This window comes from Devosia sp. (genome assembly GCF_017744655.1).
Taxonomy (GTDB): Bacteria; Pseudomonadota; Alphaproteobacteria; order Rhizobiales; family Devosiaceae; genus Devosia.
This window is the reverse complement of the sequence record NZ_JAGIAW010000009.1, coordinates 115,344-170,227: the sequence shown is the minus strand read 5'-3', so window position 1 is coordinate 170,227 and position 54,884 is coordinate 115,344. Positions and strand designations below refer to the sequence as shown.

The window sequence follows — 54,884 nt, the reverse complement described above, 5'->3', positions numbered from 1 at the left end:
CACCGAAACCGGCGCCAGCAGCAGCAGGGCAAAAGGATTGAGCAGCCCACCGGTCAGCGCCAGCAGGCCACCCAATTGGCAGAGGTCGAAGGCGAGCTGAATGGCGGCAAAATGCGGGGAAAGCTGGCCTTTGGCGCCGTAACGCATGAAGAGCCCGACATTGAGCCCGGCCGAAAGCGCGATCAGCGCCAGGCATTCCCAAAGCGGCAGCGGATAGCCAAGGGCCATATGGACAAAGAGCACGCCCACGGTCTGGCCGACGACGGCCAGCCAGCGCAGCAATACCAGCGTCTGCAGGCGTAGGGGGCGCCAGTGCGAGGCATCGTCGCTGATGGAAAGGCTTTCTTCGCTCATGATTTTGGAGAACGTCTATGCGCCGCATAGGAAGGGAAAAGCGTCATTTCAAGCCAAAAAATCCCATAGGCACATTCTTGATCCTGCCCCCGGCAGGGCCACGTTATCAGCATCGCGACGTGACTGGGAAACGAAACGACATGAACACAGCAATCATCAAACCGCAATGGTCGCCACTGACCATCGCCCTCATGGTACTCGGCTTCATCATCTTCTGGCCGGTTGGCCTTGCCGTCCTTGGCTACATCCTCTGGGGTGAGAAGTTTGGCGGCTCTGCCGAAAAAGCACAAAGCTACTGGAACAAGGGATGTGGCTATATGCGCAACAACAAGAAGCACTTTGGCGGCATGGGCCGTGACTTTTCCTCCTCGGGCAATGCTGCCTTCGACGACTATCGCGCCGAACAGCTTCGCCGTCTTGACGAAGAACGCGCCCGCCTCGATGCCGAAATCGACGCCTTCCACGAATATATGGCCAACCTGCGCAAGGCCAAGGATCGCGAAGAGTTCGATCGCTTCATGAGCGAGCACCGTGGCAATCGCCAGGGTTTTGGCGACAACAACCAGAACAACAACAATTGGGGCAATAACGGCTAAGGCCGGCCCCCTTTCCCGACCTCCCAAGTGAACTGGCGCCCGCAAGGGCGCCTTTTTTGTTTGGGGGTCGTGGGTGACGCGCCAAAGCCGAGTAACAAAAAGCCCGCCGGGCGCAAGCCTGGCGGGCCAGAATTCAAGTCGCCTTATGGCAACCTGCAGCGCTCTTTTGGAGCTTACTGCTGAATGAGGGTCAGGTTGACAGCGGACTCGCGGCCGTCACGGCCGGTCTCGACTTCGTAGGTGACCTTGTCGTTTTCATAAAGGCCATCGACGCCCGAACGCTGAACAGCGGAGATGTGGACGAAGTGGTCCTTGCCGCCGGTTTCGGGGGTGATGAAGCCAAAACCCTTGGTGGCGTTGAAGAATTTGACGGTGCCGGTGATGGTGGCCATTTTGATTTCCTTAAAGCTCGGAGCCGAAGCGAAGAGCGTTCCCCTCCGCAACATGCAAGAGGGCCTACAGACGTTCGCAACATGGATCTTAGAGCCTAGGACCGGAAATACCGGAAGCAGGCCGCCGACTTAGGCAGAAACGTATGGGCGCCCTTATGCCAGTGGATCGTGGCCAGAGCAAGACCGCAAACGAAAGTTCGAGCTATGCGCTGGAAGCGTGACCGCGCGAACCCCCGGCTCTCCGACGAAATAAGCCGTGGCCTCGCCTGATTTTTTTAGCGCCACATCCCGGCTTCGCGTCACCGCTTGACTCACTCATTTAGTGTGATACAAGCGTAGCACACTAGATAGGCACGACACATGGATGATTTTCACGCGAGCCAGCCGATCTTCGTGCAGATTCGGCAGCGGCTGATCGAGATGATCCTGCGTGGCGCGGTGGGGGAGGGCGATGCCCTGCCCTCGGTGCGCCAGATTGCAGCAGAGCTTTCGGTCAATCCGCTGACGGTCACCAAGGCCTTTGAAGCCCTGGTCGAAATCGGCGTGGTGGAGAAACGGAGGGGTCTTGGAATGTTCGTTACCCAGGGCGCACGCGAAAAACTGCTCACCCACGAGCGCGACAAATTTCTCAAGGAGGATTGGCCGCGCATCCTTACCCAGATCAAGGCGCTGGACCTTGATCCCAAATCCCTCTTTGCCGAAACCCCGGTGGAGCCAAAGCCATGACTGACACCAATCTCACGCTGGAACCCGTCGTCACCGCGCGGGGTCTCAAGAAAAAATTCGGCCGCAAGGAAATCCTGCACGGGCTGGATTTCGACATTCCCGCCGGCCGCATCTATGGCCTTGTCGGTCACAATGGCGCGGGCAAGACCACAACGCTCAATGCCATGCTGGGGCTGACGAGCTATGAGGGCAGCATTCGCGTCCTCGGCGAAGATCCCTTCGCCCGGCGCGCCAAATTGATGGAAAACGTCGCCTTCATTTCCGATGTGGCGAGCTTGCCACGTTTTCTGCGTGTCCGTGAGCTCTTTGCGCTCCTCTCCAACATCCACCCCAATTTTTCGACCGACAAGGCGCGCAGCTTCCTCGAAGGCACCGACATCAAGCCCGAGATGAAGATCAAGACGCTGTCCAAGGGCATGGTGGCGCAGCTTCACCTCGCCGTGGTCATGGCGATCGATGCCAAGCTGCTGGTGCTCGACGAGCCGACGCTTGGCCTCGACATCACCTATCGCAAGCGCTTCTACCGGCGGCTGCTTGAAGACTACATGACCGAGGAACGGACCCTGATCATCACCACCCATCAGGTGGACGAGATCGAGTTCATGCTGTCCGACATCATGTTCATCCGGGATGGCGACCTGATCCTCCACATGCAGATGGAGACGGTGAACGAGAAATTTTCCCAGCTCGTGACCAATGAGCCGGACCTGCAGGCTCAGGCCCGCGCGCTTGGCCCGGTCTATGAGGAAACCCGCTTCGGCCAGACCGTCTTCATCTATGACGGCGTTGCCCGCGAACAGCTGGAGCCGCTCGGCAAGGTGTCGACGCCGACGCTCAGCGATCTCTTTGTCGCGCTGATGCAGCGACCGACAGCCAATCCGGAGACCACCCGATGAAGGCTTTTGCTGCCCTCGTGCATCGCGAATATATCGAGCATCGCGGTGCCTTCTTCATCGCGCCGCTGATCATGGTCGCGATTGTCTTTCTGCTCACCATCTTCGCCTTCAGCGTCGACCGCATCAACACGCGCTTTTCCGGCCAGATGCTGACGGTGATGCCCACCTGGGTATTCGAGGCGGGCTTTGCCGCGCTCGCCGCCGGGTGGCTGGCCTATCTGGGCTTCGTGCTGTTCTTCTACTGCGCCGATGGCTTTGCCGCCGACAAGCGCAACAATGCCATGCTGTTCTGGAAGTCCATGCCGGCTTCGGACCTGAAAGTGCTGTTGAGCAAGCTCACTGCCGCCATGACCATCCTGCCCGGCTCGATCTTTGCCGTGGCCCTTCTCAGCATCGTCCTGATGTTTGGCGTTGCCTATGTAACGACGATGATCGCGGGCCTTGGCAGTGCCACCCTGCTCTGGAGCATTCTGGGGATTTTTGCGCAGATGAGCCTGGTTCTCCTCGTCGTCATCGCCTGCGCCCTCCTCTGGTACCTGCCCTATATGGCCCTGGTCGGGGCCATGGGCACGGCGGCGGGTCGCTGGGCAATTCCGCTGGCCCTGCTGCTGCCCTCGATCCTCTCCGTGCTCGAATGGGTCGTCATGGGCGGCGGCATGCATCCCTTTGCGACGCGCACCTGGGACTATCTCAACTACCGCTCGCAATTCCCGATCGCCTTCGACTATCTCGACCGCGTCTGGGAAGGGCAGCAGGCTTTCGATGCCATGGCCTTCACCGTCGATTTCCTGCAGAAATTCGACTGGTTGCAGGTCGGTATCGGCGCCGTCTTCGCCTTTGTGGCCATCTACATAGCCAGCGAATATCGCCGCCGCTCCGCCGCCAATTGACGTCACTGCCGGCTCTCGCCAAAGTGCCGCCGCTTCCGTGAGGAGGCGGCGGCTTTTCGTTCCCGAGGTCCCATGCGCATCCACCTGGTGCAGTGCCATCCGCTTGCCGACAGCCTCAATGCGCATCTGGGCGGCCGTATCGCGCAGATGCTGATCGAAGCCGGGCAAGAGGTCGACCGGCTCGACCTTTATGCCCATGGCTTTGCGCCCGCCCTGAGCGCGGAGGAAAGGCGCGCCCAATACACCACCCTGATCGTTCCGCCCGATATCGAGCCGCTGCAGGCAAGGCTTAGCGCCGCCGAGCATCTTGTCCTCGTCTTTCCCACCTGGTGGTTTTCTCTGCCCGCCATGCTCAAGGGCTGGTTGGACCGCGTTTGGACTCCCGGCTTTGCCTATGAACATGGCACACCGATCCAGCCGAAACTGACCGGGCTGAAATCCGTCACCGTGGTGACGACCCTTGGCTCGCCCTGGTGGGTTGACAAGCTGGTCATGCACCAGCCGGTAAAAAAGGTGCTGAAAATGGCCATAGTCGGCTCCTGCGCTCCGCAGGCAAAGTTCAGGATGCTGTCCCTCCACGGGGCCGAGAACGTGGACGCCCTACGTCTCGAACGCTTCGAAGGCAAGATCGCAAAGGCGCTGGGCGCGCTCGACTAGGATGAGAGCCCTTTGGCATCTTGGCCGCCCGTGCTAAGGCCGCGCCGAACAAGGATTGCCTCATGACCCTGCCCACCATTGTCAGCTTCTGGCACGGCCCGATGAGCTGGCTCGAAATTCTGTGCATCACCTCCTTCGTCCGGCAGGGACACCTTATAGAGGTCTATTCCTACGAGCCCGTCACCGGCCTGCCTGCGGGTGCTGAATGGCGCGACGCGGCCAATGTGCTGCCGCAGGAAAAGCTGGTCTTTTACAAGGGCCGCGGCACGCCCGGCGTCTTTTCCGACCATTTCCGCTATGCGGCACTAAAGGCCGGGCTCGGTGTCTATGCCGATCTCGACATGTATTGCCTGAAACCCATGGCGGGCCCCTTCGACTACCTCATGGCCTGGGAACGGCCGGGCTCGGTCAATGGCGCCGTACTCTATATGGCGCCGGATGCTCCACCGCTCGCCGACTTGATTTCGGTCTTCGAGGAAAAGCAGCGCCCGCTGCTCGAGCCGCACCTGCCCCCGCTCCGCCGCGTGGAAGTCGCCATCCGCCGGCTGTTCGGCGAGCGCGTCACCCCCGAACATATGCAATATGGCGCCACCGGCCCCATGGCCCTCACCCATTTCGTGGCGCAACACGGCCTCACGGCGCGGGTGCTGCCCTCGGCAACCTTCTACCCCGTGCCCTATGAAGGCATTCCAGCATTGATGAAATCGGGCTCCGACCTCGACACGGCGATAAAACCCGAAACCCTCGGCATCCACCTCTGGCGCAGCCAGTTGACCGACCGCGGCCGCGCCGGCCTGCCGCTGCCCGAGGCGGGGAGTGCATTGGCAAAACTCTGCGCCCACGAGGGAATTGATCCCTCGAAGGCCGCTTAACGCCCCAAGCGCAGCTTCTTCAGCCACCACCGCTTCCAGCGATGCCGCGCAAAGCGGTAGAAGAGTTCATTGGTCATGACGTGGCGATAAAAGCGCGCAAAGGCCACCGACTGGAGCATGCCCGCCAGCACGCCCCAGGGTTTGCGCTCGGCAGTATAGTGGAGGATGGCCGGATCGACGCCATCATGGGCGTGGCGGGCATCGATGACGTTCCAGCGCCAGGGCAGTTTTAGCCACTTGCCCTTGAAGACCAGGTTGAGCAGGTCCTGATCATAGTAGATCCGCTGCATGATGCCGCTGGCATAGGCCTCTTCCATGCGGCCGATAACGTCGGCCTCGCGCCATTTGGCGATATCGATAAACACCATGCCGGCGTTGAAATAATAGTCGGCGGGGTCAAAGATGTCGCGGTTCTCTTTGAGATCGCGCCGGCCGGTGATGAGCGCTCCGATCGAATCGCGCACCGCCGCGATGGAGTTGCCCTCAAGGTCGAGGTTGAAAAAGAACGCCACGTCCTCGCGCACCAGCATGTCGCAATCGAGATAGAGAATGCGCTCGACATCGGGCGCAACGAGGCGGTCGATCATCAGCCGTGCATAAACGATATTGGAGAGGCGCTTGTTCTCCGGCATGCGTTTGGCGATGTCCTGAAACATTGCCGACTGGTCGAGATCGTACCAGCGCAGTTCGACCGGAAACTCTTCCCTGATCCGCTCGAGATCGGCGCGATGTTCGACCGTAAGCGTGCGATGGCAGAGATGGAAAACCAGCTCCTGCCGCCGATGGGAGAAGAGACACACCGAACGCATGGTCGCATAGGCCGGGGCCCAGAAATTGTCGTCAAACGTCAGTGCAACATGCATCGCCATATGTCGGCCCTAAGCGAAAATCTGGAGCTGAAAGCCAGCCGTCACGGCTTTTCACGCGCGGCAGGCCCAGTCAAGTCGCGCGCTAGCGGCTCAGCCTGAGCGTCTTCTTCCACCATCGTTTCCAGCGATGCCGGGCGAAGCGATAGAAGATATCGTTGGTCATCACGTGCCGATACCAGCGGGCATAGGCGGCGCGGCGCAAAATGCCTGAAAGCAGAAACCAGGGTTTCCCCTTGAGCGTATAGTGCAGAATCGCGCCATCAAGCGGTTCGTGCACCGGATGGGCATCGACTACGTTCCAGAACCAGGGCAGCGGCGTCCAGCGCCCATGAAAAACGAGATTGAGCATATCCTGGTCGAAATAGAGCCGATCCATCAGCCCTCTGCCGGCAATGGCGGCGATCTCCGCCTTGATGTTGATACTGCGCCATTGGGTGAGATCGATGACCAGCATGCCGGAATTGAAATAGGGATCGGCGGGGTCGAAAATGTCCCGCTTCTGCCGCATCTCCTTCCCCGCCGCAATGAAGGGGGCGAGAGCATCGCGTACGGCGCCAAGCGGGCGCCCCTCGAGATCGATCTCGAACAGGTTTTCGATCGGCGCGCGCACCAGCATGTCGCAATCGAGATAGATGGCGCGTTCAATATCGCTGGGCAGGAGATCGGCCACCAGCATGCGGGCATAGACGATTTTCGGCCATTGGGCCGAGGCGGGTAGTTCGGCTACGAAGAAGTCGAACAGCGCCGAATCCGCCACCGGGTACCACTTGAGGGTGGCGCCAAACTCGCGCACGACGCCTTCGAGATCATAACGATGCTCATCCGATATCGGCATGTGGAGCAGGTGGAAAACCAGGTCCTTGCGCCGATGGGTCGAAAGGCACACCGAGCGCATGACCGTATAGGCCGGGGCCCAAAAGTTGTCGTCAAAGGCGAGGACGATGTGGATGGGTGCGCTCATTCCGCTCTCGGGCTCAATCTATGGGGCTTCTCATATAGGCTCGGCGCATAAAGGGAAGAGTCTTGCACTTATCCCGCTAATCCCCGCCCCCGAGGGACGGGAGGACAATGGGGCAATCTCTCAACAAGGATTGTCTGACCCATGGACGACACCCCCCGCCTCAGCCTACCCCAGATCATCTCCGGGCAGGCGCTCAAACACATCACCCACAACGAAGCCCTGATGCGGCTCGATGCGCTGGTACAGGCCAGCGTCGAAGCGAGCACTGTTACGACCCCGCCAACTTCGCCGCTCGGAGGCGAGGCCTGGATCGTGCCCTCCACGGCCACCGGCGCCTGGGCCGGGCATGGCGAGGAAATCGCCGCCTTCCAGTCCGGCGCCTGGCGCTTTTATGATCCCGCGCCGGGCTGGCAGGTTTTCGACAAGGCGACCGGCACACTCCAGATCTTTTCCGGCACGGGCTGGATCGCCATTGCCGCCACCGGCGCCGGCCTGCCGCAACTGGGGATCAATGCCGATGCTGACACCACCAATCGCCTGTCGATTGCGGCCGATGCGACGCTGTTCAGCCATGATGGGGCAGGGCACCAGCTAAAGCTCAACAAGGCGACATCGGGCGATACGGCGAGCCTCCTGTTTCAGAGCAATTGGTCGGGCCGTGCCGAAATGGGCCTTCTCGCCGACAACGCCTGGCGCCTGAAAATCAGCAGCGATGGCAGCATCTGGAGCAATGCCCTCGTGATCGCCAGCGACGGCAGCGCCAGCTTCTCTGGCGCGGTAAAGCCTATTGCCGACAATGCGCAAACGCTCGGCGCCAGCGGCGCGCGCTGGAGCGCCGTCTGGTCGGCCACCGGCACCATCCAGACCTCGGATCAGCGCCTCAAGACCGATATTTTTCCCACTGACCTCGGCCTCGATTTCATCCTGGCGCTGAACCCGGTGCGCTACCGCTGGCGCGACAGCGTTTTGGACGAGCGCGTGCACTATGGCCTCCTCGCGCAGGAGGTCTTGTCGACAGCCAAGGCGCATGGCGCAGCCAATTTCGGCGGCCATGTTTTCGTCGACGACGGCGATGCCGATAGCCAGCAGGCCCTGCGTTATTCCAGTTTCATCGCCCCGCTCATTGCGGCAGTTCAGTCACTGGCCCAAAGGGTCAAAAAGCTGGAATCAGGTCTTTAGGCCGCGGATCAACGCCTTGATGGTCTTGCGATAATCGGCCATCTCCTCGGCCGGCGCCTGCGCCGCGCGGTCGAAAAGGGCGTCGAGGAGTTGGGCCAGCGGCAGGACCGGCAGGTCGCGGATGGCATCGGCTGCGATAGCGGCGGAGACGCCTTCGATCAGCGTCTTGAGGCCGAAGCGGGCATTTATCTCGTCAAGCTTCTGGCGCTCCATCACTGCAGGGGCATCGATGAGCAGGATGCGGCGGCGGCCGGGATCCTGCATGGCGGCGAGATAGGCGTCGCCGCCTTCGATCAGTGCGCGGACGGGGCCGGGCTCATCCTCGGCTTCCGCGGCGGTGTTGATGGCGAGGGCGAGCAGGGCATGCTCTTCCTCGACCACCGCTTCAAACAGCGCCTGCTTGTCGGCAAAGTGGTGGTAGAGTGCGCCGCGCGTCACCCCGGCCTCGGCCGCAATGGCTGGCGTATTGGTGGCGCCATAGCCCAAGTCGGCAAAAAGGCGACGCGCCGCCGCGATCAGGGCACGACGTGTCGCATCGCGGCGCTCTTCCTGCGTTCTTCTCTGCGCTTGCATACATACACCGTGTTTGTTATTGTTACGTACAGTCAGTATGTTTCTAAAGTATCACTTTTGCAAGGAGAGACCGATGTTCTCAGCCTATTATCCGCTCTTGCAGGTCAAGGATGTCGCCGCCACCGCTGCCTTCTACAAAGACACTTTTGGCTTTACCGAGGTTTTTGCCAGCGATTGGTACATGCATCTGCGCGCGCCCAGCGGATCGCAGGAATTGGCCGTGATCGCCCATGACCACGAAACCATCCCGCCCGAAGGCCGCCGGCCGACCTCCGGTCTGATCCTCAGCTTTGAAGTGGCCGATGCGGCGGCCGAGGCCGAGCGCTTTGCAAAAAAGGGCATAAGGATCGCCCAGCCTCTCCGCGACGAAGTTTTCGGCCAGCGCCATTTCATTGCCGCCGACCCCAATGGCGTGCTGCTCGACGTCATCACGCCGATCGATCCCGATCCGACCTGGCTCGCCGCGCAGGGCGGTCAGTAATACCAGGTCAACGCCGCTGCACTTGCCGCGTTAAAATGCAGCGTCACCGTCACGTCATTGCTCGTGTCGGTGACGCCATCGGTAAATTGCCGCTGCAAGAGGGTAATCGTCTCGGCCTCCGCATCCGAGCCCTTCAGCACATAGTCGAAGCAGTCCACGCCCTCGCTGCGGCCCTCGCCGATTTCGGTCTTCAGGTCCCAGAGCGGGCGGCCATTGATGGCCGAGCCATCGGCCCGGTTGACGGCGCGCAGCGTCGGCACCCAGTCATAGCCCGTCTCGCAGATATAGCGGCCCTCCTCGAACGTGCCATGATCGGTAAAGATCACATCGCGGTCGGCGTCCCAGGCATTGCCGATTTCATAGGTCGCGCCCGTCTCGGTCACGTCGAGATAAATGTCCGACCATGAGCAGCTACCCTCGTCCTCGGCATAGCACCAGCGCTCGGAATGGCGCATCAGCGTGGCGATCTCGGTGATGGGCACGAGCTTGCCGACCTTCATCCGATCCAGCACGCTTTGGGTTCCGTCATCAAAGGCCAGAGCCGGCGAAATCCCAATGAGGCCAATAACAAGGCAAGCTACGAGACGACGCATATTCTCCCTCCCAAGGGCTGTCCGCCCGCACTCTAGGTCAAACAATCGGGGAGCGAAACCTCGCTTGACATTTGTGTTATGTTATTACATTGCACCTACCATTGCGACGAACGGAGATCTTTCATGCAGGATGTCATCATCATCGGCGGCAGCTTTGCCGGCCTCACCGCTGCCATGCAGCTCGGCCGCGCCCGTCGCCAGGTCACCGTGCTTGATACCGGCCTCAACCGGAATCGCTATGCCTCACACGCTCACAATATTTTCGGGCATGACGGCACCCCGCCGGGCGACCTGCTGACCGCAGCCAGGGCGCAGATCGCGCAGTACCCGACGGTAAAGCTGGTCAGCGGCAAGGCCGTGGGCATTTCGGGCGAACCGGACAATTTTGTCGTCACCACTGCCGAAGGCGAGACGATCCCGGGCCGCCGAATTATCCTCAGCTATGGCATTGTCGATGAGTTTCCCTCGATCCCCGGCTTTGCCGAAAGCTGGGGCAATACGGTCATCCACTGTCCCTTCTGCCACGGCTATGAAGTGGCGGGTACGCGCTGGGGGCTGCTCTATTCTTCGCCCATGTCCCTCCATGGTCCGGTGCTCTATGCCAATTGGACCGATGACATCACGCTGATCCTCGATGGCAACGACATCATCGAGGAGGAGCGCAGCAAGCTTGAAAAGCGCGGCGTGAAAATTGTCGACGGCAAGCTGGCGTCCATCCAGCACGAAGCGGGGCGCATTTCCGGCATCACCATGGAAGACGGCGCCAATATCGCGCTCGAAGCCCTTTACGCTCATCCGCGCAATCGGCCCTCGGCAGACCTGCACCTGCAGCTTGGGCTCGAGACCAAGGACACCCCAACCGGCATCATGCTCGCAGTCGGCGAGATGCAGTTGACCTCGCGCCCTGGCATCTTTGCCGCCGGCGACTTGGTCACAGGCATGCATTCGGTGACTTTTGCCAGCAATACGGGCTCGATGGCGGCCATGGGTGTGCTGCAGTCGATGATGGTTTGAGCCGAAGGCCCCCTCACCCGGCCCTGCGGGCCGACCTCTCCCCCAAAAGGAGAGGTGGGTGGGTGCCAATGTCGCGGAGCGACACCTCTCCCTAGGGGGAGAGGTCGACGGCATAGCTGGCGGGTGAGGGGGCCTTGTCTTAAGCCCTACCGCAACCATCCTTGCGGGCGGGGATGCAGTTCCATCTGCCCATCCTTCGTGGCCTCATCGATCGCCGCAATCTCCTCGGCGCTCAGTTCCAAATTGTCGATGACGCCGAGATTATCCTTGAGCTGCTCCAGCGTGCGCACGCCGATCAGTGCCGAAGTGACCTCCTGGCGCCGCAGCACCCAGGCGAGCGCCAGCTGCACCAGCGATTGGCCGCGATTCCGGGCAATCACCCCCAGCTTGTCCACCGCCTCGAGCACGCGCGGCTCGACATGGCTGGCGCGCAGCGAGCCATTGGGATTGGCGCCGCGCGTGCCGGCCTTGTCGCCGCCAGACGAATATTTGCCCGAAAGCACCCCCTGCGCCAGCGGCGAAAAGGCGATCACGCCAATGCCCAGCTCGCCACAGGTGTCGATCGTGTGGTCATTCTCGATCCAGCGATTGAGCACCGAATAGCTCGGCTGATGAATGGTCGTCGCGACGCCCATTTCCTTGAGAATCCGGTGCGCCTCGCGCGTTTCCTTTTCGGGATAGGAGGAGACACCGACATAGAGCGCCTTGCCCGATTTCACCGCATGGGCCAGCGCGCCCATGGTTTCCTCGAGCGGCGTTTCGGGATCGAAGCGATGGGAATAAAAAATGTCGACATAGTCGAGCCCGAGGCGTTTGAGGCTCTGGTCGAGGCTCGCTAGCAGATACTTGCGGCTGCCGAATTCGCCATAGGGACCCGGCCACATATTGTAGCCCGCCTTGGTCGAAATGATCATCTCGTCGCGATAGGGCCTGAAATCGCGCGCCATCACCTGGCCAAACAGCTCTTCGGACGAGCCAGCCGGCGGCCCATAGTTGTTGGCGAGATCGAAATGGGTAATACCCCTATCGAAGGCATAGCCGAGGATTTCCATGGCGCCGGGATAGTCGCGCGTGCCGCCAAAATTCTGCCAGAGGCCGAGGCTGAGCACCGGCAATTTCAGGCCCGAGCGGCCGGAGCGGCGATAGTGCATGGTGTCATAGCGTGCGTTATCCGCCCGATAGGTCATAGAATAGTCCTCCCGATGTCTTGCTTGCGGCCGCCCGTGACGTCGGGCCCGGCCAGTGGTATGAGCGCGCCATGACCGCGCTCAACCCGAAATCTGCCACTACTGTGCAACAGGACAATCATCCATACAAGGTGATGGCGATCTACAAATTCGCCTCGCTGCCCGATGCCGAAGCGCTGAAAACGCCGCTCGCCGCCTTCTGCTGCGCGTCCGGCATCAAGGGCACGCTCATCCTTGCCCCCGAGGGCATCAACGGCACCGTGGCCGGCACGCCCGACGCGATCGACGCGCTCAGTGATTTCCTGTTTGTCTCCGGCCCCTTCGGCATGCGCCTCCTCGGCGCCGAGACCAAATATTCCTTCGCCGACACCGCGCCGTTCCTGCGCATGAAGGTCCGGCTCAAGCCCGAAATCGTCACCCTGCGCGCGCCCGAGGCCGATCCCTCCAAACAGGTCGGCACCTATGTCGAACCCGAGGACTGGAACGAGCTGATCGACCGCAACGATGTGGTGCTGGTCGATACCCGCAACGACTACGAAGTCGGCTTGGGAACCTTCCAGCGCGCGCTCGATCCGAAAACCGCAAGCTTTGTCGAGTTCAAGGATTATGTCGCCAAGAACCTCGACCCCGCGCGGGACAAGAAGGTCGCCATGTTCTGCACCGGCGGCATCCGCTGCGAAAAGGCCTCGTCCTACCTGTTGAGCCAAGGCTTTGAGGAAGTGTTTCACCTCAAGGGCGGCATTCTGAAATATCTTGAGGTGACCCCCAAGGAAGAAAGCCGCTTTGCCGGCGAATGCTTTGTGTTCGACGAGCGCGTCTCGGTCGGCCATGGCCTCGAACTCGGCGACGCCACCCTCTGCCGCGCCTGCCGCCATCCGCTGACCGAAGCCGACCGCCAGCACAAAGACTTCGCCGAAGGCCTCTCCTGCCCCTATTGCGCAGACGACACGGCCAAGCACGAAGCGGCAGCCGAGCGGCAGAAGCAGATGGACCTCGCCAAAAAGCGGGGCACGGCGCATCTCGGCGACGCCGTGGCTGAAATCGCCGCAAAAGCCAAGGCGCGGAAGCAAGCTTTGGCCGAGGAATCCCGGGCGCGCAATACCGACGACTGAGCGTCATCTGCGCCATTCAACGCATAGACATGTTCTATGTGACAGACCATATTCCGGCTTATTGACCGCTCTTGCATAAGCCAATCCAATGGACCTCGATCAGCTTCGCACTTTTGACCGCATCGTTCGCGAGCAGAGTTTTACCAAGGCGGCGGCCTATCTGAACATTACCCAGGCCACCGCCTCAATGCGGATGCGGGCGCTGGAACAACTGTTGGGCGTTACCCTCTTCGTGCGCGGCCGCACGGTAACTCTCACCGACCAGGGCATGACCTTCCTGCCCTTTGCCCGCCGCATCATCGGTACGGCGCAGGAGGCGCGCGAAGCGCTACGCCGAGTCGAGCGCGGCCGCATCGCCATAGCGTCGCTTCGCAGTCTAGTCTCCCCGCTCATCACCGAAAGCCTCCTGCGCTTTCAGGAAAAGTATCCGGCGGTCGATGTGGTGGTGAACGAGGGCCGGCAGGCGCAGATCGCCGAAATGCTGCATGAGCGCGAATCCGAGCTGGGCATCCTCTGCTGGCCCAATCTCGAACCGCTCGCCGTCGATCTCGTGCCGCTTCTTACGATGCGCGAGCGCGTACCTCTCGTCATTTCCGCCGACAAGGCGGCAAAGCTCAGCACCACGCCCGAGATCGAAGAAGTGCTGGCGCTCGTACCGCGCGTCATTTCGCTGATCTGGTGGCAGGTGGCGCCCGAAGCTTCCACCGCGCTGACCCGGCGGGCGCCCACCAGCGTCGAACTGCCCACCGGGCCGGCACGACGCCTAGCCATCAAGGGCGAAGGTATCGGCTTTTTCGTTAATTCGGCTGTGGCCGACGACATCGCCGCCGGGCGCCTCGTCGAAATCCTGCCGGCCGATGTGGAGCCCCTCCATCGCGATACCGCCATGGTGGTGCGTTCGCTCGCAGCACTGGAGCGGCCGATGCTGGTCGATTTCATCCGGGAAATTGCCGTCGAATGTGCGCGAGTTGGCACAATCCTCGATAGCCGACTAGAAGACCTGCTTTCCCCCACCTAATCTCCTCGCAAGAGGAGATATTATGCCCCCATATGACTTCATCATTGCTGGCGGCGGCTCGGCCGCCTCGGTCACGGCCTGGCGCCTTGTGAAAGAGTTCGGCTTTTCCGTCCTGATGCTGGAGCGCGGCCGCGCCCGCACCAATCGCATCATGGCGATGCCCGCCGGTTATATGAAATATCTGGGCCAGGACACGTTCCTTGAAATGCACAAGACCGTGCCGCAGCCCCAGCTCGGCGGCCGCGCACCCATCGTGCCGGTGGCCAAGGTTCTGGGCGGTGGCTCCTCGGTCAATGCCATGGTCTATATGCGCGGCCAGAAGGAGGACTATGACGGCTGGGCCCAAAGCCTCGGCAATGACCCGAGCTGGTCCTATGATGCCATACTACCCCACTTCAAGGCCGTGGAAGACAATGCGCGTCTCCACGACAGCTTCCACGGCAGTCGAGGGCCCCTCCGCGTCTCCGACCCCGGCTATACGACGCAGACGACCCACGATTTCATCGCTGCGGCACAGGCCCTCGGCCACAAAGCCAATCCCGATTTCAACGGTGCGACCCAGTTCGGCGTCGGCATCATGCAGCACACTTATGGGCAATGGGGCCGCTACAAGGAGCGCTCGGACGCGATAAAAGCCTTCCTCGATCCGCTGAAATCAGACGGCAAGCTGACCATCATTTCCGGCGCCCGCGTCGAGCGCATTCTGGTCGAAAATGGCCGCGCCACCGGCGTCGCCTACACTCGGGATAGCGAGAGCCACACCGTCCGCGCCGAACGCGAAGTGCTGGTCGGCGCCGGCACCTATAATAGCGCCAAGCTGATGATGCTGTCCGGCATCGGCCCTGCCGAGCACCTGCGCCAGCACGGGATCGATGTCGTCGCCGACATTGCCGGTGTCGGCCAGAATTTGCAGGACCATCACGAGGTCCCCGTCATCGCCACCACCAAGGGCAAGTCCGGCTATTTTGGGCAGGACCGCGGCTGGAACATGATCCGCAACGGCCTCCAATATCTCCTCACCAATTCGGGTCCCGTCACCACGACCGGCATCGAGGCCTGCCTGTTCTTCGACCCCGATGGCGGCAGCCGCCCGACCATCCAGCTCTACTGCGCACCCATCGTCTATCTCGACCGCGACGTCTCGGCGGCCAAGCCCACCTATGGCGTCACCTTCACCTCCTGCCTCCTCCGCCCCAAGGCGCGCGGCAGCGTCACCCTGCGCTCGGCCAATCCAGAGGATCAACCGGTGGTCGATTGCAATTTCTTCGGGCATCCCGACGATCTCCGCCTGACCATCGCGGCCCTCCACGAAGCGCGAAAACTGCTGAAATCAGCGCCATTGGCGGACAAGATCGATACCGAACTGCTGCCCGGCCAGGCCGTGATGGACGATCCCGAAGCGCTCAACCGCTATTGTGGGCAAACCGTCAAAACCAACTACCACCCCGTCGGCACGCTGCGCATGGGGCGCGATGATGATCCGACGGCCGTCGTCGATGCGGAACTGAAGGTGCGGGGGATCGACGGCCTGCGCGTGATCGATTGCTCAATCATGCCGCAGATTGTTTCGGGGAACACCAATGCCCCGGCCATGGCGATTGGGTCGAAGGCGGCGAGTTTATTGGCCGGGCGGTAGACCCCCACCTAGCCTCCCCCTGGTAGGGGGAGGAACGCATCGAGTTTGTCTTGATGACGGTGAGCCACCGGCAGATCCCCTCCCCCTACCAGGGGGAGGCTAGGTGGAGTTAAACCCACAAACCCTAAGCCATGCCGATAAACACACCCGCAGCAAAAACCAGCGCGCCACCGAACACCACCTGCAGCACCGCCCGCCAGAACGGGGTCTGCATATAACGCTTCTGGATGAAGGCAATCGCCCAGAGTTCGAGCAGAACCACCACGCCGGCAATGAAGGTCGCCGTCCAGAAATCGTGGATCAGATAGGGCAGCGCATGCCCAAGCCCACCCACCGCGGTCATGATCCCGGCGGCAAAACCGCGCTTGATCGGCGAACCACGCCCAGTCAGCTTGCCATCGTCCGAGGCGGCTTCGGTAAAGCCCATGGAAATGCCTGCACCCACCGCGGCGGCGAGACCGACCAGAAAAGTCTGGTGCGTATCGCCCGTGGCGAAGGCAGCAGCAAAGACGGGGGCCAGCGTCGAGACAGAACCATCCATCAGTCCGGCAAGGCCCGGCTGCACATAGGTGAGGAGGAACTGGCGATGCGCCTCGTCCTTCTCGGTATCATGGCCTTCCTGACCGAGCAGCTTTTCGTCGAGTTTGGTGGCCGTCGCCGCATGGCCGCGCTCGGCCCGGGCGAGATCGCCGAGCAGCTTGCGGATGCCAACGTCATTGGCCTGCTTTGCCGCCTCGATATAGAAATGGTAGGCGCTCTCCTCCATTTCCCAGACCTGCTGGCGCGCCTGTTCGAGCGTCAACGTCTTGAGCAGCCACACCGGCTTGCGATTGAGAAAGCCGCGCACATGTTCGCGGCGGATCGGCACCAGGCGCTTGCCGAACCGATCGACATAGATATCGAGCAGCCGCCGACGATGGTCATCTTCTTCCGCGGCCATGGCTTCGAGCAGCGCCGCCGTTCCGGGATAGGTCTCGCCGAGCCGCGTTGCCAGTTCCGAATAGATGCCCCCGTCCTCTTCCTCGGCAGCAATCGCCAGAGACAGGATTTCACGTTCCGAAAGCGTCGCGAAATCGCGTCTATTGTCCGGCCAGAGGGTAAACATGCCCGCCTCATAGATTAGAATGGTTCCAATAAATGTTTAGAACCATTCTAATTTGTGAGCAAGAGGCATTTCACGCTGCGACGTTAACGTTCTTTCCCGCTTTGCCGGCTCTGCCATTGTGATGGGGCCGGCGCATCCCCATCTGCCTTGGCTCAACCGGGAATGACCATGTCCAGCGACAAGCCAGATCACGCAACGCTCGAAGCCCAGAGACGGCGCTCGAACGTCTATGCGTTCCGCCGGCTGAAATGGGGCGCGCCTGAGCGGCTCAGGGCGGGCGCGCCACGGGAGAAGGGCAAGACGCCGTTGCCCTTTGCGAGGCCGGGCAGAGGCAGGGCACTCAACGTCGCCCTGCTCGTCGCGATTGGTTTTGTCTGCGGGGTGATTGCAGTGGTGGCGCTGGGTTAGGGTAAGGCCCCCTCACCCGGCCCTACGGGCCGACCTCTCCCCCGAAGGGAGAGGTGGGAGGGTGCCAAAGTCGCGGAGCGACACCTCTCCCTCTGGGGGAGAGGTCGCCGCACAGCGGCGGGTGAGGGGGCCTTCCGCCACTCTCAATGCCCGAGAAATCTCCCCATCCGGAACGGCTTCACATCGATCGCCGTCGCTTCGCCGGTCATCATCTGCGCCAATAGCTCGCCCGTTGCCGGACCCAGCGTGAAACCGTGATGGGCATGCCCAATCCCGGCATAAAGCCCATCATGCTTCGGCGCCCTGGAAATGATCGGCATCATGTCCGGCGTACAAGGCCGCGCCCCTTTCCACGGTTGCGGATCGACGCGTTCGCCCAGCGGGAACACTTCCTTGGCCGCGGCTTCCGCCTTGCCGAGCTGCACCGGGGTCGGCGCCGCATCGCGGAGGTTAAATTCCGCGCCCGTCGTCAGACGAATGCCGCGCACCATGGGCGCCAGCACATAGCCCACTTCGGCATCGAGCAGCAGGTGATTGAGCGCCGCGCCTTCAGCTGGTTTGTAGTGCATGTGATAGCCGCGCTTGACGAAAAGCGGCAGGCGATAGCCCAGTTTGTCGAGCACTTCCGGTGCCCATGGCCCGAGCGCGATTACGGCCTGCTTGGCGCTATGGAGCGTGCCGCCAACGCGCGTCTGCCAGTTCGACCCGTCCTGCGTCAGCCCCGAGGCTTCACCCGACACGAAGGTGCCGCCGAGCTTTTCAAAGAGCTTGAAATATTGCGTCACCAGCCCGCCCGGATCGGTGACGGTCCAGGGATCGGTCCAGTGAATGCCACCGGCGAGACCACCGATCAGGCTCGGCTCCAGCGCCTTCAATCCGGCCCAGTCCACTACCTCGTGATGGATATTGAATCGTGCCCGATCCTCTTCCGCCTTGGCCGCCTCGCGCTGCAGCTTTTCGAGCGTGCGGAACACCAGGTACCAGCCCTTTTTGGAGATCAGCTTTTCAGCATCCGGCCCTGCCTCCGCGATCAGTTCGGCATGGGTGTCGATAGAGCGGGCAATCAGCGGCGCATAGCTTTGCACCACCTGCCGATAGTGTTCGGGCGAGGAGGCCCACCAATATTTCAGCAGGGGCGGCGCGAGGCGCGGCAAAGCCATCGGTTCATAGCGCGCAGCGGTCGAGAGATGCAGCCCCACCTGCATCAGCGTATGCAGATCACGCGGAAAAGCGTGCGGCCGCACCCCTTCGCGCTGGATGATACCGGCATTGCCATAGGAGGTTTCGTGGCCGGGCTGGTTCTTGTCGACCAGGGTAACGCTGCGCCCGCGCTTGAGCAGATGGATCCCGGTAGAAATGCCGACAATGCCGGCTCCAAGGATCAGGACGTCTTGCATATTCGCCTCCTTGACGAATTTCCGGCCCCGCAGCGCGCCTAGCTGGCGTCCGGCTGGGACTGGAACAGATAGCCTCTGGCGCTGGCCGGCACTTCTTCGGCCAGCCAGTCACGAAACAGTTTTAGCTTTTTGGATTCGCGCCGACCCCTGGCGGTGGCGAGATAGTAGCCATGCGCGCCCTGCACCGGCTTTTCAAAGGGCCGCACCAGCCGCCCGTCGCATACCGCATCGGCACTCATCATGTCGGCCGCCAGCAGAATGCCCTGGCCGGAAATGGCCGCATCGAAAGCCAGCGACGCATCGGAATAGACGGGCCCAGAAAGCTTCATGCCGGGATCGAACCCGGCGGCGCCAAGCCAGACCGGCCAATCGAGCATGCTCGTCTGGTCCGCGATCACGGGAATTTTTGTAAGGTCGGACATATCGGGGAAACGCCGCAAAAATTCGGGCGCGCAGACGGGCTGAAATTCCTGCCCGCCGATCAGGCTGAGGGACACGCCCGGCCAATGGCCATCGCCAAAGCGAATGCCGCAATCAAGATCCGGCCGCGTCAGGTCCAGCATGGCGCTGGTCACTGTCAGCCGCACCTCGAGCCCCGGATGACGTGAAGAGAATTTGTTGACCCGCCAGATCAGCCAGCGCGAGGCGAACACACTGCCGACGGTAACATTGAGCACGCCTTCATGCGCGCCGGTCAGCGTCGCCAGCCCATCGCGCAGGGAGGCGAAACCAGCAGAAAGCTGCGGCAAGATTTCAATGAGTTCCGGGACGGGTTTGAGCCCCTGGGGCGTGCGCGCAAAGAGCTCCATTCCCAGCCGCTCCTCGGCCCGCCGCAGATGCTGGCTGACCGCGCCCACGGTCACGCCCAGTTCCTCGGCAGCCGGGGCCAGCGCACCGGCCCGCGCCACGATCTCGATCGCCCGTAGAGCATTGAGCGGAATGGGAAAGGGACTGCTCATATAGATTTTCTATACCGAGCCAAAAACCTTGTCCATTGCGGCGAAGGGGGTATCGAGCGCAGGGTGAGGGCACTTCACGCCGCCCCGCAATGTTAGCGAACAGGAGACGATCATGTCCCGCCTGAACGAGTTTTTGCGCCTTGTTATCGCCTGGCTCAGCGCCCCCGCCATGCCGTCGCCGATGGAACCGACCCTGACCGTCAGGGATTGGGCTGACCTGCCCCCGCATCACCCCAAGGCCGATTGCACGCCGTGCTGAAGCCATAATCGGGCTGAGAATGGCGGGAAACTTTTGTCACCCGCATGGAGTGCCGACGTGCCACGCTTCGCTCTCGCCCTTTCCGTTCTCGCCCTGACCATTGCCGCTCCGCTGGCACAGGAAGCCACGCCCGCGCCAGAAGCGGCGCCGACCATCACCGTTGACCCCGGTGCCGTCGTCGACGCCATGCCAAAGCAGGGCCAGCTTCTTACCGGCCTCTATGCCACCCAGGCCACGATCGAACTGTGCAACATCACCGTAGCCGAGCCCGGCGTGACGGCGATGGCCGCCCATCGCCGTCAGCTCGAAAGCGAATTTCATCTCGAAGGTGACACTGCGGTAAAGGCCTATGAGACCGTGAAGGCTGATGTCGAAAAAGCCGGCATCGACTGCGCCGAAGGCAGCGCCGATCGCCAGCAGACCGACGCCGTCATCGCCGTCTATTCTGGCACATAAGTCTATTCACAGATCTGCGCCGTGCAGGTCTGCCCATGACACCCGAGGTCGAGATGCAGATGATCTTCGTGATCGGCATTGGCCTCGGGGCCGAGCACGGTCGTAAATTTCCCGCATGCCGCGCCATGTGATTGCCTGAGCAGCTTCGCCTCGGGTGTTGTCGCCGGTAGCCAGTCCTCCTTCACCGCAATGCTGCGGCCGTCGGCCAGCGTGAAACCGACCACATCGATCGCATTGGCAAAACCGTGTTCCGAGGTGAACTGCTCCGCCCCGCCAACGCGGGCCCGGCACATATAGCTCGTGCCCGTCTGCAGCGCCGTGAGTTCGCTATCGAGCGCCGCCTTGGCATAAGCGTTGACGTCCTGAGCCCAATCCACCAGCGCCGTCGCCATTTCGCAGTTGGTCTGGATCGGGCTGGTCAGTTCGACCGTTTTGCCATTGAGGTTCAACCCCGTAACCTCGAGCGGCGATTGCGCCATGCACACGCCGTCGGCAATCGGCGGCAGCATTTTTGCGACCACGGCCCCTGAAATCACCGCCGGGCAGGCTGTCTGGTAAATTCGATCATCGTCAACTACTTCTTCGGCGGGAGGCGCCGGTTCGGGAGCTGGCGCTGCTTCCGGCGCAACTGGCGCTTCCGGCTCCTCCTCACCCAAACCTTCCGGCCGCGGTTTTGGCAAAGGCGGCGGCGTCTCAGCCGCTTCCTTTACCTCTGCCGCTTTGGGCACGGGCTTCGTCGCCTGGGCCCTTTGCGGCACCAGATCCTCGACAAAATCCTCGAGGGGTTTGAAAAAATCCTGCGCCGGGACGGAGACCGGAGCGAGCACCAAAAGAGCGGCGAATGCGCGAAGGGGAAAAGCCATGTCGCTGCAAACGCGCGCCCATGCATAAACGTTGCCGTTTACCCCACGGAAACCATCTTTCTCCGCTCCCCGCCTTCTGCTATCAGGCGCGAATGACCACGCCGCTTAAAAATATCCGCAATTTCTCCATCGTCGCTCACATCGACCATGGCAAATCCACGCTCGCCGACCGCCTCATCCAGATGACCGGTGGCCTCGACCTGCGCGAGATGAAGGAACAGGTCCTCGACTCGATGGATATCGAGCGCGAGCGCGGCATCACCATCAAGGCGCAGACCGTGCGCCTCAACTACAAGGCGCAGGACGGCGAGAACTACGTTCTCAACCTCATCGACACGCCCGGACACGTCGACTTCGCCTATGAAGTCAGCCGCTCCATGGCCGCCGTCGAAGGCTCGCTCCTCGTCGTCGACGCCTCCCAGGGCGTCGAGGCGCAGACCCTCGCCAATGTCTATCACGCGCTCGATGCCAACCACGAGATCGTCCCCGTCCTCAACAAGGTCGACCTGCCCGCAGCCGATATTCCGCGCGTCAAACAGCAGATCGAGGACGTCATCGGCATCGACGCATCCGACGCGCTCGAAATCTCGGCCAAGACCGGCCTGGGCATCGACACCGTGCTCGAAGCCATCGTCCAGCGCCTCCCCGCCCCCAAGGGCGACATCAATGCGCCGCTAAAAGCCCTGCTCGTCGATAGCTGGTACGATACGTATCTGGGCGTCGTCGTTCTCGTCCGCATCATGGATGGCGTGATGAAGAAGGGCCAGCGCATCCGCATGATGGCCTCAGGCGCCGTCTACGAGCTCGATCGCGTCGCCGTGCAGACCCCGAAACTGGTGGAAGTCAAGGAACTGACCCCCGGCGAACTCGGCGTCTTCACCGCCTCGATCAAGGAAGTCGCCGATACCAATGTCGGCGATACCATCACCGATGATCGCAAGCCGACCGAAACCCCGCTGCCCGACTTCCGTCCGGCCCAGCCTGTGGTGTTCTGCGGCCTCTTCCCGGTCGATGCGTCGGACTTCGACGAGCTGCGCGCCGCCATGGGCAAGCTGCGCCTCAACGACGCCAGCTTCTCCTTCGAAATGGAAACGTCTGCTGCGCTCGGCTTCGGCTTCCGCTGCGGCTTCCTCGGGCTCCTCCACCTCGAAATCATCCAGGAGCGCCTCTCCCGCGAGTTCGATCTCGATCTCATCGCCACCGCCCCTTCGGTGGTCTACGAGGTCCAGATGACCAATGGCGAGACGATCATGCTGCACAATCCGGCCGACCTGCCGGATGTGATGAAGATCGAGGAAATCCGCGAGCCCTGGATCAAGGCGACCATCCTGACGCCCGACGAATATCTCGGCGCGATCCTAAAACTCTGCCAGGACCGCCGCGGCATCCAGAACAACCTTTCCTATGTCGGCAATCGCGCCATGGTCGAATATGACCTGCCGCTCAATGAAGTGGTCTTTGACTTCTACGATCGCCTAAAATCGATCTCGAAGGGCTATGCGAGTTTCGATTATCACCTCGATACCCATCGCGAGGGCGATCTGGTGAAGCTCTCGATCCTGGTCAATGCCGAACCGGTCGACGCGCTCTCCATGCTGGTGCATAGGTCCGTCGCCGAATCGCGCGGCCGCCTGATGTGCGAAAAGCTCAAGGAGCTGATCCCGCCGCATCTGTTCGTCATCCCGATCCAGGCCGCCATCGGCGGCAAGATCATTGCCCGCGAAACTGTGCGCGCGATGCGCAAGGACGTGACGGCGAAGTGCTATGGCGGCGACGCGACGCGTAAACGCAAGCTCTTGGACAAGCAGAAAAAGGGCAAAGCCAAGATGCGTCAGTACGGGAATGTGAACATCCCGCAGGAAGCGTTTATCAAGGCGCTGAAGATGGGCGACGAGTAGTCAAACACCACGGCCTCTAGGCAAGAAAATATCATTCGGCCGTGCTGCAAGGTTTTGGACTTATCGGCAGCAGCCCGATAGCCCCGAGAAAAGCAGACCGTCGTGTACGCAACAGCTCAACTAGCGGTTGACGTACAGACTGTTTCTCCAGAGTTTAGCTGTGGGGGAACGCTATGCAGAAGACTACACATCTACTTCCGGACTTGCCGGTTGAGAATGACGAATTTGGACCACACAAAAAGCTCGCTCTAGAACTCGAGCAATTAGTCCGAGCAAGAGCAGCGGACTCTTATGTTCCACATTCGATCGCTCTCTTGGGTGACTGGGGCAGCGGAAAATCCAGCGTCGTTCGGATGCTGCGGGCGGCGTTGCAAGATAACGACTCCGACGGCGGATCGAAGGTCGAAACATTTCTTTATGACGCATGGGCGCACGAAGGGGATGGCCTCCGGCGTGCCTTCCTAGACTCTATGCGTACAAGGTTCGATACCTTGCTAAATGAGGCCCAACGGGAAGCCATCCGCAAGGATATTTGGGACAAGCACGAGTCTACAACGACCACCAAGCAAGCCATTCTGCGAAGACACGGGAAGATACTCATCTTCTCTCTGCTGGTTGTTCCTCCGGGCTTGAGACTTTTCGGTGCATACCCCGGCGGCTGGCCCGAAGCATTCGAGGCGTGGTGGAACACCCTAGCTCTAGGAGCGGTATTCGCACCGCTAATAGTGGCTACGTTGTTGTATTACCTTAAGGAAATGCTACCACTCTCTGCCAGTAAATGGCTATTCGGAGCTGAAAGTCAAAAGGAGCTCGATGATATCAAAATATCTTCGATATTCCTGCAAAAAACAGAGGGGGAAGTTCAGCACTACTGGAAAACAGACGCTGCGGATTCGATACACCAGTTCCGCACTGCTTTTCTGAAGCTGTGTGAGCTAGTACTCGGCCATGACAAGCGCCTGCTTGTGGTGGTCGACAACCTCGACCGTCTCGACAAAGAAGAGGCGCGGGCGTTTTGGGCGACAATGCAGTCATTTTTCGACCGCACCGGTTGGCAACATAACGGAGTCGCCGATCGAGTGTGGCTGCTGGTGCCGTTCTCGCCGTTGGCCATTGAGAAGGTATTTGCCCCCAACGCATCAGATTCAGCGCGGTCGGAGTATCAATCATTCATTGATAAAAGTTTCGATCTTTCTCTGATCGTTCCTCCCCCAATACAAGTCGACTCGCGACGTTTCCTTCTCGCCCACCTGAAGCTAGCCTTTCCCGAACACGACGGGCAGACATTGGAAAAGGTGCGCAATCTTTTTGATCGACACAGATCTGAAGGGCATACCGTTGGGCGAGCTGGCGACGCGCGCGCTACCCGCAAGACCCCTCGGGAAATGAAGCTTTTCATTAACCAACTAGTTGCGCTTTCTCGCGTTCAAAGCGGGGAAATTCCACTCGAAATTCAAGCAGCCTACTTGCTGGTTCGGGAGAAGATTGCGCAGGATGGGTTTGCTCCGCACGACCAGCTAAGCAACTATCAGCGTTCACTTTTACCACGCACACCAGACTTGGTGCAGCAACTCGCGGCAGTGCACTTTGGCGTCGATCTTGATGTTGCCGCTCAAGTAATTTTGTCGGCACCAATCCGCGCCGCTGTTGAAGACGGAGAGCTTGAGCAGTTGCAACTGCTGTCCTCTCAGTCCGGCTTTGTAGACGTCCTTGAAAACATCATTACCGACGTCGGAAGCGCGACTGCGGCGAGCATTTTTGCGAAAGCCCGCATGCTCTCGCGGCTAGAAATCGCTGACGATCTCACCATGAAGTCAACATGGTCCGCCTTAGCCGGCGAACTGTTGGGGGTGGACAGGATTGGCGAGGTGGGCGACGCCGAGCTAGAGGGTTTTGGTGCGCTGCATGATCGACTGAGTTTTGATCAACAAGGTATTCTGTTTGAAACGCTTCGGTCGGGGCTGGAAACTAGGTGGGTTGGAGACGTCGCAACTCGACCACGTCAAGACACAGAAAGCTTCGAAATTTTCGACAGACGCGTGGCGAACGCGACGTCTTGGGCCAGATTGCAACGGCGGTTCCACGAGATTGCTGGCTCACGGTATCGTATCGTAGCTCTTCCGATCTCAGCATGGTTCACCGTTCGCGTCCTTGACGAGTTGTCTTCGGCGCCCGGGGCCTTGGCCCAAGGCTTAGAGCCGAGGTCGGACGCCAATCTTACCATAGACGCAATAGTCAACTGGCCAGGAACGGACGATGGCCCCCGAAATCCTGTAGATTTCGTCAGAACAATAGTGTCGTTGAACTGGAAGTTGCCATGGAATGATTTGGCAAAATTCGTTTTGGCTAGACTTGGCGATCAGAGACCAGACCCCACACAAAACATGGTCCTTCTGCTATCGATTGCTGCCGCAGCGCAGTCCACCGTTGCGAAGGCAGGAATATCCGAAGCAGCAATAAGTGGAACCTTGAATGCTGCAGTAGTAAGTGCAGGGAGCGGCGATGAGGCCAAGGCAGCCGCGCTGGCATTAATAATCATGTTCGCCCCAACCACCGCGCCCGTCGGCTTTGATGCTCGCGGCAGGCAGATTGAAAGTGTAATCACTCCCACGCTTTCGGCGGTTGAAGCGAGCGACCCCGTGATCACCGGGGCATCTGAATATATTCGGCGAACTTATATGGGGCGCGTGGCCCTTAGCAATATCAGCGCAAACCCCATGCTGTTTGCCGTTGGATCCCGGATCATTGAGAGGATCACCGACGAAAACTATTCGTTTTTCCCAAGCAGAGACCAACTGTTGCTATGGGCCCCTTTTCTGGCTGAGTACTTGCCCGCTGAAAAAGCGGACAAGTTGCTTAGAAATATGGGTGGTATAGATGACTTGGTAACCAACTTCGCCAAGGCACCTGTTGAAGAGTCCGCTGAGCTACCGATCTACTGGCTTTTGAGAACCCAAATAGGCCTTGCCAGCAGACCGCTGAGAACCCACCTTCAACGATACCTAAAAAATCTTTCCGGAGACGAATGGCGACGCGCAATATCGGCGCCCAACAGCGTCAAACTAAAAATAGCCGAAAAGATAAAATCAGGCGGATACCGAGTATCAGTTGGTGTCAGTCTTTCCGACGCAATTATTGAAACACTTCGGACCGAAAGTTTAGCCGAAAACATTAGACACATTGCCCCTAATATTTCTATGGCAGTACCATTATTGCCAGATAATATCCGAAAAAATATGTCCGCGAAGTTATGGGAAGTCGCGAATTCGACAAACGATACCGATAGAATAAAAGCCATCATTGACATTGCCGGCGACTATATGATCGACATGTCAACTTCAAATTCTACAGATATTTTGAATAATAGCTTCAAACGAATCATATCATCCCCAACTACTCAATACATCAATTGGATTGAGAAAGTTATCCGCAGTAATCGGGATGAATTTATTTCTCCGTCACCGGCCACCTCAGAATTTAGGGCACGAATTAACGAGAAACTCCGAGTTACGTCTGGTGTCGAAGGGGACATCAAGCGAGCTCTTCGCAAGGTCAAAGATTTGCTTCCCCGAGAGCTAAAGATACGCGGCTAGAGGGGAAAATCAGCAAAGTTATCCGCGCCCTTGGTTGGCATTGTAGGCTGGGCCGTCCATTTGGCAGGAGACATGCATGCCCACCCCTTCTCAAATCTCCCACTTCCTCGCCGAACGCCACGAATCCCTCTGGCTCCGTCTCTCCGCCCTCCACAAGGACATTTGCGCCATCGCCGCCAAAAAGCCGGAGGCGCCGGTGGGAAATATCGAGCGGGCCACGGTGGAAGGGTTGATCTGCGATTGCCGGCCGTTTCTCAAAAAGCCGGCCGATCGGCTGCCGGTCGCGGCGCAAAATTTCGCCGGGCTCGCGGTGCAATTGGGCCAGGTGCTGGCGGCGCTGGAGGATTTTGAAAATCGCCATGCCTTTTGGGATGGCAAGGCGAATTGCCGGGTGTGGCGCGTGGGCGGCCCGACCTTGCCGGTGGCGCGGCTGCGCGCCGAAGTGCCGCCCTTCGAGCTCAAGACGTCAAAAGGCCGCGATATGCGCGCGGCGCTCGTCAAACTGATGAATGCCAAGGAAAGCCGGATTTATGAAGCCGGCTTTGCCGCCGGGCGCGCGGCGCGGCTGGGGCCGCCGGCCGACGAAAATTCGCTCTGAAAAAACTTATCCCCGGTCCCCGGCAGGAGTTTAGATTAAAACCCATCACCTCGCACGGGCAGGTCTGCATGCGAACTGAGCGGGGTGTGCCGGTCGCGGTCCCGTTCGCATGGGAAAGCGGGTTCGGGCATCGGTCCCTCGCGACGAGCGATCAAGAGGCGCTGTGGATGTCGTCCAAAAACCCGGCCCCCGGGGTGGCTTTTGCCCCGTCTAAAATAGTCCCAAGGAGCAAATGCCACCTCGGGGTCTGCCTATCTCTGCTCCCCAACCGGAGGCGGTGACGCCGGCCGGGGTTTTGTGCTGGGTACGGCCAAAAGAAACCCCTCCCCACGCGAGGCGGGAAGGGGCTGAGGCGTAAAAGCCCAAAAAGTCAGTTGGGCAGGGCGAAGGCCATGACGTAGTCGCCCTTGTCTTCCGAATAGGGCGCGCCACCGACGGAAATGACCACATATTGCTTGCCCGTTTCGGGGGAAACATAGGTCATCGGCGTGGCGCTCGAGCCGACCGGGAGCGGGTACTTCCACACTTCGTTGCCGTTTTCGGCGTCGTAGGCGCGGATGTAATAGTCCTGGTAGCCAGCGAAGAAGACGAGGCCACCAGCCGTGGCCGAGGTGCCGGCATAGGTCGGCAGGCCCATGGGCATGGGGAGCCTGGTCTTGATCCCCAGCGGCCCGAGCTGTTCGGCGGTACCGGCGGGCACCTGCCAGGCGATCTGGCGGGTGTTCATGTCGATCGCGGTGACAGTGCCGAAGGGCGGGTTGACGCAGGGCACGCCGAGCGGGGAGACCCACATTTCGGTGGCCATGCCATAGGGCGTGCCATGCTGGGGCGAGGGGCCGTGGCCCGTATCGTCGGCATGGACGCTTTCGGCGAAGGCTTCGTAGTCGTCGCGCGGCACGAGGGCGAACTTGCTCGGGGCGCGGACGTCGTTGACGAAGACGCGGTTATTGGGGATGTCGACCGAGACCGAACCCCAGTTGAGGCCGCCGATATTGCCCGGCTGCGAGATCACGTAGTCGAGCCCGATGGGGGTGAAGTCACCCTCGTAGCGCAGCTCCTTGAAGGCGATGCGGCACATGAGCTGGTCGAACATGGTCAGCCCCCACATCTTGGCTTCGGTCAGGTGTTCCGCCCCGATCGTGGGCATGCCGACCGAATAGGGCTGGGTGGGGGCGAGATATTCTTCCGGCACATGCCCGGTCTGGGGCACGGGCTTTTCCTCGACATCGGCCAGCGGCTCGCCGGTCGCACGATTAAGAAGGAAGAGCTGGCCGCGCTTGGTGGTCTGCAGCACGGCCGCAACAGTGCCGCCATTGCCATCGGGCAGATCGAGCAGGGCCGGTTGGCTCGGCAGGTCATAGTCCCAGATGTCGTGGTTGACGGTGCGGAACTTCCAGCGTTCGCGGCCGGTGTTGATGTCGAGGGCGACGAGACTCGCGTTGTATTCGTCCGAGAAGGCCGGGCGATTGCCGCCAAAGTAGTCCGGCGTGGTATTGCCGAGCGGGGCATAGATCAGGCCCAGCTTGTCGTCATAGGCGGCCGTGGACCACATATTGGGCGTGCCGCGGGTATAGGTTTCACCCGGCGGGGGCAGCTTGGTGATGGCAGGGTTGCCGAGATCCCAGGCCCAGTCGAGTTCGCCGGTGACGGCGTTGAAGGCGCGGATGACGCCCGAGGGTTCGCCGACCATCTGGTTATCGACCACCCAGCCGCCGACCACGATCTTGTCGCGCGCGACAAGCGGAGCCGAGGTCTGGAAGTAGAAGCCGGGGATGATCTCGCCCATGTTTTCGCCCAGCGACACGGCGCCATTGGTGCCGAAATCGGGGCAGACAACGCCGGTCTTGGCGTCGATGGCAAAGAGGCGCGCGTCCATGGTGGTCATGATCAGGCGCGTATTGCAGAGCTGGCCATCGGCCTGCTGGTCGACGGGGAGTTCGAAGTAACCGAGGCCACGGCAGCGCTGCCAGAAGGGGCCGCTGGCCTTGGGATCGAATTTCCAGACCTCTTCGCCGCTGTCGCCGTCGAGGGCGATGATGACGTTGGACGTGGTGCAGGAATAAACGAGGTTGTCGATCTGCAGCGGCGTGTTCTGGTCAAGCCCGATATCGCCGCGACCCGTACGATAGGTCCAGGCGACATCAAGGTCTTTCACATTGTCGCGGTTGATCTGGTCAAAGGGCGAATAGCGCAGGCCCGCCGTGGTGCGACCATAGGAAGTCCAATTGGCCGGCGTGTTGTCGCCGGCAGCCGGCTGATAGGCCGGAATGCCGGCGGAGGGGCGAATGACGCCCTGCGGCTGGAAGGCGAAGGCAAAACCGACGGCAAAGAGCACGGCGGCAAGGGCCGCACCGCCATAATAGGCGCCGCTCTTGGCAGGCTTTGCGACAGCGGGCGTGAAGAGGAGCGCGAAACCGGCCAGCGCCAGCGGCGCCATGAGGCGGGCAAAGAGCGGCCAGAATTCAAATCCGGCTTCCCAGATGGCCCAGGGCACGGTCAGCACGGCGACGAGGAGCACGAGCTGCCCGCCAAGCGCCTTGTCACGCAGCATCAGCAGCGCCGCAATAAGATAGACCACGCCGACAATGGCGTAATAGGCCGAGCCTCCGAGTGTAATCAGCCATAGGCCACCACCCGCCAGCCCCACGCCGATCAGCGCAAGGACAATGGCGTATAACCGCGCCAGCAGTTTCATGAATCACCTGTTTCAAAAGGACGGCCGAGAGTGACGCTTGGCCGAGAAGGCCTATGCCGCCTGCCGGATCAGCTTATCGCAGCCCCGGCATGACGTATAGGTCAAGACATAAACACTGTTCGGATGCGCCCTGAGGCAGGGCCTTGTCAAGTTTTGCATGCCGCCTCGGAAAGCCCCCTTGCCGATCGGGCAGGGCCTGCTTCGCCGAAAAAAGAAGGGGCCGGATTTCGCCGGCCCCTTTTAGAAAATGTCAGACGATCGACTGATCGGCCAGAACGACGATGGGCGAGCCATTGGGCACGCGCTCATAAAGGTCGACAATGTCCTGGAACAAGAGGCGCACGCAGCCCGAGGACACGGCCTTGCCGATCGAATGCACGTCCATATTGCCGTGCACGCGATAAAGCGTGTCCTTGTTACCCTGGTGAATGTAGAGCGCACGCGGGCCCAAGGCATTGTCGAGCCCTGGCGGCTGGCCGTGGCGGTACTTTTCGATCTCGGGCTGGCGATCGATCATTTCGGACGGCGGCGTCCAGGTTGGCCATTTGCGCTTATAGGCGATATGGGCGCGCCCATTCCATTCAAAGCCCGCGCGACCGATGCCAACGCCGTAACGCATGGCGCGGCCTTCGGGCATGGTCCAGTAGAGGAAGCGATTGGCCGTATCGACCACCACCGTGCCGGGCTTTTCGCCGGTGACATTGTCCACTTCCTGCCGCCAATAGATCGGGTCGAGCAGATGAATGGGCGCTGCGGGGATGGGGAAATCCTCATCCGGCAGAGGACCATACATGGAGAGAACCTCGGGTGGCACGATGCGGCCGGCGGGTTCTGCCGTAGCGACGGCCGAGCGGGTGGAGCCGGTGGTCGAACAGCCGGCAAGGGCGAGTGCGCCGACGCTGGCAAGGCCAGCCAGCACGGCGCGGCGCGACGGGGTCGCGCTCAAAGCGATAGACATGAAATGATCCTTGGCCCCGGAAGGGGCTTTTGAACGAAAGGGGAGAAGGGCGGCTTCGGTTCAGGCCGCTATAGGGGGGCGCAACACCTGGATGCCGGACCAGACGGCAACAGCGTCGCATCCGCGTTCGATCACATCCTCGCCCTCGGGCGCCCGCGGCAATTGGGGCGGCAAGGCGGGGATGGCATGGTGCGAGCCGCAGGGCATGACAATGCCCTCGCCGAGATCGATCTCGCCGCGCTGCACTTTGACCGTGATGCGAATGGGCACGTTTTCCGCATCGACGTGATTGAGCACGACGATCGGGGTCGCCACATAGCGATGCGCATGCGCGGTCGTCACCCCGGCAAGGGTGGCGAAGGCAAAAAGAATCGCGATGGACAAAACGAGACGCTGCATATGCCTAAAGCTGCTGGGGGCCAATTGCGGCGACAAGGGGGCAGTGAGGGCGCTCAGCCGCCATTGCCGGGCGGTTCCCATGCCATAAGCTGCCTACCGTGTGCTTTTAGCCACGCTCGTCCGCGCTCCATGTCTGGCAGGGTGCGCTTCACCGTGGCCCAGAAGGCGTCCGAATGGTTCATTTCGACGAGGTGGGCGACTTCATGGGCGGCGACATAGTCGAGCACGAAGGGCGGGGCGAGAATGAGCCGCCAATTGTAGTTGATCGACCCGGTCGAGGAACACGAGCCCCAGCGGCTCGACTGGCTGCGCAACTTTATGTCCTTGACTGTCACGCCCAGCCTTGCTGCGTGAAAGGCGCTGCGCTCGGAGAGATCAGCCAGGGCCTCGGACTTGAGCCAATCGAAGAGCCGCCGCGGCTGGTGTTCGACCGCGCCGGGCACGCGCAATTCCGGCAGGTCCACGAGGGGTAGGATTTCCACGCGCCCGCGCAAGCTGCCCGTGCCGACGACGAGATGCGGCACGCCGCGCAACGGCACTTCCGTGCCCGCCTCGAGGCGCATCGAGCGCGCCGTGCGCGGCAGCCGGGCGGCCAGCCAATTGCGGTGGCGCAGGAGAAAGGCTTCGGCATCGGCCCAGCGCGAGCGTTCCGGCAGCGTCAGTACCGGTCCCGTAGCCGGCAGCGACAGCCGGAAACTTGCGGCGCGCTTGCTGATTTTGACGGCAATATCCACCGGGCGGCCATCGAGTTCGATGGTCACGCTCTTGGGCGGCTTTGGCGCTTGGCGAAGGAAAGAGAACATGGGCAAGGGAATCGATCTTTTGCCCAGTCTAGAGGTGTTTTCTTCCCCCTGCCAATCGCCTGACCAGATCGGACGGGGCCGACGAACCCAATCGACGCTCAAAATGAGCCACCCCAACGACTTGCGAAAACTACCCCACCAGCACCGGGTTGAGGCAGCGCACGCCATAGACCCGCACATCGGCCTCCCCGATGCCGAGGCCCAGCGTCGTGAGCAGCGTGTTGACGATGGAATCGAGCGGCGCGGCGATCGGGGTAATGGCAGTCTTCAGCGCATTGGCGATGACGTTGAGCGGGGATAGACCGAGGCCCAGCACCGAAATTTCGAGTTTGAGATCGCCCAATAGCGATTGGCCGAGCGAGCTCACGAGCGTCGTGGTCTTGGCGGTCTTGAGACGGGCGGCCCCGATATCGCTCGAGGAGAATTCGAGCATGACGGGCGTGGTCTGGGCCACTTCCACATGCGCCGAGGCGGAAATCTGCAGCAGCAGCGCATCGAGAATGCGCACCGGGGTGACCGGCAGGGCGGCGCCAAAATCGCGCATCTGCGCGTTGGTCACCTTGCCCACCGCAAGTTCGAGCGCTCCGGGCAGCACGGCAATGTGGGCCGTGCCATTGGGATGGTCGCGATCGGGGCAGGTGGCGCCCGCGACACGGGCTTCCGCATGGGCAAGGTCAAGCCAGAGCGGCAGGCGGATGACGGCCCCCTGCAAAACGAGGCCGCCGAGGAATTGCGCATCGATCCGCAGCCGCACCTGCGCCGTGCGGATCACCGTGTCGACGGGGCCGATGGCGAACCAGCCTCCACCCTGCGGCGGTTCACCGATCGAGAGCTCGACCGAGAGTGCGGCAATGCCGGGCAGGTTTCCGCCAAGGCTGAGCCAGATCTGCTTGTCGCCATCGGCGAGCGCGGCGGCGGCGGAGAGAATTTCGAGCGCCGACAGACGGGCATTGAGAACTGAACCGGCGCTGTCGAGGGCCAGCGAGCCATAGCGGCCGAGATCGAAAAGCTTTCCGAGCGGCACGCTATTGCCATTGCCGGCATTGGCCAGCGTCGTCAGCGCGGTCTTTTGTGCGCCGGTGACGAGGCTTGCGAGCGCCGCGGCTATGTCGCCGGCATAGGCCTTGGTGGCAAGCAGCTCGTCGTAGCTGCCGGCTTCAAGGCCCACTTCGAGTGCCAGCGCATTGAGAAAACTCAAGGCGTCTACCCGCACGGACGCAAGGCCATTGTAGTCCGCGACGGAGAGGCTGACCGTCGTGCCCAACAGCGTGCCGAGCAGCGCATTGGCAATGCCACCATTGAGGCTTGCGAGCCGCGACCCCAGCGAAAAGGAGACTTCCGGCGTGACCGTCGCAAGGCCCGTTGCCCCGACCATGGGCGACTGGGTGAAACTCGCGGCGAAATGCAGCGTGCCGGGCCGCTCGAACTGCACTTTGACCGCATTGGCCGGACTGCCATTGGGCACGAAGCGGTCTTCCGGCGCGCGGGTCGCATCAGCGTCGAACCGTCCTACGGTAACGACAAGCCCGGCCTGATCGACAAAACCGGCTTGCGTCAGCACGTCCGCGGCGATTTCTTCGGCGCGTTCGGGGTTGCGCGCGGCGCTGATGGCGGCAAGATCGACGGTGGACTGGATGACGCGCCTTTCGTGGTAAAGCGCGGCCGCGTCCACGGCGATGGCGCCGATCACGCCCGATAGCGAAAAGGCAGTGGCAAACAGCACCGCCATATTGCCGCTGCGGTCACGAAGAAAGGACGAGATCACAGCCCGCCCTGCCTGATCGTTGCGCCATAGACCATATAGCGGCTCGGCATGGGCAAGGGCGGATAGAGGTTCCAGATCGGCAATTCCACCGCGTCATAGCGCAGGGCAACGCGATATTGCGTGGGGTCGCCGGGATCATCGCCAATGGCATAGGTCAGGTATTGGCGGTTGAGCAGCATATAGTCGCCGGCATGGCGATCGAGATAATTGCCGACAAGGCTGTCGCGCTCGGCGCTGTCGAGCCCCGCAATCGAGATCCGCGCGGCATCGGCGGCCAATTGCTGCAGCGAATGGGCGGCACCGAAATAGAGTCCATAGGCCAGCATGCCGCAAAGCATCATGAGATAGACAGGCGCCAGAATGGCGAATTCGACGGCGGCGCCGCCGGACGTGTTGCAAAGCAAGCGTGAACGGTGGCGCATCATTCCTGCCTCCCGGACCGATCATGGTCGCTCCATGCTCTGCCTTTCTCCCTATGGGAGCGGTGAAGGTGTCGCCCCGAACAAATCCGCATCCTGATCGGGCATTTGCTTATGGAAGCGAGGAGGCTATAGGAGGGACAAACCTCCGGAGAGCCCTGTGGCCACCCGCAATTTCCTCTTTGGCCTCGACAATGACGATGTCGCGCTGACCCGGTTTCTCGAAACCACGGCGCGCGTCACCGGCTTTCTCAAGGGGGCTCCGGGAGAAGCGCTGCCCGGGTGGCATGTGCCGGGCGGGGACAATGAGCACTTCCTGCGCGAGCTTTATCGGCGGCTCGAAGCGACCTATCCCGCCGCCGGTCAGCCCTTTTATGCCGTGCGGCTTCTCACCAATCTTTTCTGGCAGCCGGCCTATATCGCCGTTATCGGCACCCATGTTCACGGCGCCTTGCCAAGGCTGTCGAGCGTGAGCCAGCAGGCGAAGGGCATCGATGTCAGCGGTTTTCGCCTGCCCGCCGGACCGCAACAAAAGGCCGATCTCGACACGCTCATTTTCCGCGCCGGGACCGATCTACGCGCCTTTGCCGATGCTCTCCTGGTCGAGATCAGCGCCGTGACCAAACTCAGACGCGTGCCGGCGCTGCGGCTCGTTACTGATCGCATGCTGGGGCTGATGCTGCGCCTGCGCGACTATGTTCCGGGCATGACTATTGAAGAACAGCGCCGCCTCTGCGGCCTTTGGCTTTCGGCCATGGATCTCGTGGGGCAGGGGGATTTGGAGACGCTCGACCTCGCCGATGGCCGCCAGGTGCTGATTTCAGCGCGAAAAGGCTGCTGCCTCGACTATCTGGCTTTTCCCGATGTCTATTGCAGTTCCTGCCCCAAGCAGGACGATAACGTGCGTCTTACTCGCCAGCGAGACGATGCGCTGGCCGAACTCGACGCTTAATCAAAAACTTCGTCGGGATAGACGCCCCAGATTTCTTCCTGGCGCACGTAGCCTGAGAAATTCGCACGCTCGCCCGGCTGCCCGGCCGTAACCGTGCACCAGTCGCCATCGCATTCCGAAATATTGACGCGCACGCCCGGTGCCAGACGGGCGCGAACACCCGATTCGATCGAGCGCGCGGCATACATATCGACTTCACCATTGGCCGCGACCGGCGTGACATAGCCGGCGCGCGCGCCGACGAGCAGGCTCTGGTGCACCCAGCCCTCTTCGCCGTCCATGTCGCGAATTTTGCGCCAGGTGTCGAATTCCTGGACGATTTCGACCGGTACACCGGAAACCGTATAGTTCCAGGCGATGTCATACTTGGTGCCGGGGCCGACGCGCACATTGATGGGATTGGAGCGCGTGGAAACAAAGCGCGGCAGCTTCAGTCCGGAAACCGATTCGGCTTGGGCCCATGCAGCGGGCGCGTCGAGGAAAAGGCTCGCCAGCACCAGCGGCAAAACGGCGAAAAGGCGCGGAAAAAGTATACGGGCACGGCCCGAACCGGCGTGCGAAATGAACATGACTTTGCAGACGGATTGGAATTGCCCTATCACTACGGCATGATCCTTAACGGTCCTTAAAGGATGGCTGCACGCCACCCCTTTGTGATCAGGTCGCAAGGCAAGCATGACATCGAGCAAACCGAAAATTCTGGTGACTCGTCGCCTGCCCGAGACCATCGAAGCGCGCATGGCGACGCTTTTTGAGACCGATGTCAACGAAACCGACCAGACCCTGACCGCCGAGGACATTCTGGCCGGTGTCGAGGGCAAGGACGTGCTGGTTTCCACCATCACCGACCGGATCGATGCCGATCTCATCGCTCGCCTGCCGCAAAGCGTGCGGTTGATTGCCCAGTTCGGTAATGGCGTCGACAATATCGACCTTGAGGCCGCCTGGGCCGCGGGCCTGACCGTCACCAATACGCCGAGCGTGCTCACCGAAGACACGGCCGACATGGCCATGGCGCTGATGCTGGCTCTGCCGCGCCGCCTCGTCGAAGGCACCCAAGTGCTCCTGCGCGACCGGAGCTGGGCCGGTTGGTCGCCCACTTCCATGCTGGGCAGTCGCCTCCGCGGCAAGGCGCTTGGTATCGTCGGCATGGGCCGCATCGGCACCGCGGTGGCGCAACGCGCCCGTGCCTTCGGCCTCAATATTCATTATTTCTCCCGCAATCGCCGCCCACCCGGCGTCGAGGAGCCGCTGGGCGCCACCTATTGGCCGGAACTCGAAGCCATGCTCGAAGCGGTGGATATCGTTTCGCTGCACACCCCGCTGACCCGCGACACCACCAATATCCTCTCGGCCGAGCGGCTCGACCGGATGAAGCCGGGCGCCTATGTGCTCAATGTCAGCCGGCCCGAACTCGTCGACGAAGTGGCATTGATCGAGCGCATCGAATCCGGCCGCCTCGCCGGCGCTGCACTCGATGTTTTCGACAACAGGAAGGGTATCAATCCTCGCCTCCTCGCCCTCGCCGAAACCAATCAGGTGGTCCTTACCGGGCATATGGCTTCGGCCACGCTCGAAGCCCGCATCGAAATGGGCGAGACGGTCATCGTCAATATCCGCACCTTCATGGACGGCCACCAGCCGCCGCACCGGATTCTGCCCGAAAAGCCCCTGCCGCGGAGTGCGCGGGGGTAAATCTTGGCGCTTGCCAGATCACCCCCTCCAATCCTCCCCCATCAAGAGGGAGGATTGGAGGGACGGTGGCTTTGGGTGGATGGTGCCAAACGCTCGATGCGACACCTCCCTCTGAGGGGGTGGGGCAGCGCGCTCGGGTGTTGCATCTTTCCTTCAGCGACAATTCAATCTCGCACTCCACACGCCACCCGCTTGCGCGGAGGAAACTTCCTTTCTAATCGTCGGCTCAGCAGTCGATCTTTGGGGGCTTGGACCGGACTGCACCTGTCTTTGGGCTAAGGAGTGCCCCGTGACGCCATTGAGAACCGCGTTCCTCGTTCTTGTCGCCTTGGGCGCCGCCACCATGCCGGCTGTGGCACAGATTCGCAGCGACCCGCCTCTTGTCGAGGAAAGCGGCAAGCTGGTTCTCGATGCGCTGGGCCATCAATTGTTGTTGCCGCGCCCCGATTGGCTGACGGGCAACGATGCTGCCCTCGGCCGGGTGGAAACCACCTATCGCACCGATGACGGCCAGGCCCTGCTTGAAATCTATCCCAAGGGCGAGAGCGAAGCGCTCTGGACCACTCTTTACGGCGCGCGCATCAGCCGCGACGAGAACGAGCGGACCTTGGCCGACTATCGCGCTGCCCTCATGGTGCTACACGCCAATAGCTGCAAGCCGGAAGTCACCGGCTTCTTCCAGCTCGGTCAGGACAATGGCGACAATGACCTGGCCCCGCTCGGCTTCGTCTGCGGCGCCTATGCCGATCGCTACACGACCTTTGCCGGGCTCGGCGAAGTGATGGTCGCAAGCTTCCAGCGCTCCGATACGGGCGTCGCCATCATCTACCAGGAATGGCGCGGCAAGAGCTTTAGCCCCGGCGATCCCAAGACCTGGCCGGTCGAGACCGGTGTCGTCGAGGCCCGCGCCAAAGAGCTCAAGGCGGCAGCCGCGCTCAGCAAGGCGGATTGACGAAAAGGCCCCAAGGGCCTAAGCCGCTTGCCCATGAAAAAAGACAACAAGCCCCTGGGCCCGAGCCAGCGCATGCTGCGCGTGGGCGAATTGGTGCGCCACGCGTTGGCGGATATTTTTGCGCGTGGTGACATCGAGGACGAAGCGCTCGTCGGCTCGGTCGTGACCGTGCCCGAAGTGCGCATGACGCCCGACCTGAAACTGGCCAATGCCTATGTGATGCCGCTCGGCGGCGTGCATGCCGAAGAGATCGTCGCTGCGCTCAACCGGCACTCGAAATTCATCCGCGGCCGCGTCGCGCCCAAGATCAACATGAAGTATGCGCCCGATATCCGCTTCTTCGTCGATGACACGTTTGAGGAAGCCGGTCGCATCGACGAATTGCTGCGCTCCGATCGCGTCAAGCGCGACCTCGAAGACGACGGCGGCGACGAAGAATAGCCGTGACCGAACAGAAGAAATCGAAAAAGCGCCCCATCTCCGGCTGGGTTGTGCTCAACAAGCCTTATGACTTCACCTCCACCCAGGCGGTTGGCAAGGTGCGCTGGCTGTTTTCCGCGGCCAAGGCCGGCCATGCCGGCACGCTTGACCCCTTAGCGACAGGCATCCTTCCCATCGCGCTGGGCGAAGCCACCAAGGCCGTGCCGCAGGTGCAGGACGGCACGAAGGTCTATCGCTTCTCGATCGTCTGGGGCAGCGCCACCACGACCGATGACCGCGAAGGCGAAGTGGTCGCAACGTCCGACGTGCGCCCCGACCGCGCCGCGCTCGATGCCGTGCTGCCGCAATTCACCGGCCTCATCATGCAGCGCCCGCCGATCTATTCGGCGCTCAAGATCGACGGCGAACGCGCCTATGATCTCGCCCGTGCCGGCGAAACGGTGGAACTGGAACCGCGTCCTATCGAAGTCGATGAGCTAATCGTCGTCGAACACGGCACCGAACAAAGCGTGCTTGAGGTCACCTGCGGCAAGGGCACCTACGTGCGCTCGCTCGCTCGCGATATCGCCGAAGTGTTGGGAACGCGCGGCCATGTCGGTAGCCTCCATCGTGCGGCGGTAGGTCCGTTCTCGGACGAGGACGCCGTAACGCTCGAAGAACTGGAAGCCGCCGAAGCCGGCGAAACGCGTGACGCTCTCCTGGCTCCGACCTCGGCCGGTCTCGTCGACCTACCCGAAATCCGCCTCGATGCCGGCCAGGCCAGCGCCGTCGGCAATGGCAATCCGGTACTTCTGACTGGTGCTGCGGCTCCGGCCCAGCTCGAAGAATGCTGGGTCAGCTTCAAGGGCAAGGTACTGGCCACCGGCTCAGTCGAATACGGCCAGTTCAAGCCGCGGCGGGTTTTTCACTGAAGCATGCGCCTGCTCACTCTCCGCGCGAAATGCGGATGCGTTTGGGCGCGTCCTTTTCCGTAACCTCGAGCCATTGCACATCGGTATCGGCTGCTTTGGTATCGAGCAGTCTGTCGAGGTCGAGGCCATGGTCCGAAAGTTGCCGGCGCGCTTCGGCTGGCAGCAGGCCCGCAAAAAACCGCAACGGCCCCAGAGGCAATGTCAGCGCCTCTTGCTTCACGCCATCGGCATATTTCTCGATATGGATCTTCATTTTGTCTGCTCCATGTTGCCGGGTGGAAGTGAAGTCTCGTCGAGCTGACCAAGCGCCTGGCTCAGCCGCTGCGTCAGCGCGCCGGGCTCGCGGACGCCAAGGGCGCGCTCGATAAGGATGAAGGTCGCCTTGAGACGGGCGGCATATTCCTCGCCCGACCAGTTGAACCGCCCCCCGCCGAGAAGCGCCGCCTGACCGGCGAGAATGAACTGGATGGTCGAGAGCGGATCGTCGAGCGCGAAGGCCCCCTCTTTCCGTCCGTCTTCGACGATATCGGCCAGAACCGGCCCGATGCGACGCACGAGCGAGACATTGACCCGCTCATGCAGCACGTGGTTCTCCGGCCGGTTGAGCGCCTCGACCAGATAGTCTTCCGAGCGGTCGACGAGCTTCAAGGCACACACGGCGGCGGCAAAGCGGTCGAGCCCATTGCCCGGGCGCCGACCCGCGGTTTCGGCCGAGCGCCCCATCTGATCGACCAGCTTGGTCGCCAGTTTTTCGACCAGATCCTCGCGTGTGCGGAAATAGAGATAGAAGGTGCCTTTGGCGATGCCGGCGGCTGCCGCGATCTCTTCGATGGAGACATGGGCAATGCCCCTGTCGCGAAACAACCGGGCGGCACTTTCGGCAATAATGCTCGATTTGTCGTCCACCCTGGTTCGCGCCATGCTGCTGCCCTTCAATTAATGACTATCAGTCATTAATTAGGATCGAGCGCCCCTGCGCGTCAAGAGGTTCGGACGCGGGAATGAAAAAGGCCGCCTCAGGGGCGGCCTCTATCGGTTTCGATCTGTGCCTTAAACCAGCGCGTCTACATCCTTAGCGACCGGAATAGCCGGCTGGGCGCCCGGATTGAGGCACGCAAGGCTCCCCGCCACAGCCGCACGGCGCATGGCCTGCTCCAGCGTCATCCCGGCGTCGAGGCTCGCAGCGAGATAGCCGCAGAACGTATCGCCTGCACCAACCGTATCCACCGGCGTCACCTTATAGGCCGGCACGGCAAACTTGCCCTCGAGCGAGACCGCCCGTGCCCCATCGGGGCCAAGGGTAACCACAATCGTGCGCCCGGTCTTTTTCACCCACTCATCCATGGCCGCATCGAGTTCTTCGATGCCACGCCCCGAGAGCAGCGCAAATTCGGTTTCATTGGCGACAACGATATCGGCGAGCGGCGCCAGGTCCGGCGTGTCAGCCAGAAACGGCGCGGTGTTGAGCACACTACGCGCGCCCTTCGCCCTCGCAATATCGAGGGCCCGCCGCGTCGCCGCCTGCGGGATTTCCTGCTGCAGCAGGATCGTGTCCTTGGCCGTGAGATTGCCCAGCGTCCGGTCGGCATCGTCGGGGCTCATCGTGCCATTGGCGCCCGGCAGGATGGCAATGACGTTCTCGCCCTCGGCGTCGACAAAGATCATGGCGATACCCGTCGCCGCATGCGCTTTTCGCATTTGGCTGAGGTCCACGCCGCCGTCCTGCAACAGTTTTAGCGCCATATCGGCAAAGGCATCGTCGCCCACGGCCGACACATGGCGCACATTGGCCCCGGCACGGCGTGCCGCGAGTGCCTGGTTGGCGCCCTTGCCGCCCGGCGCCATGGAAAAGGTGCCGCCCGCAACGGTTTCGCCCGGTTCGGGCAGACGCGAAACAGTGCCGACCTGATCGAGATTACTAGAGCCGAAAACAACGATCACTTGAGGACCTTTTCTATGGTGTTCCAGTTGCGCATGGTGTCGAGCACGCCTTTGCCGAGCTTGGCATAAAGCGGCTTCAGCACCTCCTCCACGCCTTCCGTATAGCGCCCATTGGGCTGGCGATAGCCGGCAATGTAGATTTCCTTGGCATCCACGCGGACGATTTCGGTATGGCCCGGCTTGTCATCGATCACCACACCCTTGGGCAGCGGCTCATCGAACATCAGCACATGCCTGGTTACATCGGCTTTGGGATCGATCCGGTCGAAAGGATGCTCGGCGAGCATTTCCTTGATCTCGTCTTCCGTGCGCAGTACCACGCCAACCTTGAAGCCAAACTGTTGCTCGATGGTTTTTTCGAGGAGCACCTTGCTCTCGGCCGGCCCGGCCTTGCTCTGAAACCGCACATTGCCGCTGGCGAGAATAGTCTTCACGTCCGAAAACCCCGCCTCTTCGAGACAGGTTTTCAGCTCGGCCATTTTCATCTGGCGCTTGCCGAGATTAATGCCGCGCAGGAAAGCGACGTCCAAAGCCATGTCCCGCCCCTCCATAAGCGCAAACACCCGCCGCCCGATGTAGCACCGGGCGGCGGGCGATTGAAGGGCTCAGGAAGCGGCGGGCGCCAGTTCCTCGGGACTATCGTCGCGTTGCACGAACATGGTTTCGAGCAGTGACAGCAAGACAATGCCGGCCAGCATGATACCGACGGTGATCGACACGCGCTGCACCACGACTTCAAAGGCCGAATTGGTGCCGTAGATGGACGAGAGCACCACCACCAGCGCCACCGAGCAGACATACTGGTAATATTGCGGCCGCGCCGGTCCCGTCGTCATCCGGTCGATCAGCACATAGGTGATGGTGGCGAGCAGCAGCAGCAAGACGATGAACTGCGGCACGAGATTATAGACGAAGAGCGCCACGATACCGACGATCGCGCCAATGATCGTACCCCCGCCGCGATCCGCCACCTGCTCGATCCGGCCGCCATGGTCGGGCTCGGCGCAGATGAAGACCATCATGATCGGCGCGACAAGCAGGCTGATATTGTTTGTCGCATAGGTGGCGATCAGCACCGCGAGATAGACCGCGACGCGAATGCCCAGTTCCACGGCCGGATTGCGCGACACATGCGGCTTGGGTTGCTCCACATGCACCCGTTTGGTCTTCGGCGGAAACAGCAGGTTGGTGACGACGGCGGCGACGCCCACCATCAGCCCGCCCGAAACCATGCTGTCGCGAATGGCGACCAGCGCATATTCGTTGTAGAGCGCCGAAATTGACATCATCGCCGGAAACACGGTCAGCATCATGCCGGCACGCGAGCCGCGGAACAGCATGATGCCGATGCCCGCCGCCGCCAGCACCACATTCATGATGATGAAGAGCATAGGCTCGTTGACCGTCACTGCCGCCAGCCACGAGAAGATCACGGCAATGATCGGCAGCATGACCGGGCCGGCAAAGGTGCGCGGCGTCAGGGCGCCGCGCTGGCCGGAGAGCAGGCTCATGCCGATGGCAATGGGCAGCATGGGCTGGGTCATGCCCAGCGGCTCGGCCAGCGCGAACAGGAGGGCGACACCCAGCATGGTGCGGAGGGCGAGGTAGGGGTCCTCGTTCGCGTCGACGCGCGGCAGCGTTTCCATTTTAGTTGAAGCCCGACATCACACTCGAAAAGCCGAGCATGGTCCGCGCGATAGCCGGCACCACGCCGCCTTCATCGGGCAGGATCAGCGCCGCCGCTTCCGAGCCGATACGCACATTGGCCGGCAGCGCGGCGGGATCGTCGATGCTCACGCGCACGGGAATCTTGCGGGCCGGCGGGAACCAGCGCGTATCCGTGGAAGACTGGGCGAGCCCGCCATTGGAGGTACGGCCACTCGAAATGCCCCAGGCGATGGAATCGACCGTCGCTTCGAACTGCCGACCGGGCGCCGCTTCAAAAACCACCACGGCCTTGTCGCCCGGCTGCACATTGACCAATTGGTTCTCGCGGAAATCGACGATGACGCTGCTGCGATCGCCCGAAATGAAGGTCATCACAGGCGAACCGGCAGCGACAAACTGGCCCTGGGTCAGCAGCAGATTAGAAACGTGTCCATCGGTCGGCGCGACCACGGTGGTGCTTTCGAGCGCAAAGCGCGCCTTTTCGAGCCCGGCCTGGGCGGCGCGGAAATTGGGATTGGTATCGTCAAGCGCGCCGGCCGACGTGGTCACCCTCGTAAGCTCGGCCTGAGCCGCAGCGACATTGAGTTCGGCCGTCTGAAAATTGCCCTCGGCCTGCGTCTTCTGCGCATCCGTGACAAGGCCACGATCATACATCTGCCGCGTACGCTCGACGGCGTCCTTGGCTGTCACCAGCGCCACTTCAGCCTGGCTGAGCTTGGCCTGAGTCGCCGGGATCGCCGCGCTGGCCGAGGAAATATTGGTCGAGGTCAGGTCGAGCTGCGCTTCGGCCTGCGCAACGTCCATGCGGAAGGTGGTCTCGTCGATACGGAACAGCGGATCGCCGGCCTTGACGCTCGAATTGTCCGAAACCAGCACTTCGGCGACAGGGCCCGCGACGCGCGGACCGATCTGGGTCACATTGCCCATGACGGAACCGCCCGAGGCAAACGGCGCATTGTGGTCCGACAGCGGATACCAGGCGATGGCGCCGCCAAGCACGACGAAAAGCCCGAGGCCCACCATGCGCGCCTTCTTGCGGCTGCGCGAGGGCTTTGCTGGTTCTTCGGCGATTTCGGCGACCGTGACAGTTTCCGCCTCGGCCGGCACGGACGGAACAATGCTGGGCCGGGTTTCGGCGCGAGCGGCGTTGGCGGCTTGAATGTCGCCTTCGGTCATAGGAGAAAGCTTGGCCATTTCGGTTTCTTCGATTGCTTGATGTTGGAAGCTATCTAGTCCCGAAAAAATACCTTTGCAAGAAAGTATCTTTGCAAAATAGCAAAAATCAGCTAAAGGAGGGAGCATGCAAGACCGGATCGAACCCTTGGTACGTGAACTGACCGACGAAATGAGCCGAGGCTACCGCGCCTTTTCCGCGGCAGCAGGCGTCAACATGTCCGACATGATGGCCATTCGCTTCATCAGGGATCAGGACGGCCATGCGACGCCGACGATGCTTGGCCGGCACCTCGGCATGACTTCGGGCGCCACGGCGATTCTTATCAACCGGCTGGAAAAAGACGGCTATGTGCTGCGCGAGCAGCATCCCAATGACCGCCGCGCAACTCTTCTGCGCGTCGGCCCCGGCGCTGAGGAAATGGCGCTGCCGCTCTCCCGCAGCGCCCAGCGCCTGCGCGAAACCGTCCTGGCGGATTATTCGCGCGCCGATGTGGAAGTCATCGAACGCTTTCTGTCCGACATCGTGGTGGCCCTGAAGGCGCGGAATGCGTCTTTGGAAGAAGATCTGGCGGCCAAGGGCAAAAACGCCTGACCGCCGCAGTCACCCCCTCCCGGCCTCCCCCATCAAGGGGAGGTGAAGAGTTTGTGGGTTGGGCGAGATAGTGCCGCAAATTGGATGCAGCACCTCCCCCTCGATGGGGGAGGCCGGGAGGGGGTGATCGACACCCACCGACCTAAGACTGCGGATAGATCGTCTCACCCCGCGCCAGCATGTCCACCATGCTCGCGATCTTCTTCTTCCGGCCAGCCTCGGTCTTGAGATTGTGCACGCGAAAGGTCAGCGCGAAACGGTTCTGCGCTGTCAGCCTGTCATAGGTTTTCTGCGCATCCGCATTGGCCGCGATCGCTGCAAGCAGCGCCTCGGGAGGCTCCATTGTGGTCTTGTACGCCGCGTCCCAGCGACCATCGCCCTTGGCGAGATCGACCTGGGCCTGGCCGTGTTTCGTCATCAGCCCTGCCTCGGTCAGCCGCGCGACATTGTCGCGATTGATCTGGCTCCACACCGATTTCGGGCGCCGCGGGCAATAGCGCTGCACAAAGCTCTCGTCATCCCAGCCCTTGCGGATGCCATCGATCCAGCCCCAGCACAAAATGGCGTCGATCGCCTCCACCGGCGTGATCGTCGCTTTGCCAGAACCCTTCTTGAAGATGCGGATCCACACCTCTGGCGCCGAGTCGTGGTTCTGCTTGAGCCAATCGTAAAACGACCGGAAATCGGGAAACTCGCGCAACGCCTCGGGCGGAACGGCGACGGGCGGCATGGTGCTACTCGGCCGTTTCCGTCGGCTGGGGCAAGAACCCCGCCAGCTTGGCGTCAAGCTTTTCGCTCTCGGGCAGGGTCAGGCCCAGCTCTTCGGTGAGAACAGCGCGAATCTCTTCAACCGATGTCAGCGTGCGCTTCTGCGCCTCTTCGCCGGTCGGCTGCACGGTGAACTGGTCATTGTGCACCTTGAGCCGCTTCCCGCTCGGGGAGAGCGAGGCGCGCAGCTGCATCGTGAAGGGCGAGGCGGGATTGCTCGAGAGATCGCGATTGATATCCCAAAGCTCGACTTCCGGGGCTTCGTCCGTCGTGAACACATAGACCCCGCGCCACTCTTCGCCGATTTTGACTTCGAGCGTCCACTCGGGTTCGCCGCCGGTCAGGCGGAAGGTTTCATGCGGCGTTGTCTGTTCCGCGCCGGCGCGCAGGCGCAGCGGTGCCGTCAGGCTCAACCCGCCAAAGCCGACATCGGCGATGTAATTGGCGCCCTTGATGTCGATGAGCAGCAGCATATGGCTCGGCGGCGCGGTAACGGCTTCTGGATTGGTCCAGATCACCCGCGCCAGTAGCGGCCGCACTTCATAGTCGAGGTCGCGCAGGATGCGCATGAACAGGAAATTGTGCTCGAAACAGAAGCCGCCGCGCTTGTCTGTAAGCAGCTTTTTCTCAAGGCTCTGCTGATCGAGCATCACCTGCTCGCCGATCAGCGGCGCGACATTTTCGAAGGGTATGACAGCCGGATGCAGGGCATGTAGCTGTTCGAGAGTCTGGATTGTGGGAGCAATCGAACCGGCAAAGCCGATTCGCTCGAAATAGGCATTGAGATTGACCTTTTCGGGCATCGACCACCTTTGTCGCTGTTTCCTGGGCCCCACTATATGGGGAAAGCAGGGGCTTTTGTCACGGGGTGCACGACGGAGCAGCCACACCCACGGCGTCATTCCCGCGAAAGCGGGAATCTCGTTAGTGCAAAGAAGGGATTCCCGCTTTCGCGGGAATGACACCGTTCACTTTGATATTGTGTGGCGGCAAACGCCTCAGACCGGCGCCTTGCGGACGCGGATGACCACGTCGACGTGAGCCACTTCCATGCCCTTGGGGGGCTGGGGCAGGGCCTTGAATTCGACCGAAGAGGCCGGGATATCGATCATCCGCTGCTCGTCTTCCACAAAGAAATGGTGGTGGTCCGAGGTATCGGTATCGAAGTAGGAGCGCGAGGCATCGATCGCCACTTCGCGGAGGAGCCCCGCTTCATGGAACTGGTGCAGCGTATTGTAGATCGTCGCCAGCGAAACGTTCACATCGGCGGCATTGGCCTCCGAATGCAACTGCTCGGCGCTGACATGGCGATGCGGGCCGCCAAATAGCAGTTCGGCCAGCGCAACGCGCTGCCGCGTCGGCCGCAATCCGGCCATACGCAACACTGCCGTCAGGCAGGGCGTGTGGGACGCGGGACGGTCGGCAAGGTCAAAATCGGTCATTGGGCCAGTGCTACTCGTCTCATTGGTCCAGAAAATATGGCTCTAGTTATAGTGGCGGCAGGGGTTTGAAACAAGTCGCTGAACTGTCACAGCCGGAGTGCCGTTTAGCGCCTTGTTCCTTGGGCTGTCTTGACCCCTTTTCCGCTCCTCTATACGAGACAAGGCTTGAGCTTAGCGGGGATGGTAATGGCGGACCGGCAACACGCATTTGGTTTTGAAGAGCTTTTGGCGCACGGCCGGGGTGAATTGCCCGGGCAGATGGACGCGCGCCTGCCCGCGCCCCCTATGCTGATGTTTGATCGTATTACTCATATCGACGAAACCGGCGGCGATTACGGCAAGGGCCTTGTGCGCGCCGAGCTCGATGTGAACCCCGATCTGTGGTTCTTCAAATGCCACTTCATCGACGATCCCGTCATGCCCGGCTGCCTCGGCCTCGATGCCGTCTGGCAGATGACCGGTTTCTTCCTCGGCTGGATCGGCCAGCCCGGCAAGGGTCGCGCGCTTGGCGGCGAAATCAAGTTCACCGGCCAGGTGACCAATGACGTCAAGCTTGTGGAATACGGCATCGACATCAAGCGCGTCATGCGCTCGCGCCTGACCCTTGGCATTGCCGATGGCTGGGTCAAGGCTGACGGGAAATTGATCTACGAAGCCAAGGATCTGCGCGTTGGTCTCTTCACCGATGCACAGCTCCACGAGCAGAAGACCGCCTGATCGGCCTTAATGCCGTACTGAACTGCAACTATATAGGTGAAGCGCCCGGCCCCATGGCGACTTCCCGAGACGACCAGAGCGAGGATTTTATGAGACGAGTAGTGGTAACCGGCATGGGTATCATTTCTTCGATCGGCAACTCGCTCGACGAAGTCACTGAAAGCCTGCGCTCGGCCAAGCCCGGTATCGTCTTTGCCGAAGATTATGCCGAGCTGGGCTTCCGCTCGCAGGTCAAGGGCGACCCGCGTCTCGATCCCTTCGAACTGCTCGACCGCCGCGTTACCCGCTTCATGGGCAAGGGTGCGGCCTGGAACTATCTTGCCATGCAGCAGGCCATTTCCGACGCTGGCCTGGAAGAAAGCGACATCTCCAATCCCATGACCGGCATCGTCATGGGTTCGGGCGGTGCATCCACCCGCACCATTGTCGAAGCCGCGGACGTCACCCGCGAAAAGAAATCGCCAAAACGCATCGGGCCGCTCGCCGTGCCCAAGGCCATGGGCTCCACGGCCTCTGCAACCCTGGCGACCGCCTTTGCCATCAAGGGCGTCAACTATTCCATCACCGCGGCCTGCGCGACCTCAAAGCATTGCATCGGCAATGCCATGGAGCAGATCATGCTCGGCAAGCAGGACATTGTCTTCGCCGGTGGCCACGAAGACCTCGACTGGACCCTCAGCGATCTTTTTGACGCTATGGGCGCCATGAGCTCGAACTACAATGAGACCCCCGCCAAGGCCTCGCGCTGCTACGACGCGGCCCGCGACGGTTTTGTGATTTCCGGCGGCGCCGGCGTTCTGGTGCTCGAAGAATACGAACACGCCAAGGCGCGCGGCGCCAAGATCTGGGCTGAACTGGTCGGTTATGGCGCGACCTCCGATGGCGTCGACATGGTCGCGCCCTCGGGCGAAGGCGCCGAGCGCTGCATGCGTATGGCGCTGAAAAACATCAAGGCGCCAATCGACTACATCAACCCGCACGCCACTTCCACGCCGGTGGGCGACCTCAAGGAAATCGAGGCGCTGCGCGCCGTTTTCGGCAATGAAGGCAAGTGCCCGCCGATCTCGGCGACCAAGTCGCTGACCGGCCACAGCCAGGGCGCCACGGGCGTTCATGAATCGATCTATTCGATCCTGATGATGAAGAACCGCTTCATCGCCGAAAGCGCCAATATCGACGTGCTCGACCCCGCCTTCGAAGACATGCCGATCCTTCGCCAGCGCCGCGACAATGTCGATCTCGGCTATGTGCTCTCCAACTCCTTCGGCTTTGGCGGCACCAATGCTGCTTTGGTGTTCAAGCACCCTGACGCCTGAGACTGGCCTGAGACACGCCCCACCCACGATGTCGTCCCCGCGAAAGCGGGGATCTCTGTTTGGGGCTCGAGATTCCCGCTTTCGCGGGAATGACTCTGAGACGGAATGAAAAAAACGGGGCCTTTCGGCCCCGATTTTGTTCTCGTCACGTCACCAGATAGATGATGATGATTAGCCAGATCGGCACGCCGAGAAGCCAGAGAGCAAGACCTTTGAACATGGTGTTTTCCTTTCTCTCTAGAACCGGCGGAAGACGTCGGTGAGGACGGTGTTCTCGTCGCGATGGTTGCCACCCTTCTGGGCCGCCCAAAAGGCGCCGATGGCCGAAACCAGCGTCGTTGCCGCGAGGAGGAAGGCGGCGATGATGCCGGTATTGCGGGCAATCCGTGCTGCTTCCAGCGCATCCTGCTTGGCGCCATCAATGGCAACAATCACGGCATCCACACGGGCAGCGGATTCCTCCGGCGTCAGGCCGGTATTGGCCGCAACCACATTGGCAAGGTAAGTGCGGTCGGCTTCCGGCACGGTGCCGTCACCCAGAGCTGCCTGGGCAAAGATGCGCCCAGCTTCGGCACGCGCCGCTTCCGTATCACCGGCCACCGGCTGGTCCGCACGGAACAGCTGATCGGTGAAATAGGCATTGGGATCGATCGCATCGGCCGCCCCTGCCGCGACATTGGAGGTCGCGGTGGTGGCCGTGGCGAGAGCCGAACCGGCCATATTGGCCGCAGCCCCGGCACCGCCCAGCGCAATGATGGCGCCGAGCACGGTGGCCCCCGCCCAGACGATCAGCCCGTGGGCGCCGTCACGGACATCGCTTTCATCCTCGGTGGCGTCAAAATGCCGGCGACGCAGGCGCCCAGCGAGATAGCCGCCGGCCATCAGGCTCGATACCTGCACCCACAGGAACCAGCTCGCAGCGGCAATGCCGATCAGGATACCGGGCGCACCTTCACGTGAGCGAAAATCGATGAAATTGAGCCCGACGGCAGTGCCGAAGGCAATGAACAGCAGCGAAACGGCCGAGGCGAAAATCACGCCGGCAATGATGGCCGACCAGTCGACATAGCTGGCGCTGTCACGCGCCGAGCCGGTATCGATCACAGCCACTTCGGTGGGTTGAACAATGGTCATGGTCTCGCCTCCGGATCAGGCAAGGCCGATGAAGGAAAGGATGGCCATGACGATGACCACGAGGCCAACGAGATAAATGATCGAATTCATGAAAATGCCCTCTGGCAATTGAGTATGACATCTCAACTGGCGAGAGAGCGGATTCGTTCCGGCGCTGATCTAGCCGTTCACGTGCCGGATCTGGGCCATGATGGGCGCGAGATATTGCGGATTGGTCCAGAGGAACCAGGCCCCGGCGGCGAGCGCCAGCACGATGGCAATGCCGACCATTTTCTTCACCACAGAAAAAATCAGCCAGATGACGACGACGGCACCGATGCCGAGGCCCATGAGCGTGAGCGGGTCTGTCGGAATTTTGCTCTCCACGGTGTTTTGCGCCTTGTGCCGGGCGAGCGTGGCCATTTCAAGTTCTCAAAACAAAGCGGGCAGGGATCGCTCCCCGCCCGCCGGTATTCAAAAGCCCAAAAAATTACTTCAGCGCGTCGGTGACGACGGTGGTGTAAGCACCTTCCGGCTGAGCCTTGATGATCGACTGATCGATGAGAGCCTTCACGGTACGATCATAGGTCGTCATGTCTAGCGCAGCGTCGTCGGCATCGACGAGTTTGGAAACCTCGCCCACCATATAGAGCTGGTGCGCGAGTTCAGCAGCGCCGGTTTCGTCGCTGTCGACGACGATCTGGGCGGCTTCTTCCGGATTGTCGAGCGCATATTGCCAGCCCTTCATCGAAGCGCGGACGAAGCGGGTATAGGCATCGACCTTGGCCGGATCGGAGAGCGTGTCTTCCATGACATAGAGACCGTCTTCCAAGAGGTCATTGCCCATCTCGGTATAGTTGAAGATGGTCAGGTTATCCGGGCCATAGCCGGCATCGAGCGCCTGGCCATATTCGTTATAGGTCATGACCGAGATGCAGTCGGCCTGGCCTTGGATCATCGGCTGGATATCAAAGCTCTGCTGCAGAACCGTGACGCCGCCGGCCGAACCATCGGTGGCAATGCCTTCCTTGTTCATCCAGGCAAAGAACGGATATTCATTGCCGAAGAACCAGACGCCCAGCGTATGGCCCGGGAAGTCGGCGACGGTTTTGATTTCCTTCTCGACCGGACAGATCATCATCAGGCCCGAGCGCTTGAACGGCTGGGCGATATTGACCAGCGGCACGCCGGTATCGCGCGCGGCAAGGCCGGCAGCCATCCAGGTGACGATGATGTCGGCACCGCCGCCGGCAATCACCTGTTCCGGGGCAATGTTCGGGCCGCCGGGCAGAATGGTCAGGTCGATGTCTTCTTCGTCATAAAAGCCCTTGGCTTCGGCCACGAGATAGCCGGCGAACTGCGCCTGCGTCACCCACTTGAGCTGCAGGGTCAGCGCATCGGCCGCAAAGGCGCTGGGCATGGCCGCGAGTGCCATGGTGCCGGCGAGCAGGCCGGTAATAAGAGTCTTCATTCTGTCGTTCCCTTTTCCCTGATTTTTACGCCCGTCCACCACGGACAGACGGATGCCAGAAGGTGACGCCCCTTTCTATGAGAGCGATCACCCCGTAGAAGGCGGACCCCGCGACCGCAGCAACCGCGATCTCCGCCCAGACCAGGTCGATGGCGAGACGCCCCACCCCGGTCGAAATCCGGAAGCCCATCCCCACAACAGGCGTTCCGAAGAATTCCGCTACGATTGCGCCGATCAAGGCCAGAGTCGAGTTGATCTTGAGGGCATTGAAGATGAAGGGCCCCGCAGCGGGCAGGCGCAACTTCAACAGCGTCTGCCAATAGTTGGCAGCATAGGTCCGCATGAGGTCGCGCTCGATGGAAGAGGCTGCATTGAGCCCCGCCACCGTATTGACCAGCATGGGGAAGAACGTCATGGCGACGACGACGGCAGCCTTGCTCTGCCAGTCGAAGCCAAACCACATGACCATGATCGGCGCGATGCCGATGATCGGCAGCGCCGACATGAAATTGCCGATCGGCAAGAGCCCGGCTTTCAGGAACGGCGAGCGATCGACCGCAATGGCAACGACAAGCCCGGCGAGACACCCGATGATATAGCCGGGAATGACGGACTTTACGAAAGTCTGGACGAAATCGGCCCAGAGGATCGGCGCCGAATTCGCCAACTGCGCCCCGATGGCCGAGGGTGCGGGCAAGAGCACCGGCGGCACATTGGCGCCGCGTGTGACGATTTCCCACATGACCAGCAGTGAGACACCGAAGACGGCCGGGATCAGCAGCCCCATCGCCTGTCGTGGCACCGTACCCTTGCGAATAGCAGCGGAAAGCTGATCGACGAACAGCCAAGCAAACGCCCAGGCCGAAACCATGCCAAACCAGTAGTGGCCGGGCATGACTGTGCCGCGGGGCAGGGCCCAGACCAGCGTCAGCGCAATCAGGGCCGCCGCTACGCCATCGAGCCAGAAGCTGATCGGCCTCCACACAAAGCGCGCGAGGGTCAGTGCACCAAACCCAAAGGCCAGGGTCAGCAACAGTTCGGCATCCGCCGAAATCGCTGCGCCAACAAGACCAAACAGCGCCGTGCCGCCAGCCACAACCGCCAGCACTGCCTGCAACAAGGTGAGCCCGCTCTTCATGCCCGCACCCCATTGCGCGCATTGACCATTCGTTCCGCCGCCCCGACGATAGCGACGAGCACCGCCGCCAACCCCGCCGCGATGAACAACGCCGCCCAGATCTGGATGGTTTGCCCGTTGTAGGAGCCTGTGAGCAGCCGCACGCCAAGCCCGCCGCCAGCAGCATTGGAGAGCTCCGCCACCACAGCCCCAATCAGCGAAATGGCAATGCCCACCTTCATCGAGGCAAAGAGCATCGGCAGCGCCGCCGGCCAGCGCAATTTCCAGAAAACCTGCCAGGGATTAGCATCATAGGTCCGCATCAGATCGAGCTGGATCGCCTCCGGCGAGCGCAGCCCCTTCACCATGCCGACGACGACCGGAAAAAAGCTCAGATACATCGAGATCAGCGCTTTCGGCACGAGCCCCGTCAGTCCGATCGCCCCGAGCCCCACCACCACCATGGGGGCGATGGCGAGGATGGGAATGGTCTGGCTCGCAATGATCCACGGCATCAGCGAGCGATCCGCCGCATCATTGTGGACGATGGCCACGGCCAGCACGACACCGAGCCCCGTTCCCAGCACAAAGCCGAGCAGCGTCGCCGAAAGCGTGATCCAGGCATGAAGCGCCAGGGACCGTCGCGAAGTAAATTCGAGCCCCATGGTCGCGTTCCAGATCTCGGAAAACACCTGATGCGGCGCCGGCAGCACCGGCTTGTCCTGCGCCCAGGTCTGCTGGGCAAATTCGAGGAACGGCACGTTCTCGAGATTGGCACGCCCATTGAGAATATTCTGCCAAGGCGCATTCATCCAGATCGCCGCCGCATACCAGAAGGCGAGGATGGCGACGAGGATGGTGAGGATGGGAAGGACACGGTTCATGGAGCTTCAACTCCCACCCAGCCACCAAAGCATCGGCTGTCATTCCTCCCCCGCAAGCGGGGGAGGGGGGCCGTCTCATGGGCGGTGGAGGGGGGAGCCACACGCACTAACCCCTCGACCAATCCTGCGCTATGTCGCCCGTTGCACCCCTCTCCACCGCGCTTCGCGCGGTCCCCCTCTCCCGTAAACGGGAGAGGAAAAGAGGAGGCCGACGGCACACTGATGCCCATCACATCACCTCCTCATAAGAATGCCCGGCCCGCAACCCATCGCGCACCCTTGCCGCAATGGCCAAAAATTCCGGCGTCTCGCGAATATCGAGCGGCCTTTCCCGCGGCAGATTGCTCTCGATCACGTCCGTCACCCGCCCCGGCCGCGGCGACATCACCACGATTTTCGTGGACAGATAAACCGCCTCGGGAATCGAGTGCGTCACAAAGCAGATGGTTTTCTTCGTCCGATCCCACAGCTTCAGCAGCTCGGAATTGAGATGATCCCTGACAATCTCATCGAGCGCCCCAAACGGCTCATCCATGAGCAGCAGGTCGGCATCGAAAGCCAGCGCGCGCGCGATCGAAGCACGTTGCTGCATGCCGCCCGAAAGCTGCCAGGGATACTTCTTCTCGAACCCCGTGAGGTTCACCAGGTCCATCGTCCGCTTGATCCGCTCGGCCTGTTGCTGGGCCGAGTGCCCCATGATCTCGAGCGGCAGGGCGATATTCTTCTCGATGGTGCGCCAGGGATAGAGCGCCGGCGCCTGGAACACATAGCCATAGGCCCGGTCTTTTCGCGCGTTTTCCGGCGTCTGGCCGTTGATGCGAAGTGTGCCCGAGGTCGGCTGTTCGAGATCGGCAATGGTGCGCAGAAACGTCGTCTTGCCACAGCCCGAAGGCCCGATGAAGGAAACGAAATCGCCCTTCTCGATGGTCAGGTTGACGTCCGACAGCGCCACCACGTCGCCGTCATTGGTGGAGAAGGTCAGGCCGAGATGCTCGGCCTCGACGACAGGGAGTGCAACACCCGTGCCTGTCGTTGATGAATTGATCGACGTGACGGACAAGGGTGTCGCCTTTCTAGCCTATTGTCTGGCCTGCAATGCGTTTTGCATTGCCTGATGCAAGGCGCGTGCCGCAGGCCGGAGGGTCGC

At 61.4% G+C, this 54,884-nt stretch carries 59 protein-coding genes (1 of these 59 only partly in view); 26 read left to right on the top strand and 33 right to left on the bottom strand.

The annotated features are described in order from the left end of the window. A protein-coding gene (locus tag J7557_RS17165) for an ActS/PrrB/RegB family redox-sensitive histidine kinase (protein WP_291421267.1) crosses the window boundary here: on the bottom strand, positions 1–354 show its start. 951 nt of this gene lie to the left of the window's left edge; only the first 354 of its 1,305 coding nucleotides appear in the window; its start codon is at positions 352–354; the stop codon falls past the left edge of the window. Positions 355–494: 140 nt separating this feature from the next. Here J7557_RS17165 and J7557_RS17160 point away from each other — a divergent pair, with 140 nt between their 5' ends. After that, on the top strand, positions 495–950 hold the full coding sequence (locus J7557_RS17160; RefSeq protein WP_291421266.1) for a DUF2852 domain-containing protein: 456 nt from the start codon (positions 495–497) through the stop codon (positions 948–950). Positions 951–1,123: 173 nt separating this feature from the next. Here the strand turns inward: J7557_RS17160 and J7557_RS17155 are convergent, their stop codons facing one another. Beyond that, a complete protein-coding gene (locus J7557_RS17155) occupies positions 1,124–1,342 on the bottom strand; it encodes a cold-shock protein (RefSeq protein WP_035079940.1) in 219 nt (72 codons plus the stop codon). 360 nt (positions 1,343–1,702) lie between these two features. On the opposite strand from J7557_RS17155, the gene J7557_RS17150 reads away from it, so the two are divergent. The 5 genes from J7557_RS17150 to J7557_RS17130 all read left to right on the top strand — a co-directional run bounded on the left by J7557_RS17150 (position 1,703) and on the right by J7557_RS17130 (position 5,383). Next, positions 1,703–2,068, top strand: a complete 366-nt coding sequence (locus J7557_RS17150) for a GntR family transcriptional regulator (protein WP_291421265.1) — start codon at positions 1,703–1,705, stop codon at positions 2,066–2,068. Then, positions 2,065–2,964: an ABC transporter ATP-binding protein gene (locus J7557_RS17145; RefSeq protein WP_291421264.1), complete on the top strand. Its 900-nt coding sequence runs from the start codon at positions 2,065–2,067 to the stop codon at positions 2,962–2,964. Before J7557_RS17150 ends, J7557_RS17145 begins: the two co-directional genes overlap by 4 nt. Then, entirely contained in the window at positions 2,961–3,854 is an 894-nt protein-coding gene (locus J7557_RS17140; protein ID WP_291421263.1) for a hypothetical protein, read from the top strand. The genes J7557_RS17145 and J7557_RS17140 overlap by 4 nt, the downstream gene beginning before the upstream one ends. A gap of 72 nt (positions 3,855–3,926) precedes the next feature. Further along, entirely contained in the window at positions 3,927–4,511 is a 585-nt protein-coding gene (locus tag J7557_RS17135) for an NAD(P)H-dependent oxidoreductase (RefSeq protein WP_291421262.1), read from the top strand. Between the two features lie 62 nt (positions 4,512–4,573). Further along, the gene (locus J7557_RS17130; protein ID WP_291421261.1) at positions 4,574–5,383 is read left to right on the top strand and encodes a glycosyltransferase; all 810 of its coding nucleotides are present in this window, start codon (positions 4,574–4,576) and stop codon (positions 5,381–5,383) included. On the opposite strand, the gene J7557_RS17125 is transcribed toward J7557_RS17130, so the two are convergent. Together J7557_RS17125 and J7557_RS17120 are read right to left on the bottom strand one after the other, a co-directional pair. Beyond that, positions 5,380–6,252 (bottom strand): glycosyltransferase family 8 protein, encoded by an 873-nt coding sequence (locus J7557_RS17125; protein ID WP_291421260.1) that lies wholly within the window; start codon positions 6,250–6,252, stop codon positions 5,380–5,382. The two genes, J7557_RS17130 and J7557_RS17125, sit on opposite strands and share 4 nt — an antisense overlap. A gap of 82 nt (positions 6,253–6,334) precedes the next feature. Continuing rightward, positions 6,335–7,213, bottom strand: coding sequence for a glycosyltransferase family 8 protein (locus tag J7557_RS17120; RefSeq protein WP_291421259.1), 879 nt, complete (start codon positions 7,211–7,213; stop codon positions 6,335–6,337). Positions 7,214–7,354: 141 nt separating this feature from the next. Between J7557_RS17120 and J7557_RS17115 the strand changes: the two genes are divergently transcribed. Beyond that, positions 7,355–8,392: a DUF2793 domain-containing protein gene (locus tag J7557_RS17115; RefSeq protein ID WP_291421258.1), complete on the top strand. Its 1,038-nt coding sequence runs from the start codon at positions 7,355–7,357 to the stop codon at positions 8,390–8,392. On the opposite strand, the gene J7557_RS17110 is transcribed toward J7557_RS17115, so the two are convergent. After that, positions 8,381–8,965, bottom strand: a complete 585-nt coding sequence (locus J7557_RS17110; RefSeq protein WP_291421257.1) for a TetR/AcrR family transcriptional regulator — start codon at positions 8,963–8,965, stop codon at positions 8,381–8,383. The two genes, J7557_RS17115 and J7557_RS17110, sit on opposite strands and share 12 nt — an antisense overlap. A gap of 73 nt (positions 8,966–9,038) precedes the next feature. On the opposite strand from J7557_RS17110, the gene J7557_RS17105 reads away from it, so the two are divergent. Next, entirely contained in the window at positions 9,039–9,446 is a 408-nt protein-coding gene (locus tag J7557_RS17105) for a VOC family protein (RefSeq protein ID WP_291421256.1), read from the top strand. Here J7557_RS17105 and J7557_RS17100 read toward each other — a convergent pair. Then, positions 9,440–10,039, bottom strand: a complete 600-nt coding sequence (locus J7557_RS17100; protein ID WP_291421255.1) for a hypothetical protein — start codon at positions 10,037–10,039, stop codon at positions 9,440–9,442. The two genes, J7557_RS17105 and J7557_RS17100, sit on opposite strands and share 7 nt — an antisense overlap. Before the next feature lie 123 nt (positions 10,040–10,162). On the opposite strand from J7557_RS17100, the gene J7557_RS17095 reads away from it, so the two are divergent. Further along, a complete protein-coding gene (locus tag J7557_RS17095; protein ID WP_291421254.1) occupies positions 10,163–11,053 on the top strand; it encodes an NAD(P)/FAD-dependent oxidoreductase in 891 nt (296 codons plus the stop codon). Between the two features lie 146 nt (positions 11,054–11,199). Here the strand turns inward: J7557_RS17095 and J7557_RS17090 are convergent, their stop codons facing one another. Next, positions 11,200–12,240, bottom strand: a complete 1,041-nt coding sequence (locus tag J7557_RS17090; protein WP_291421253.1) for an aldo/keto reductase — start codon at positions 12,238–12,240, stop codon at positions 11,200–11,202. Between the two features lie 71 nt (positions 12,241–12,311). On the opposite strand from J7557_RS17090, the gene J7557_RS17085 reads away from it, so the two are divergent. The 3 genes from J7557_RS17085 (at position 12,312) to J7557_RS17075 (ending at position 16,006) form a co-directional block, all read left to right on the top strand. Then, entirely contained in the window at positions 12,312–13,352 is a 1,041-nt protein-coding gene (locus J7557_RS17085; RefSeq protein WP_291421252.1) for a rhodanese-related sulfurtransferase, read from the top strand. A gap of 88 nt (positions 13,353–13,440) precedes the next feature. Further along, positions 13,441–14,370, top strand: coding sequence for a LysR family transcriptional regulator (locus tag J7557_RS17080; protein ID WP_291421251.1), 930 nt, complete (start codon positions 13,441–13,443; stop codon positions 14,368–14,370). A 22-nt stretch (positions 14,371–14,392) separates the two neighbouring features. Further along, positions 14,393–16,006 carry a GMC family oxidoreductase gene (locus J7557_RS17075; RefSeq protein WP_291421250.1) on the top strand — a complete coding sequence of 538 codons (1,614 nt, stop codon included), beginning with the start codon at positions 14,393–14,395 and terminating at the stop codon, positions 16,004–16,006. A 124-nt stretch (positions 16,007–16,130) separates the two neighbouring features. Here J7557_RS17075 and mbfA read toward each other — a convergent pair whose 3' ends face one another. Further along, positions 16,131–17,111 carry an iron exporter MbfA gene (gene mbfA / locus J7557_RS17070; RefSeq protein ID WP_291421249.1) on the bottom strand — a complete coding sequence of 327 codons (981 nt, stop codon included), beginning with the start codon at positions 17,109–17,111 and terminating at the stop codon, positions 16,131–16,133. Between the two features lie 168 nt (positions 17,112–17,279). Between mbfA and J7557_RS17065 the strand changes: the two genes are divergently transcribed. Next, entirely contained in the window at positions 17,280–17,519 is a 240-nt protein-coding gene (locus J7557_RS17065) for a hypothetical protein (RefSeq protein ID WP_291421248.1), read from the top strand. A 143-nt stretch (positions 17,520–17,662) separates the two neighbouring features. Here the strand turns inward: J7557_RS17065 and J7557_RS17060 are convergent, their stop codons facing one another. Together J7557_RS17060 and J7557_RS17055 are read right to left on the bottom strand one after the other, a co-directional pair. Beyond that, positions 17,663–18,916, bottom strand: a complete 1,254-nt coding sequence (locus J7557_RS17060; protein WP_291421247.1) for an FAD-binding oxidoreductase — start codon at positions 18,914–18,916, stop codon at positions 17,663–17,665. A gap of 38 nt (positions 18,917–18,954) precedes the next feature. Further along, the gene (locus J7557_RS17055; RefSeq protein ID WP_291421246.1) at positions 18,955–19,875 is read right to left on the bottom strand and encodes a LysR substrate-binding domain-containing protein; all 921 of its coding nucleotides are present in this window, start codon (positions 19,873–19,875) and stop codon (positions 18,955–18,957) included. A 112-nt stretch (positions 19,876–19,987) separates the two neighbouring features. Between J7557_RS17055 and J7557_RS17050 the strand changes: the two genes are divergently transcribed. Together J7557_RS17050 and J7557_RS17045 are read left to right on the top strand one after the other, a co-directional pair. Then, positions 19,988–20,134: a hypothetical protein gene (locus J7557_RS17050; protein WP_291421245.1), complete on the top strand. Its 147-nt coding sequence runs from the start codon at positions 19,988–19,990 to the stop codon at positions 20,132–20,134. 57 nt (positions 20,135–20,191) lie between these two features. Beyond that, positions 20,192–20,590, top strand: a complete 399-nt coding sequence (locus J7557_RS17045) for a hypothetical protein (RefSeq protein ID WP_291421244.1) — start codon at positions 20,192–20,194, stop codon at positions 20,588–20,590. A 2-nt stretch (positions 20,591–20,592) separates the two neighbouring features. Here J7557_RS17045 and J7557_RS17040 read toward each other — a convergent pair whose 3' ends face one another. After that, positions 20,593–21,453 carry an extensin family protein gene (locus J7557_RS17040; RefSeq protein ID WP_291421243.1) on the bottom strand — a complete coding sequence of 287 codons (861 nt, stop codon included), beginning with the start codon at positions 21,451–21,453 and terminating at the stop codon, positions 20,593–20,595. A gap of 92 nt (positions 21,454–21,545) precedes the next feature. Between J7557_RS17040 and lepA the strand changes: the two genes are divergently transcribed. The 3 genes from lepA (at position 21,546) to J7557_RS17025 (ending at position 27,542) form a co-directional block, all read left to right on the top strand. Further along, positions 21,546–23,351, top strand: coding sequence for a translation elongation factor 4 (lepA, locus tag J7557_RS17035; protein ID WP_291421242.1), 1,806 nt, complete (start codon positions 21,546–21,548; stop codon positions 23,349–23,351). A gap of 173 nt (positions 23,352–23,524) precedes the next feature. Continuing rightward, the gene (locus J7557_RS17030; protein WP_291421241.1) at positions 23,525–26,944 is read left to right on the top strand and encodes a P-loop NTPase fold protein; all 3,420 of its coding nucleotides are present in this window, start codon (positions 23,525–23,527) and stop codon (positions 26,942–26,944) included. A gap of 76 nt (positions 26,945–27,020) precedes the next feature. After that, positions 27,021–27,542, top strand: a complete 522-nt coding sequence (locus J7557_RS17025; protein WP_291421240.1) for a hypothetical protein — start codon at positions 27,021–27,023, stop codon at positions 27,540–27,542. A gap of 370 nt (positions 27,543–27,912) precedes the next feature. Here J7557_RS17025 and J7557_RS17020 read toward each other — a convergent pair whose 3' ends face one another. The 6 genes from J7557_RS17020 to J7557_RS16995 form a co-directional block, all read right to left on the bottom strand. Next, on the bottom strand, positions 27,913–30,237 hold the full coding sequence (locus J7557_RS17020; RefSeq protein WP_291421239.1) for a membrane-bound PQQ-dependent dehydrogenase, glucose/quinate/shikimate family: 2,325 nt from the start codon (positions 30,235–30,237) through the stop codon (positions 27,913–27,915). Between the two features lie 250 nt (positions 30,238–30,487). Then, positions 30,488–31,195 (bottom strand): L,D-transpeptidase, encoded by a 708-nt coding sequence (locus J7557_RS17015; protein WP_291421238.1) that lies wholly within the window; start codon positions 31,193–31,195, stop codon positions 30,488–30,490. 60 nt (positions 31,196–31,255) lie between these two features. Then, complete coding sequence (locus J7557_RS17010; RefSeq protein WP_291421237.1) at positions 31,256–31,594, bottom strand: hypothetical protein; 339 nt, start codon at positions 31,592–31,594, stop codon at positions 31,256–31,258. Between the two features lie 53 nt (positions 31,595–31,647). Beyond that, on the bottom strand, positions 31,648–32,397 hold the full coding sequence (locus J7557_RS17005; protein ID WP_291421236.1) for a M48 family metallopeptidase: 750 nt from the start codon (positions 32,395–32,397) through the stop codon (positions 31,648–31,650). 130 nt (positions 32,398–32,527) lie between these two features. Beyond that, positions 32,528–34,162: a TadG family pilus assembly protein gene (locus J7557_RS17000; protein WP_291421235.1), complete on the bottom strand. Its 1,635-nt coding sequence runs from the start codon at positions 34,160–34,162 to the stop codon at positions 32,528–32,530. Further along, positions 34,159–34,587, bottom strand: a complete 429-nt coding sequence (locus tag J7557_RS16995; RefSeq protein ID WP_291421234.1) for a TadE family protein — start codon at positions 34,585–34,587, stop codon at positions 34,159–34,161. The genes J7557_RS17000 and J7557_RS16995 overlap by 4 nt, the downstream gene beginning before the upstream one ends. A 154-nt stretch (positions 34,588–34,741) precedes the next feature. Here J7557_RS16995 and J7557_RS16990 point away from each other — a divergent pair, with 154 nt between their 5' ends. After that, positions 34,742–35,533 carry a hypothetical protein gene (locus tag J7557_RS16990; protein ID WP_291421233.1) on the top strand — a complete coding sequence of 264 codons (792 nt, stop codon included), beginning with the start codon at positions 34,742–34,744 and terminating at the stop codon, positions 35,531–35,533. On the opposite strand, the gene J7557_RS16985 is transcribed toward J7557_RS16990, so the two are convergent. Further along, positions 35,530–36,102 (bottom strand): SH3 domain-containing protein, encoded by a 573-nt coding sequence (locus J7557_RS16985; RefSeq protein WP_291421232.1) that lies wholly within the window; start codon positions 36,100–36,102, stop codon positions 35,530–35,532. The two genes, J7557_RS16990 and J7557_RS16985, sit on opposite strands and share 4 nt — an antisense overlap. Positions 36,103–36,208: 106 nt before the next feature. On the opposite strand from J7557_RS16985, the gene J7557_RS16980 reads away from it, so the two are divergent. The 4 genes from J7557_RS16980 (at position 36,209) to truB (ending at position 39,532) form a co-directional block, all read left to right on the top strand. Further along, a complete protein-coding gene (locus tag J7557_RS16980) occupies positions 36,209–37,228 on the top strand; it encodes a D-glycerate dehydrogenase (protein WP_291421231.1) in 1,020 nt (339 codons plus the stop codon). Between the two features lie 289 nt (positions 37,229–37,517). Beyond that, on the top strand, positions 37,518–38,180 hold the full coding sequence (locus J7557_RS16975; RefSeq protein WP_291421230.1) for a hypothetical protein: 663 nt from the start codon (positions 37,518–37,520) through the stop codon (positions 38,178–38,180). A 33-nt stretch (positions 38,181–38,213) separates the two neighbouring features. After that, entirely contained in the window at positions 38,214–38,621 is a 408-nt protein-coding gene (rbfA, locus tag J7557_RS16970; protein WP_035079861.1) for a 30S ribosome-binding factor RbfA, read from the top strand. A gap of 2 nt (positions 38,622–38,623) precedes the next feature. Then, a complete protein-coding gene (gene truB, locus J7557_RS16965) occupies positions 38,624–39,532 on the top strand; it encodes a tRNA pseudouridine(55) synthase TruB (protein ID WP_291421229.1) in 909 nt (302 codons plus the stop codon). Between the two features lie 13 nt (positions 39,533–39,545). Here truB and J7557_RS16960 read toward each other — a convergent pair whose 3' ends face one another. From J7557_RS16960 to J7557_RS16935, 6 genes are all read right to left on the bottom strand, one after another. Further along, the gene (locus J7557_RS16960) at positions 39,546–39,785 is read right to left on the bottom strand and encodes a hypothetical protein (RefSeq protein ID WP_291421228.1); all 240 of its coding nucleotides are present in this window, start codon (positions 39,783–39,785) and stop codon (positions 39,546–39,548) included. Beyond that, a complete protein-coding gene (locus J7557_RS16955; protein WP_291421227.1) occupies positions 39,782–40,453 on the bottom strand; it encodes a TetR/AcrR family transcriptional regulator in 672 nt (223 codons plus the stop codon). The genes J7557_RS16960 and J7557_RS16955 overlap by 4 nt, the downstream gene beginning before the upstream one ends. A gap of 129 nt (positions 40,454–40,582) precedes the next feature. Then, positions 40,583–41,473 (bottom strand): ribokinase, encoded by an 891-nt coding sequence (locus J7557_RS16950; protein ID WP_291421226.1) that lies wholly within the window; start codon positions 41,471–41,473, stop codon positions 40,583–40,585. Beyond that, positions 41,470–42,009: a DUF1697 domain-containing protein gene (locus tag J7557_RS16945; protein WP_291421225.1), complete on the bottom strand. Its 540-nt coding sequence runs from the start codon at positions 42,007–42,009 to the stop codon at positions 41,470–41,472. Before J7557_RS16945 ends, J7557_RS16950 begins: the two co-directional genes overlap by 4 nt. A 69-nt stretch (positions 42,010–42,078) precedes the next feature. Continuing rightward, positions 42,079–43,119, bottom strand: a complete 1,041-nt coding sequence (locus J7557_RS16940; protein ID WP_291421224.1) for an FUSC family protein — start codon at positions 43,117–43,119, stop codon at positions 42,079–42,081. 1 nt (position 43,120) lies between these two features. Beyond that, complete coding sequence (locus tag J7557_RS16935) at positions 43,121–44,335, bottom strand: HlyD family secretion protein (RefSeq protein ID WP_291421223.1); 1,215 nt, start codon at positions 44,333–44,335, stop codon at positions 43,121–43,123. 106 nt (positions 44,336–44,441) lie between these two features. Here J7557_RS16935 and J7557_RS16930 point away from each other — a divergent pair, with 106 nt between their 5' ends. Continuing rightward, positions 44,442–44,909, top strand: coding sequence for a MarR family transcriptional regulator (locus tag J7557_RS16930; protein WP_291421222.1), 468 nt, complete (start codon positions 44,442–44,444; stop codon positions 44,907–44,909). 142 nt (positions 44,910–45,051) lie between these two features. On the opposite strand, the gene J7557_RS16925 is transcribed toward J7557_RS16930, so the two are convergent. The 3 genes from J7557_RS16925 to irrA form a co-directional block, all read right to left on the bottom strand. Next, positions 45,052–45,639, bottom strand: coding sequence for a YdeI family protein (locus J7557_RS16925; RefSeq protein ID WP_291421221.1), 588 nt, complete (start codon positions 45,637–45,639; stop codon positions 45,052–45,054). Between the two features lie 4 nt (positions 45,640–45,643). Continuing rightward, complete coding sequence (locus tag J7557_RS16920) at positions 45,644–46,480, bottom strand: arylamine N-acetyltransferase (RefSeq protein ID WP_291421220.1); 837 nt, start codon at positions 46,478–46,480, stop codon at positions 45,644–45,646. 195 nt (positions 46,481–46,675) lie between these two features. Beyond that, positions 46,676–47,119: an iron response transcriptional regulator IrrA gene (gene irrA, locus J7557_RS16915; protein ID WP_035079848.1), complete on the bottom strand. Its 444-nt coding sequence runs from the start codon at positions 47,117–47,119 to the stop codon at positions 46,676–46,678. Positions 47,120–47,305: 186 nt separating this feature from the next. Between irrA and fabA the strand changes: the two genes are divergently transcribed. Beyond that, positions 47,306–47,836 (top strand): 3-hydroxyacyl-[acyl-carrier-protein] dehydratase FabA, encoded by a 531-nt coding sequence (fabA, locus tag J7557_RS16910; protein ID WP_291421219.1) that lies wholly within the window; start codon positions 47,306–47,308, stop codon positions 47,834–47,836. A gap of 89 nt (positions 47,837–47,925) precedes the next feature. Next, positions 47,926–49,152: a beta-ketoacyl-ACP synthase I gene (fabB, locus tag J7557_RS16905; protein ID WP_291421218.1), complete on the top strand. Its 1,227-nt coding sequence runs from the start codon at positions 47,926–47,928 to the stop codon at positions 49,150–49,152. A gap of 237 nt (positions 49,153–49,389) precedes the next feature. Here fabB and J7557_RS16900 read toward each other — a convergent pair whose 3' ends face one another. From J7557_RS16900 to J7557_RS16875, 6 genes are all read right to left on the bottom strand, one after another. After that, positions 49,390–50,286, bottom strand: a complete 897-nt coding sequence (locus J7557_RS16900; RefSeq protein ID WP_291421217.1) for a hypothetical protein — start codon at positions 50,284–50,286, stop codon at positions 49,390–49,392. Between the two features lie 159 nt (positions 50,287–50,445). After that, a complete protein-coding gene (locus J7557_RS16895; RefSeq protein ID WP_291421216.1) occupies positions 50,446–50,688 on the bottom strand; it encodes a hypothetical protein in 243 nt (80 codons plus the stop codon). A gap of 67 nt (positions 50,689–50,755) precedes the next feature. After that, positions 50,756–51,736 (bottom strand): ABC transporter substrate-binding protein, encoded by a 981-nt coding sequence (locus J7557_RS16890; RefSeq protein WP_291421215.1) that lies wholly within the window; start codon positions 51,734–51,736, stop codon positions 50,756–50,758. Between the two features lie 25 nt (positions 51,737–51,761). After that, on the bottom strand, positions 51,762–52,631 hold the full coding sequence (locus tag J7557_RS16885; protein WP_291421434.1) for an ABC transporter permease: 870 nt from the start codon (positions 52,629–52,631) through the stop codon (positions 51,762–51,764). A 239-nt stretch (positions 52,632–52,870) separates the two neighbouring features. Next, positions 52,871–53,737 carry an ABC transporter permease gene (locus J7557_RS16880; RefSeq protein WP_291421214.1) on the bottom strand — a complete coding sequence of 289 codons (867 nt, stop codon included), beginning with the start codon at positions 53,735–53,737 and terminating at the stop codon, positions 52,871–52,873. Positions 53,738–53,966: 229 nt separating this feature from the next. After that, a complete protein-coding gene (locus tag J7557_RS16875; protein ID WP_291421213.1) occupies positions 53,967–54,797 on the bottom strand; it encodes an ABC transporter ATP-binding protein in 831 nt (276 codons plus the stop codon). Positions 54,798–54,884 lie beyond the last annotated feature (87 nt).

Bases quoted from the DNA above. Each gene is read 5' to 3' on its own strand.
- J7557_RS17140 (WP_291421263.1), top strand. From the start codon at position 2,961: ATGAAGGCTTTTGCTGCCCTCGTGCATCGCGAATATATCGAGCATCGC.
- fabB (WP_291421218.1), top strand. From the start codon at position 47,926: ATGAGACGAGTAGTGGTAACCGGCATGGGTATCATTTCTTCGATCGGC.
- J7557_RS16945 (WP_291421225.1), bottom strand. From the start codon at position 42,009: ATGGCTTTGGACGTCGCTTTCCTGCGCGGCATTAATCTCGGCAAGCGC.
- J7557_RS17150 (WP_291421265.1), top strand. From the start codon at position 1,703: ATGGATGATTTTCACGCGAGCCAGCCGATCTTCGTGCAGATTCGGCAG.
- J7557_RS17115 (WP_291421258.1), top strand. From the start codon at position 7,355: ATGGACGACACCCCCCGCCTCAGCCTACCCCAGATCATCTCCGGGCAG.
- J7557_RS16985 (WP_291421232.1), bottom strand. From the start codon at position 36,102: ATGTTCATTTCGCACGCCGGTTCGGGCCGTGCCCGTATACTTTTTCCG.
- J7557_RS17110 (WP_291421257.1), bottom strand. From the start codon at position 8,965: ATGCAAGCGCAGAGAAGAACGCAGGAAGAGCGCCGCGATGCGACACGT.
- J7557_RS16890 (WP_291421215.1), bottom strand. From the start codon at position 51,736: ATGAAGACTCTTATTACCGGCCTGCTCGCCGGCACCATGGCACTCGCG.
- J7557_RS17010 (WP_291421237.1), bottom strand. From the start codon at position 31,594: ATGCAGCGTCTCGTTTTGTCCATCGCGATTCTTTTTGCCTTCGCCACC.
- J7557_RS17090 (WP_291421253.1), bottom strand. From the start codon at position 12,240: ATGACCTATCGGGCGGATAACGCACGCTATGACACCATGCACTATCGC.
- J7557_RS17120 (WP_291421259.1), bottom strand. From the start codon at position 7,213: ATGAGCGCACCCATCCACATCGTCCTCGCCTTTGACGACAACTTTTGG.
- J7557_RS17060 (WP_291421247.1), bottom strand. From the start codon at position 18,916: ATGCAAGACGTCCTGATCCTTGGAGCCGGCATTGTCGGCATTTCTACC.
- lepA (WP_291421242.1), top strand. From the start codon at position 21,546: ATGACCACGCCGCTTAAAAATATCCGCAATTTCTCCATCGTCGCTCAC.
- J7557_RS16930 (WP_291421222.1), top strand. From the start codon at position 44,442: ATGCAAGACCGGATCGAACCCTTGGTACGTGAACTGACCGACGAAATG.
- J7557_RS17015 (WP_291421238.1), bottom strand. From the start codon at position 31,195: ATGTCTATCGCTTTGAGCGCGACCCCGTCGCGCCGCGCCGTGCTGGCT.
- J7557_RS16900 (WP_291421217.1), bottom strand. From the start codon at position 50,286: ATGACCATTGTTCAACCCACCGAAGTGGCTGTGATCGATACCGGCTCG.
- J7557_RS16925 (WP_291421221.1), bottom strand. From the start codon at position 45,639: ATGCCGCCCGTCGCCGTTCCGCCCGAGGCGTTGCGCGAGTTTCCCGAT.
- irrA (WP_035079848.1), bottom strand. From the start codon at position 47,119: ATGACCGATTTTGACCTTGCCGACCGTCCCGCGTCCCACACGCCCTGC.
- J7557_RS17080 (WP_291421251.1), top strand. From the start codon at position 13,441: ATGGACCTCGATCAGCTTCGCACTTTTGACCGCATCGTTCGCGAGCAG.
- J7557_RS17155 (WP_035079940.1), bottom strand. From the start codon at position 1,342: ATGGCCACCATCACCGGCACCGTCAAATTCTTCAACGCCACCAAGGGT.
- J7557_RS17105 (WP_291421256.1), top strand. From the start codon at position 9,039: ATGTTCTCAGCCTATTATCCGCTCTTGCAGGTCAAGGATGTCGCCGCC.
- J7557_RS16980 (WP_291421231.1), top strand. From the start codon at position 36,209: ATGACATCGAGCAAACCGAAAATTCTGGTGACTCGTCGCCTGCCCGAG.
- J7557_RS17145 (WP_291421264.1), top strand. From the start codon at position 2,065: ATGACTGACACCAATCTCACGCTGGAACCCGTCGTCACCGCGCGGGGT.
- J7557_RS17005 (WP_291421236.1), bottom strand. From the start codon at position 32,397: ATGTTCTCTTTCCTTCGCCAAGCGCCAAAGCCGCCCAAGAGCGTGACC.
- J7557_RS17075 (WP_291421250.1), top strand. From the start codon at position 14,393: ATGCCCCCATATGACTTCATCATTGCTGGCGGCGGCTCGGCCGCCTCG.
- J7557_RS16960 (WP_291421228.1), bottom strand. From the start codon at position 39,785: ATGAAGATCCATATCGAGAAATATGCCGATGGCGTGAAGCAAGAGGCG.
- J7557_RS16920 (WP_291421220.1), bottom strand. From the start codon at position 46,480: ATGCCCGAAAAGGTCAATCTCAATGCCTATTTCGAGCGAATCGGCTTT.
- J7557_RS17020 (WP_291421239.1), bottom strand. From the start codon at position 30,237: ATGAAACTGCTGGCGCGGTTATACGCCATTGTCCTTGCGCTGATCGGC.
- J7557_RS17085 (WP_291421252.1), top strand. From the start codon at position 12,312: ATGACCGCGCTCAACCCGAAATCTGCCACTACTGTGCAACAGGACAAT.
- fabA (WP_291421219.1), top strand. From the start codon at position 47,306: ATGGCGGACCGGCAACACGCATTTGGTTTTGAAGAGCTTTTGGCGCAC.
- J7557_RS17125 (WP_291421260.1), bottom strand. From the start codon at position 6,252: ATGGCGATGCATGTTGCACTGACGTTTGACGACAATTTCTGGGCCCCG.
- J7557_RS17055 (WP_291421246.1), bottom strand. From the start codon at position 19,875: ATGAGCAGTCCCTTTCCCATTCCGCTCAATGCTCTACGGGCGATCGAG.
- J7557_RS17040 (WP_291421243.1), bottom strand. From the start codon at position 21,453: ATGGCTTTTCCCCTTCGCGCATTCGCCGCTCTTTTGGTGCTCGCTCCG.
- J7557_RS16880 (WP_291421214.1), bottom strand. From the start codon at position 53,737: ATGAACCGTGTCCTTCCCATCCTCACCATCCTCGTCGCCATCCTCGCC.
- J7557_RS16940 (WP_291421224.1), bottom strand. From the start codon at position 43,119: ATGGAAACGCTGCCGCGCGTCGACGCGAACGAGGACCCCTACCTCGCC.
- J7557_RS17160 (WP_291421266.1), top strand. From the start codon at position 495: ATGAACACAGCAATCATCAAACCGCAATGGTCGCCACTGACCATCGCC.
- J7557_RS16995 (WP_291421234.1), bottom strand. From the start codon at position 34,587: ATGATGCGCCACCGTTCACGCTTGCTTTGCAACACGTCCGGCGGCGCC.
- J7557_RS17130 (WP_291421261.1), top strand. From the start codon at position 4,574: ATGACCCTGCCCACCATTGTCAGCTTCTGGCACGGCCCGATGAGCTGG.
- J7557_RS17135 (WP_291421262.1), top strand. From the start codon at position 3,927: ATGCGCATCCACCTGGTGCAGTGCCATCCGCTTGCCGACAGCCTCAAT.
- J7557_RS17030 (WP_291421241.1), top strand. From the start codon at position 23,525: ATGCAGAAGACTACACATCTACTTCCGGACTTGCCGGTTGAGAATGAC.
- J7557_RS16885 (WP_291421434.1), bottom strand. From the start codon at position 52,631: ATGCCCGGCCACTACTGGTTTGGCATGGTTTCGGCCTGGGCGTTTGCT.
- J7557_RS16935 (WP_291421223.1), bottom strand. From the start codon at position 44,335: ATGGCCAAGCTTTCTCCTATGACCGAAGGCGACATTCAAGCCGCCAAC.
- J7557_RS17025 (WP_291421240.1), top strand. From the start codon at position 27,021: ATGCCCACCCCTTCTCAAATCTCCCACTTCCTCGCCGAACGCCACGAA.
- J7557_RS17065 (WP_291421248.1), top strand. From the start codon at position 17,280: ATGTCCAGCGACAAGCCAGATCACGCAACGCTCGAAGCCCAGAGACGG.
- J7557_RS17095 (WP_291421254.1), top strand. From the start codon at position 10,163: ATGCAGGATGTCATCATCATCGGCGGCAGCTTTGCCGGCCTCACCGCT.
- mbfA (WP_291421249.1), bottom strand. From the start codon at position 17,111: ATGTTTACCCTCTGGCCGGACAATAGACGCGATTTCGCGACGCTTTCG.
- J7557_RS16895 (WP_291421216.1), bottom strand. From the start codon at position 50,688: ATGGCCACGCTCGCCCGGCACAAGGCGCAAAACACCGTGGAGAGCAAA.
- J7557_RS17100 (WP_291421255.1), bottom strand. From the start codon at position 10,039: ATGCGTCGTCTCGTAGCTTGCCTTGTTATTGGCCTCATTGGGATTTCG.
- J7557_RS17050 (WP_291421245.1), top strand. From the start codon at position 19,988: ATGTCCCGCCTGAACGAGTTTTTGCGCCTTGTTATCGCCTGGCTCAGC.
- rbfA (WP_035079861.1), top strand. From the start codon at position 38,214: ATGAAAAAAGACAACAAGCCCCTGGGCCCGAGCCAGCGCATGCTGCGC.
- J7557_RS16955 (WP_291421227.1), bottom strand. From the start codon at position 40,453: ATGGCGCGAACCAGGGTGGACGACAAATCGAGCATTATTGCCGAAAGT.